Source organism: Methylobacterium marchantiae, from assembly GCF_042679825.1.
Classification (GTDB): Bacteria; Pseudomonadota; Alphaproteobacteria; order Rhizobiales; family Beijerinckiaceae; genus Methylobacterium; species Methylobacterium marchantiae.
Genome location: NZ_JBHTND010000010.1, coordinates 1 through 57,318, shown reverse-complemented (window position 1 = coordinate 57,318; position 57,318 = coordinate 1). Strand labels below are relative to the sequence as shown.

47 protein-coding genes, 1 tRNA gene, 1 pseudogene and 1 riboswitch (1 of these 50 only partly in view) are annotated in these 57,318 nt (G+C 65.7%); of the genes and pseudogenes, 22 read left to right on the top strand and 27 right to left on the bottom strand.

Annotated features, from left to right (window positions below; translation table 11 throughout):
• Window positions 1-9,101, top strand: the 3' portion of a protein-coding gene (locus tag ACFQ4G_RS09255) for an amino acid adenylation domain-containing protein (protein WP_379040124.1). The gene continues 673 nt to the left of window position 1, outside the view; 9,101 of the gene's 9,774 nt are visible here — the last part of the coding sequence; its start codon lies off the left edge, out of view; the stop codon is at window positions 9,099-9,101.
• Complete coding sequence (locus ACFQ4G_RS09250; RefSeq protein WP_379040123.1) at window positions 9,102-13,286, top strand: amino acid adenylation domain-containing protein; 4,185 nt, start codon at window positions 9,102-9,104, stop codon at window positions 13,284-13,286.
• A 97-nt stretch (window positions 13,287-13,383) separates the two neighbouring features.
• On the opposite strand, the gene ACFQ4G_RS09245 is transcribed toward ACFQ4G_RS09250, so the two are convergent.
• On the bottom strand, window positions 13,384-14,139 hold the full coding sequence (locus tag ACFQ4G_RS09245) for a GNAT family N-acetyltransferase (RefSeq protein ID WP_238208003.1): 756 nt from the start codon (window positions 14,137-14,139) through the stop codon (window positions 13,384-13,386).
• 580 nt (window positions 14,140-14,719) lie between these two features.
• On the opposite strand from ACFQ4G_RS09245, the gene ACFQ4G_RS09240 reads away from it, so the two are divergent.
• The 7 genes from ACFQ4G_RS09240 (at window position 14,720) to ACFQ4G_RS09210 (ending at window position 26,877) form a co-directional block, all read left to right on the top strand.
• A complete protein-coding gene (locus tag ACFQ4G_RS09240; protein ID WP_238208004.1) occupies window positions 14,720-15,787 on the top strand; it encodes a DUF2218 domain-containing protein in 1,068 nt (355 codons plus the stop codon).
• Between the two features lie 41 nt (window positions 15,788-15,828).
• The gene (locus ACFQ4G_RS09235; RefSeq protein ID WP_238208005.1) at window positions 15,829-17,118 is read left to right on the top strand and encodes an MFS transporter; all 1,290 of its coding nucleotides are present in this window, start codon (window positions 15,829-15,831) and stop codon (window positions 17,116-17,118) included.
• 16 nt (window positions 17,119-17,134) lie between these two features.
• Complete coding sequence (locus ACFQ4G_RS09230; protein ID WP_238208006.1) at window positions 17,135-18,004, top strand: ABC transporter substrate-binding protein; 870 nt, start codon at window positions 17,135-17,137, stop codon at window positions 18,002-18,004.
• Window positions 17,997-20,015 (top strand): Fe(3+)-hydroxamate ABC transporter permease FhuB, encoded by a 2,019-nt coding sequence (fhuB, locus tag ACFQ4G_RS09225; protein ID WP_238208008.1) that lies wholly within the window; start codon window positions 17,997-17,999, stop codon window positions 20,013-20,015. Before ACFQ4G_RS09230 ends, fhuB begins: the two co-directional genes overlap by 8 nt.
• 251 nt (window positions 20,016-20,266) lie before the next feature.
• Complete coding sequence (locus ACFQ4G_RS09220) at window positions 20,267-22,663, top strand: TonB-dependent siderophore receptor (RefSeq protein WP_238208010.1); 2,397 nt, start codon at window positions 20,267-20,269, stop codon at window positions 22,661-22,663.
• A 100-nt stretch (window positions 22,664-22,763) separates the two neighbouring features.
• A riboswitch (cobalamin riboswitch) is annotated at window positions 22,764-22,967 on the top strand.
• Between the two features lie 290 nt (window positions 22,968-23,257).
• Window positions 23,258-25,459 carry a TonB-dependent receptor gene (locus ACFQ4G_RS09215; protein WP_238208012.1) on the top strand — a complete coding sequence of 734 codons (2,202 nt, stop codon included), beginning with the start codon at window positions 23,258-23,260 and terminating at the stop codon, window positions 25,457-25,459.
• 14 nt (window positions 25,460-25,473) lie between these two features.
• Window positions 25,474-26,877 carry a PepSY domain-containing protein gene (locus ACFQ4G_RS09210; protein ID WP_379040127.1) on the top strand — a complete coding sequence of 468 codons (1,404 nt, stop codon included), beginning with the start codon at window positions 25,474-25,476 and terminating at the stop codon, window positions 26,875-26,877.
• Window positions 26,878-26,928: 51 nt separating this feature from the next.
• On the opposite strand, the gene ACFQ4G_RS09205 is transcribed toward ACFQ4G_RS09210, so the two are convergent.
• On the bottom strand, window positions 26,929-27,372 hold the full coding sequence (locus tag ACFQ4G_RS09205; protein WP_238208016.1) for a cupin domain-containing protein: 444 nt from the start codon (window positions 27,370-27,372) through the stop codon (window positions 26,929-26,931).
• A gap of 256 nt (window positions 27,373-27,628) precedes the next feature.
• On the opposite strand from ACFQ4G_RS09205, the gene ACFQ4G_RS09200 reads away from it, so the two are divergent.
• From ACFQ4G_RS09200 to ACFQ4G_RS09190, 3 genes are all read left to right on the top strand, one after another.
• Window positions 27,629-27,898, top strand: a complete 270-nt coding sequence (locus ACFQ4G_RS09200) for a hypothetical protein (protein WP_238208018.1) — start codon at window positions 27,629-27,631, stop codon at window positions 27,896-27,898.
• Window positions 27,899-28,368: 470 nt separating this feature from the next.
• Window positions 28,369-29,532 carry a dimethylmenaquinone methyltransferase gene (locus ACFQ4G_RS09195; protein WP_238208020.1) on the top strand — a complete coding sequence of 388 codons (1,164 nt, stop codon included), beginning with the start codon at window positions 28,369-28,371 and terminating at the stop codon, window positions 29,530-29,532.
• A 94-nt stretch (window positions 29,533-29,626) separates the two neighbouring features.
• The gene (locus tag ACFQ4G_RS09190; RefSeq protein ID WP_238208022.1) at window positions 29,627-29,797 is read left to right on the top strand and encodes a hypothetical protein; all 171 of its coding nucleotides are present in this window, start codon (window positions 29,627-29,629) and stop codon (window positions 29,795-29,797) included.
• Between the two features lie 36 nt (window positions 29,798-29,833).
• On the opposite strand, the gene ACFQ4G_RS09185 is transcribed toward ACFQ4G_RS09190, so the two are convergent.
• The 6 genes from ACFQ4G_RS09185 to ACFQ4G_RS09160 are packed head-to-tail and all read right to left on the bottom strand — an operon-like array spanning window position 29,834 to window position 36,217.
• Window positions 29,834-30,784 (bottom strand): acetamidase/formamidase family protein, encoded by a 951-nt coding sequence (locus ACFQ4G_RS09185; protein WP_238208024.1) that lies wholly within the window; start codon window positions 30,782-30,784, stop codon window positions 29,834-29,836.
• 35 nt (window positions 30,785-30,819) lie between these two features.
• Complete coding sequence (locus ACFQ4G_RS09180; protein ID WP_238208026.1) at window positions 30,820-31,548, bottom strand: ATP-binding cassette domain-containing protein; 729 nt, start codon at window positions 31,546-31,548, stop codon at window positions 30,820-30,822.
• Entirely contained in the window at window positions 31,545-32,255 is a 711-nt protein-coding gene (locus ACFQ4G_RS09175; RefSeq protein WP_238208028.1) for an ABC transporter ATP-binding protein, read from the bottom strand. The genes ACFQ4G_RS09180 and ACFQ4G_RS09175 overlap by 4 nt, the downstream gene beginning before the upstream one ends.
• Window positions 32,252-33,364, bottom strand: coding sequence for an urea ABC transporter permease subunit UrtC (gene urtC, locus ACFQ4G_RS09170; protein WP_238208030.1), 1,113 nt, complete (start codon window positions 33,362-33,364; stop codon window positions 32,252-32,254). Before urtC ends, ACFQ4G_RS09175 begins: the two co-directional genes overlap by 4 nt.
• Window positions 33,361-34,935: an urea ABC transporter permease subunit UrtB gene (gene urtB, locus ACFQ4G_RS09165; RefSeq protein ID WP_238208032.1), complete on the bottom strand. Its 1,575-nt coding sequence runs from the start codon at window positions 34,933-34,935 to the stop codon at window positions 33,361-33,363. The genes urtC and urtB overlap by 4 nt, the downstream gene beginning before the upstream one ends.
• A 55-nt stretch (window positions 34,936-34,990) precedes the next feature.
• Complete coding sequence (locus ACFQ4G_RS09160) at window positions 34,991-36,217, bottom strand: transporter substrate-binding protein (RefSeq protein ID WP_238208034.1); 1,227 nt, start codon at window positions 36,215-36,217, stop codon at window positions 34,991-34,993.
• A 240-nt stretch (window positions 36,218-36,457) separates the two neighbouring features.
• On the opposite strand from ACFQ4G_RS09160, the gene ACFQ4G_RS09155 reads away from it, so the two are divergent.
• On the top strand, window positions 36,458-36,844 hold the full coding sequence (locus ACFQ4G_RS09155; protein ID WP_238208036.1) for a transposase: 387 nt from the start codon (window positions 36,458-36,460) through the stop codon (window positions 36,842-36,844).
• A gap of 226 nt (window positions 36,845-37,070) precedes the next feature.
• Window positions 37,071-37,147 (top strand) — tRNA-Arg (locus tag ACFQ4G_RS09150).
• Between the two features lie 547 nt (window positions 37,148-37,694).
• Here ACFQ4G_RS09150 and ACFQ4G_RS09145 read toward each other — a convergent pair.
• From ACFQ4G_RS09145 to ACFQ4G_RS09130, 4 genes and pseudogenes are all read right to left on the bottom strand, one after another.
• A pseudogene (locus ACFQ4G_RS09145) lies at window positions 37,695-38,675 on the bottom strand (recombinase family protein); the annotation flags it as partial.
• A 7-nt stretch (window positions 38,676-38,682) separates the two neighbouring features.
• A complete protein-coding gene (locus ACFQ4G_RS09140; protein ID WP_238208038.1) occupies window positions 38,683-39,027 on the bottom strand; it encodes a hypothetical protein in 345 nt (114 codons plus the stop codon).
• Between the two features lie 21 nt (window positions 39,028-39,048).
• Entirely contained in the window at window positions 39,049-39,687 is a 639-nt protein-coding gene (locus ACFQ4G_RS09135) for a hypothetical protein (RefSeq protein ID WP_238208040.1), read from the bottom strand.
• 114 nt (window positions 39,688-39,801) lie between these two features.
• Window positions 39,802-40,290 carry a hypothetical protein gene (locus ACFQ4G_RS09130; protein WP_238208042.1) on the bottom strand — a complete coding sequence of 163 codons (489 nt, stop codon included), beginning with the start codon at window positions 40,288-40,290 and terminating at the stop codon, window positions 39,802-39,804.
• 26 nt (window positions 40,291-40,316) lie between these two features.
• Between ACFQ4G_RS09130 and ACFQ4G_RS09125 the strand changes: the two genes are divergently transcribed.
• Entirely contained in the window at window positions 40,317-40,604 is a 288-nt protein-coding gene (locus ACFQ4G_RS09125; RefSeq protein ID WP_238208044.1) for a hypothetical protein, read from the top strand.
• Here the strand turns inward: ACFQ4G_RS09125 and ACFQ4G_RS09120 are convergent.
• From ACFQ4G_RS09120 to ACFQ4G_RS09090, 7 genes are read right to left on the bottom strand one after another with little or no spacing between them, the layout of a single operon-like run.
• Entirely contained in the window at window positions 40,601-40,855 is a 255-nt protein-coding gene (locus tag ACFQ4G_RS09120) for a hypothetical protein (protein ID WP_238208046.1), read from the bottom strand. The genes ACFQ4G_RS09125 and ACFQ4G_RS09120 overlap by 4 nt on opposite strands.
• Window positions 40,852-42,240: a type IV secretory system conjugative DNA transfer family protein gene (locus ACFQ4G_RS09115; RefSeq protein WP_238208048.1), complete on the bottom strand. Its 1,389-nt coding sequence runs from the start codon at window positions 42,238-42,240 to the stop codon at window positions 40,852-40,854. The genes ACFQ4G_RS09120 and ACFQ4G_RS09115 overlap by 4 nt, the downstream gene beginning before the upstream one ends.
• Window positions 42,233-42,544 (bottom strand): hypothetical protein, encoded by a 312-nt coding sequence (locus ACFQ4G_RS09110; RefSeq protein ID WP_238208050.1) that lies wholly within the window; start codon window positions 42,542-42,544, stop codon window positions 42,233-42,235. The genes ACFQ4G_RS09115 and ACFQ4G_RS09110 overlap by 8 nt, the downstream gene beginning before the upstream one ends.
• Complete coding sequence (locus tag ACFQ4G_RS09105) at window positions 42,541-42,918, bottom strand: hypothetical protein (RefSeq protein ID WP_238208052.1); 378 nt, start codon at window positions 42,916-42,918, stop codon at window positions 42,541-42,543. Before ACFQ4G_RS09105 ends, ACFQ4G_RS09110 begins: the two co-directional genes overlap by 4 nt.
• A gap of 5 nt (window positions 42,919-42,923) precedes the next feature.
• Window positions 42,924-43,448, bottom strand: a complete 525-nt coding sequence (locus ACFQ4G_RS09100; protein WP_238208054.1) for a hypothetical protein — start codon at window positions 43,446-43,448, stop codon at window positions 42,924-42,926.
• Window positions 43,445-44,782 carry a hypothetical protein gene (locus tag ACFQ4G_RS09095; RefSeq protein WP_238208056.1) on the bottom strand — a complete coding sequence of 446 codons (1,338 nt, stop codon included), beginning with the start codon at window positions 44,780-44,782 and terminating at the stop codon, window positions 43,445-43,447. The genes ACFQ4G_RS09100 and ACFQ4G_RS09095 overlap by 4 nt, the downstream gene beginning before the upstream one ends.
• A gap of 18 nt (window positions 44,783-44,800) precedes the next feature.
• Window positions 44,801-45,559 carry a sprT domain-containing protein gene (locus ACFQ4G_RS09090; protein WP_238208058.1) on the bottom strand — a complete coding sequence of 253 codons (759 nt, stop codon included), beginning with the start codon at window positions 45,557-45,559 and terminating at the stop codon, window positions 44,801-44,803.
• A 92-nt stretch (window positions 45,560-45,651) separates the two neighbouring features.
• Between ACFQ4G_RS09090 and ACFQ4G_RS09085 the strand changes: the two genes are divergently transcribed.
• Window positions 45,652-46,443, top strand: a complete 792-nt coding sequence (locus tag ACFQ4G_RS09085; RefSeq protein ID WP_238208060.1) for a hypothetical protein — start codon at window positions 45,652-45,654, stop codon at window positions 46,441-46,443.
• 88 nt (window positions 46,444-46,531) lie between these two features.
• On the top strand, window positions 46,532-46,882 hold the full coding sequence (locus ACFQ4G_RS09080) for a hypothetical protein (protein WP_238208062.1): 351 nt from the start codon (window positions 46,532-46,534) through the stop codon (window positions 46,880-46,882).
• A 105-nt stretch (window positions 46,883-46,987) separates the two neighbouring features.
• On the opposite strand, the gene ACFQ4G_RS09075 is transcribed toward ACFQ4G_RS09080, so the two are convergent.
• Window positions 46,988-48,046: a hypothetical protein gene (locus tag ACFQ4G_RS09075; RefSeq protein ID WP_238208064.1), complete on the bottom strand. Its 1,059-nt coding sequence runs from the start codon at window positions 48,044-48,046 to the stop codon at window positions 46,988-46,990.
• A gap of 538 nt (window positions 48,047-48,584) precedes the next feature.
• On the opposite strand from ACFQ4G_RS09075, the gene ACFQ4G_RS09070 reads away from it, so the two are divergent.
• Window positions 48,585-50,255 carry a ParB/RepB/Spo0J family partition protein gene (locus tag ACFQ4G_RS09070; RefSeq protein WP_238208066.1) on the top strand — a complete coding sequence of 557 codons (1,671 nt, stop codon included), beginning with the start codon at window positions 48,585-48,587 and terminating at the stop codon, window positions 50,253-50,255.
• A gap of 183 nt (window positions 50,256-50,438) precedes the next feature.
• Here the strand turns inward: ACFQ4G_RS09070 and ACFQ4G_RS09065 are convergent, their stop codons facing one another.
• From ACFQ4G_RS09065 to ACFQ4G_RS09045, 5 genes are all read right to left on the bottom strand, one after another.
• A complete protein-coding gene (locus tag ACFQ4G_RS09065; protein WP_238208069.1) occupies window positions 50,439-51,398 on the bottom strand; it encodes a DMT family transporter in 960 nt (319 codons plus the stop codon).
• Between the two features lie 196 nt (window positions 51,399-51,594).
• The gene (locus tag ACFQ4G_RS09060) at window positions 51,595-52,299 is read right to left on the bottom strand and encodes a hypothetical protein (RefSeq protein ID WP_238208071.1); all 705 of its coding nucleotides are present in this window, start codon (window positions 52,297-52,299) and stop codon (window positions 51,595-51,597) included.
• Between the two features lie 150 nt (window positions 52,300-52,449).
• A complete protein-coding gene (locus ACFQ4G_RS09055; protein WP_238208073.1) occupies window positions 52,450-52,824 on the bottom strand; it encodes a hypothetical protein in 375 nt (124 codons plus the stop codon).
• A 193-nt stretch (window positions 52,825-53,017) separates the two neighbouring features.
• Window positions 53,018-53,497, bottom strand: a complete 480-nt coding sequence (locus ACFQ4G_RS09050; RefSeq protein WP_238208075.1) for a hypothetical protein — start codon at window positions 53,495-53,497, stop codon at window positions 53,018-53,020.
• 122 nt (window positions 53,498-53,619) lie between these two features.
• Window positions 53,620-53,862 carry a hypothetical protein gene (locus tag ACFQ4G_RS09045; RefSeq protein ID WP_379040122.1) on the bottom strand — a complete coding sequence of 81 codons (243 nt, stop codon included), beginning with the start codon at window positions 53,860-53,862 and terminating at the stop codon, window positions 53,620-53,622.
• On the opposite strand from ACFQ4G_RS09045, the gene ACFQ4G_RS09040 reads away from it, so the two are divergent.
• The 3 genes from ACFQ4G_RS09040 (at window position 53,854) to ACFQ4G_RS09030 (ending at window position 55,092) form a co-directional block, all read left to right on the top strand.
• On the top strand, window positions 53,854-54,183 hold the full coding sequence (locus ACFQ4G_RS09040; RefSeq protein ID WP_379040121.1) for a hypothetical protein: 330 nt from the start codon (window positions 53,854-53,856) through the stop codon (window positions 54,181-54,183). The genes ACFQ4G_RS09045 and ACFQ4G_RS09040 overlap by 9 nt on opposite strands.
• A 322-nt stretch (window positions 54,184-54,505) precedes the next feature.
• Window positions 54,506-54,787 carry a type II toxin-antitoxin system ParD family antitoxin gene (locus ACFQ4G_RS09035; RefSeq protein WP_238208079.1) on the top strand — a complete coding sequence of 94 codons (282 nt, stop codon included), beginning with the start codon at window positions 54,506-54,508 and terminating at the stop codon, window positions 54,785-54,787.
• Window positions 54,784-55,092 carry a type II toxin-antitoxin system RelE/ParE family toxin gene (locus tag ACFQ4G_RS09030; protein WP_238208080.1) on the top strand — a complete coding sequence of 103 codons (309 nt, stop codon included), beginning with the start codon at window positions 54,784-54,786 and terminating at the stop codon, window positions 55,090-55,092. The genes ACFQ4G_RS09035 and ACFQ4G_RS09030 overlap by 4 nt, the downstream gene beginning before the upstream one ends.
• A 20-nt stretch (window positions 55,093-55,112) precedes the next feature.
• Here the strand turns inward: ACFQ4G_RS09030 and ACFQ4G_RS09025 are convergent, their stop codons facing one another.
• Together ACFQ4G_RS09025 and ACFQ4G_RS09020 are read right to left on the bottom strand one after the other, a co-directional pair.
• Window positions 55,113-55,874: a hypothetical protein gene (locus ACFQ4G_RS09025; RefSeq protein WP_238208081.1), complete on the bottom strand. Its 762-nt coding sequence runs from the start codon at window positions 55,872-55,874 to the stop codon at window positions 55,113-55,115.
• Window positions 55,871-56,170, bottom strand: a complete 300-nt coding sequence (locus ACFQ4G_RS09020) for a hypothetical protein (protein WP_238208082.1) — start codon at window positions 56,168-56,170, stop codon at window positions 55,871-55,873. The genes ACFQ4G_RS09025 and ACFQ4G_RS09020 overlap by 4 nt, the downstream gene beginning before the upstream one ends.
• Before the next feature lie 241 nt (window positions 56,171-56,411).
• Between ACFQ4G_RS09020 and ACFQ4G_RS09015 the strand changes: the two genes are divergently transcribed.
• Window positions 56,412-56,978 (top strand): recombinase family protein, encoded by a 567-nt coding sequence (locus ACFQ4G_RS09015; RefSeq protein ID WP_238208083.1) that lies wholly within the window; start codon window positions 56,412-56,414, stop codon window positions 56,976-56,978.
• Window positions 56,979-57,318 lie beyond the last annotated feature (340 nt).

Below are 57,318 nucleotides of genomic sequence, written 5' to 3'. Positions count from 1 at the left end.
TGGGCCTGATCGGCGGGATGTTGCAGCCGATCTATACGGGCATCCTCGCCGTCCTGATGTCGCCCAAGCACTTCCTCGGACGCCCCGCACGCTGGCTGGAAGCCATCGCTCGTCATCGCGGGACGGTGAGCGGCGGCCCCGATTTCGCGTTCCGCCTGTGCCAGGACAGGGTCGATGCCGAGACCGTCGCCCGCCTCGACCTCTCCAGCTGGCAGATCGCCTTCTCGGGCTCCGAGATGGTTCGCGCCTCCACCATGGCCGACTTCGCCGAGCATTTCGCTCCCGCCGGCTTCGAAATCCGCGCCCTGCGCCCCTCCTACGGCCTGGCGGAGGCGACCCTGTTCCTCAGCGCCGGCGAGCGTGGCGAGGGCATGCGCTTCCTCGACCTCGATCCCACGATCCTCGCCGAAGGCCGCGCCGCCGCGGCCGAAACGGGCACCCGGCTGGTCGATTGCGGCTTCGCGCAACCGGACCATCCGATCCATATCGCCGGTCCGGACGGCACTATTCTGCCGGAGGGGAGCATCGGCGAGGTGGTGGTGTCGGGTCCCAGTCTCGCCCAGGGCTATTGGCGCAACCCGGACGCGACGGCTGCCGCCTTCGTCGAGCGGCACGGAATCCGGTGTCTGAAGACGGGCGATCTCGGCTTCCTCCACCGGGGCCGGCTCTTCCTCGTCGGCCGCGAGAAGGACCTCATCATCCTGCGCGGCCAGAACGTCTATCCGCAGGACGTCGAGCGGGTCGTGGAGCAGAGCGTCGACATCCTGCGCCAGGGACGCATCGCCGCCTTCGCCATCGAGCGCGACGGGCGCGAGGGCATCGGCGTCGCCGTGGAGATCTCGCGCACCGTCCAGAAGCTCGTCGCTCCCGAAGCCCTCGCCGCGCTGGTCTCGGAGGCGGTCGCCGGCGCCTTCCTCGAAACCGCACGGGTGGTCGTTCTCCTCAATCCCGGCGGCCTGCCGCGCACGTCGAGCGGCAAGATTCAGCGGGGTGCCGCCCGTCGCGGATGGCAAGCCAGATCCCTCGACGCCTATGCGGTGGTCGAGGACGGCCGCCGCGCCGATGCGGACGACGCCTCGAAGCCCGGCCCGACCGCACCGATGAGCGACCTCGACTCGCGCCTCGCCGCGATCTGGTCCGCCATCCTTGACCGGCAGGATATTACACGCGACAGCCACTTCTTCGCCCTCGGCGGCAACTCGATCGCCGCAATCCGGATGCTCACGGAGCTTCGGACGGTCATCGGCGTCGCAATCCCGCCGCAGATCCTGTTCGCCCATCCCCGGCTCGGCGTTTTCGCCGATGCCGTCGGGTCGGAAATCTCCGCCAGTACGCAGGCCCTCGTCATACCTGCGGCCTCACGCGGCGCGGCCCTTCCCTTGTCCCTCGTGCAGGAACGCCTCTGGTTCGAGGCCGAATTCGGCGACGATGAACGTCACCACATCGCCGGCGGGATTCATCTGCACGGGACGCTCGATCGGGACGCCCTGAAGCGCAGCCTCCATGCCCTCATTGCACGGCACGAGGCCTTTCGGACGCGTCTGCATCGCCGACCCGACGGTCGGGCCGAACAGACGATCGAAGCCGATTCCATAAATCTGCTCAGTGAGATCGACTTGACGGCCTGCGCCCCGGAAAGCCGCGACGGCCGTTTCGCGGAGCTGTCCCGCGAGGAGGCCGAGCGTCCCTTCGCTCTCGCCGGTGGCCCACTGGCACGCTTCGCCCTGGTCCGTCTCGACGAGGCTCATCATGTCCTCCTCGTGACCCTGCACCACATCGTCTCCGACGGTTGGTCCATGGGCGTGATCCTGCGTGAATGGCCGGCCCTGTACTCGGCCGAGACCGAAGGCCGGTCGGCCGATCTGGCTCCTCTCGCGATTCAGCCGGCCGATATCGCCGCATGGCAGGCGAGCGGGATGCAGGCCGATACTATGGAGGCCGATCTCTTCTGGTGGCGCGAACGCCTCGGCGACCCCGAGCCCGCCCTCTCGCTCACCGACCGGCATAGGCTCACCGGATCGTCCGATCGCGTCCTTCGGCACGGCTTCGAGATCGGCGAAGACACGAGCCGCCGTGTCGCGGAACTCGCGGGCGAGACCGGGACGTCGCCGTTCGCGATCCTGCTGAGCGCCTTCGCCCTGTTCCTGCATCGCTACGGCGAGACCCGGGACGTACGCATCGCCATGCCCGTGGCGGGTCGCCAATTGCCGGGCGTCGAACACCTCGTCGGTGCGTTCGTGAACACGCTCGTGCTGCCGTTGACCATCGATCCGGCTCAGCGTGGCCGCGAGATGGTTAGCCGGGTATGGGCATTGCTCACCGATGCCTTGGCCCATCAAGATCTGCCCTTCGAGCGGCTGGTGGACGCCCTTCAGCCGGCACGCATTCCGGGTCGCGCTCCCCTGGCCCGTGTGATGATCAGCCAGCAGCCGGCATCCCTCGGCGACCTCGGTACTGTGGCCGGCCTGAACCTGCAGGCGTTCGGCCGCGATACCGGTACCCCTGCCTACGATCTCGTGCTCGAAGTGGCGGAGCGGGACGGGCAACTCTCGGCGACCTTCGCCTATTCCGAAACTCTGTTCGATGCCGCCGCCATCGCTCGGTTCGAACAGGGCTACCTCGCCCTGCTCACCGGCCTCACCGGTGCCTCCGACTCCCGTCTTGACGGTTTACCGTTGGTGGGTCGGTCGTGTCTTTCGGCATTGTCGGCTGCGTATGGGGACGGGATGCCCCTGTCGGATGCGCTCGTGCCGGATTTGATCGGGCAGGCGGCTCTGTCCGATCCGGACGCGCCTGCGGTGATCTGCGGGGCGCGGGTCACTTCCTTCGGCGATCTCGACCGGGCGGCCAACCGCCTCGCCCATCGCCTGATCCGCGCCGGCGTCGGTCCCGAGGGCGTGGTCGGCGTTGCCCTGCCGCGCGGTCCCGACCAGATCGCGGCCTTCCTCGCCATCCTGCGGGCCGGAGGCGCGTTCCTGCCCCTCGATCCGACCCAGCCGAGGGCGCGCCTGGCCGCGCTCCTGCGCGATGCCGGCGCCCGGCTGCTGCTGGTGCGGGGCACGGATCTCGATGGCCTGGCGGAGGAGGCCGGGCGGGACGACCTCCCGATCCTCGACTTTGCCACCCTCGATCTGGCCAGTCTCGACCAGTCGGGGGAGGCGCAGACCGCCCCGTCGCGCACGCCCCATCCGGACCAGCTCGCCTACGTCATCTACACCTCGGGCTCGACCGGGACCCCGAAGGGCGTCGCCGTGGCGCACGGGCCGCTGGCCAGGCACGTGCGGGCGACGGGCGCGGTCTACGGCACCGACCGGCGCACGCGCGAGCTCCACGTCCTGTCGATGAGCTTCGACGGGGCGCAGGAGCGTTGGATGGTGCCGCTGGCCTTCGGCGGCTGCGTCGTGCTCAAGCCCGACGGGCTGTGGACCCCGCGCGAGGCGCTCGATGCCATGGAGCGCCACGGCGTCACCCATGCGGGCTTTCCCACCGCCTACATGCACCAGCTCGCCCTGGAAGCGGCATCGGGGGCAAGGCCGAGCCGGCGCTCCTACGCCTTCGGCGGCGAGGCCCTGTCGCGGGAGAGCTTCGCGCTGATCGGCCGTGCGCTCGACCCGACGCTGCTGATCAACGGCTACGGCCCGACCGAGGCAGTGATCTCGCCGCTGGTCTGGCGGGCTCGGGCGGGGGATGCGGTGGAGGGGGCCTACGCCCCGATCGGCCGTGCGGTGGGGGACCGGCGGGCCTACATCCTCGACGCGGCGCTGCAGCCGGTTCCGGTGGGTGTCACCGGCGAGCTGCATCTGGGCGGCGCGGGTTCGGGTGGCGCGGGTTCGGGCGGCGACGGTCTGGCGCGGGGTTATCTCGGCCGGCCCGGGCAGACGGCGGACCGGTTCATCCCCGACCCGTTCCCCGAATTATCGGGGCGTCCGGGCGGGCGTCTCTACCGCACGGGGGATCTGGCGCGGTGGAAGGCGGACGGGACGGTGGAGTATCTCGGTCGGGCGGATGCGCAGGTGAAGCTGCGCGGGTTCCGGATCGAGCTCGGGGAGGTGGAGGCGGCGCTTCTGGGGCAGGAGACGATCGCGGGAGCGGCGGCGGCACTGCGTCCGGGTCCGGCGGGTCCGATGCTGGTGGCCTATGCGGTGGCGGCCCCGGGGGCGACCCTCGACGCGCGCGCGATCCGGGCGGCTCTGGCGCGGCGTCTTCCGGACTACATGGTGCCGGCGCGGATCGTGGGGCTGGAGCGGCTTCCGCTGACGCCCAACGGCAAGCTCGACCGGGCCGCGCTGCCCGCGCCCGCGCCCGCGCCGCTGGCGGAGGTCTCGATCGAGGCGATGCGCCCGCTCGGCCCCACCGAGACGATCGTGGCCGACATCTGGGCCAGCGCGCTCGGCCTCCAGACCATACACCCAGACCAAAACTTCTTCGAAGCGGGGGGAGACTCCATCCTCAGCCTCGCAATCGTCGCTCGCCTGCGCGAAGCGGGTTTTGTCGCGACGCCGCGCCAGATCTTCGAGCATCAGACCGTCGCGGCTCTCGCTTGCGCGATCACCCGGCTCGACGGGGACGTGGCAGAGGTCCGGGTCCCCGAAGGTCCCGCCCCGCTCACCCCCATCCAGCATTGGTTCTTCGAACAGCCGATGCCGCGACGAGACCAATGGAACCAGTCTCTCGAACTCGATGCGCGTGTGAACCTCGACGCGGATCGCCTCGGCGAGGCGCTGATCGCCCTCGTCGCTCATCACGAAGCACTGCGATACGCCTTCGGCCAAGATGCGGACGGAGCCTGGATCCAGGAGCCCGTATCGCCCGATCGCCTCGCTGGTCCGCTCTCGATCGTTGACGTAGCGAGCGACGACGAGGCGCGGACGTGCTTCCTTGCGGCCGAGCGCAGCCTCAACCTCGCCGATGGACGCGTCTTCGCCTCTCTGCTCGCGAACCTGCCCGGCGGACGCCAGCGCCTGCTCCTCACGGCCCATCACCTGGTGGTGGATGCCGTCTCCTGGCGTATTCTCGTCTCGGACCTCGACCTGCTCTACCGGGGCGATGTATCGACCCTCGCCCCTGCGACGCCGTTCCGTGCCTGGGCACATCGCCTGCAGGATCACGCGGCGGAGATCGGCAACCAGACCGAAGCCTGGACGAGCGCTCTCTCAACTTCGAGCGCCGGGCTTCCCGTCGATCGTCCCGACGCTTCGCGCGATCAACGGCAGGCGCGCACGAGGAATCTGGTGCTCGATTCCCTCATCGTGGCTGGCCTCGATCGCCTGCGTGCGGCCTATCGGATGCGGCTCGACGAAGTGCTCCTGGCCGGCCTCTCGCGCGCCGTGGCTGCCTGGTCGGGTTACAGGACACTCGGCGTGACGCTGGAGCGCCACGGCCGGAGCGGCGATGCGGCGAGTCTTCCCCTCGATCGGACAATCGGCTGGTTCACGACCCTCGTTCCTGTCGGACTAACGATCTCCGGTGATGTCTCCGGCGATCTAAAGTCGGCTAAAGAGACGATGCGGAGCGGACCCGGAGACGGATCGGGATTTTCCATCCTCCGCTACCTCGGTACTCAATCCGAGCGCGCGTGCCTGTCCGCCGTGCCGTGGCCGGACGTGACCTTCAATCACCTCGGCAATGTCGGCGACATTGATGCCGGTGCGCTGTTCACACTCGACACCGAGGCGATGCGCCTGTCGGCAGACGCTGACGCTCCGCTGGGGTCGGAACTCGTCGTCGACAGCTTCCTGCGAAATGGCACGCTGACCTTGCGCCTCGGCTACAGCGGTGCCCGCTTCGATGCCGCGACCATCGATAGCCTTGCCGAAGCTCTCGAGACTGAATTCGCGACCCTCGTCGAGCACGGCCTCGACCCGGTTGCCGGTGGCGTGACCCCATCGGACTTTCCTCTCGCGGCACTCACACAGGAAAAGATCGAGGGCCTCGGGCTCGATCCACGAAACATGGAGGACATCTATCCGCTGACCCCGACTCAGGGCGGGATCTTGTTCCATGCTCTCGCCGCTCCGGGCGAGGGCCTCTACGTCAACCAACTCGGCGTGACCATCCGTGGTCTCGATCCCGATCGCTTCGCGGCGGCTTGGCGGGCGAGTGTCGCCCGCCATCCGATCCTCCGCACGGGCTTCCACTGGACCGACGACCTCGACGTTCCGCTCCAGGTCGTTCACGCCTCGGCAAACCTATCGGTGACCCGGCTCGACCTGTCGGATGCTGTCGACGCCGATCTCGATGCGCTCGCACGGGCCGAGCGTGCCCGCGGCTTCGATCTCGCACAGCCGCCGCTGATGCGCCTCCTTATCGTCGACCTCGGTCAGGACCGGCATCGATTGATCTGGACCTGCCATCATCTCCTCCTCGATGGATGGAGCAATGCCCGCCTCATCTCCGAAGTGCTGCGCCACTATTCCGGTGAACCGGTCGCGGCGCCGTCCCGTCTGTTCCGCGACCATCTCATCCGCCTGTCCCGCGTCGACCGCGGGGGCGACGAGAGGTTCTGGCGCGGGGCCCTCGCCTCATTGGACGAGCCAAGTCTCATCGCTCCGGCGCTCTCCGGCGTGGTAGGAGCGAGCGGGCACATCGCCGTCGATACGGCGCTGGGGGAAGCTAGAGCGGAGCGTCTCCTAGCCTTCGCCCGACGCGAGAAGGTGACCCTGAACACGGTGTTCGAAGCGGTATGGGCACTGACCTTGAGCCGTTTCACCGGACGCTCGACCGTGGCTTTCGGCATCACCGGGTCTGGCCGTCCACCGGACGACGGCGGCCTGCACGAGGTCCTCGGCCTGTTCATCAACACGGTGCCGCGTTGCGTCCGCCTTCCCGGTCACATCCCCGTTTCGGAGTGGTTGCGTGGGCTGCAGGCAGACGCGGCCGTCTTGCGCGATCATGACCTCGCCTCCCTCGCCGACATTCAGTCCTGGGCCGGACGAAGCGGGCAGCCGCTCTTCGACAGCCTTCTCGTCGTCGAGAATTACCCTCTCGATACCGTGGTTCGCGACCGCAGCCTTGGCGGTCTGCAATTCGGCCCGGTGACGACGATCGAGGCCACCGACGTTCCCCTGACCCTGTCGCTTCTCCTCGACGGAACGCCGCGCCTCAACTGGAGCGTCGATCAGGCACGAATTTCCGCCGCCGACGTTCATCGCCTCGATGCGCAGGTCCTGCATATCCTCGACGCGCTCATGGATGCGGCCGGGCGACCGCTCGATGCCCTGGTTCTCGCTTTGCCAAAAGAGTTCGAGGAGGCACGGCACCGGGCCGCGGCCGTCCGATTGTCGCCGGTCGAGCCTGCGATCCATCTGAGGATCGCCGAGCAGGCCAAGCGCCGGCCGCAGGCCGTGGCCGTCACGTTCCAGGACGAGCAGGCCAGCTATGCCGATATCGAGGCGAGGGCGGCGCGCCTAGCACGGCACCTCGTCTGCCAAGGCGTGCAACCGGGCGATCTCGTCGGCCTCTGCGCAGAGCGCTCGATCGCTCTCATCGTTGGAATTCTGGCGATCCTGAAGAGCGGGGCTGGGTATGTGCCCCTCGATCCGAGCTATCCGGCCGATCGTCTCGGTTTCATGCTCGCCGATTGCGGTGCCCGGCACGTGCTCGCCGCGCCCGGCCTCGCCGAAAGCCTGCCCGAGGACGGACCCCGGCCGATCCTGCTCGATTCAGCCATCGACGACGTGGACACGCCTCTGCCCCCCGCACCCCACCCGGAGCAGCCGGCCTATGTGATCTACACGTCCGGTTCCACCGGCCAGCCGAAGGGTGTTGTCGTCACCCACGCGAATGCGGCCCGGCTCCTCACCGTCACGGAGGCCGATTTCGGGTTTGCCGAGGACGACGTCTGGACCCTGTTCCACGCCTATGGGTTCGATTTCTCGGTCTGGGAAATCTTCGGCGCGCTCTGTCATGGCGGACGCCTCGTCGTCGTGCCGCGCGAGGTTGCCCGGGCGGCAGATGCGTTCCTCGATCTCCTCGTCCGCGAGGGTGTCACCGTGCTGAACCAGACCCCCTCCGCCTTCGGGCCGTTGATGCAGGCCGCCCTCGTGCGCCCTCAGGGGCTGGCGCTGCGCCACGTCGTCTTCGGTGGTGAAGCCCTCGATGTCGCTGCGCTCAAACCCTGGTTCGCGCGTTTCGGCGATGCCTCGCCCCGGCTCGTGAACATGTACGGCATCACTGAAACCACGGTTCACGTAACCTATCGCCCGCTTGTCGCGAGCGATGCGGAAGGGGCGGATAGCCCCATCGGTGACTCCCTGCCGGACCTCACCCTGTACCTCCTCGACGCCTCCCTCACCCTCGTGCCCGATGGCGTGGCGGGTGAGCTCCATGTAGGAGGCGCCGGTCTGGCGCAGGCCTATCTCGGGCGGGCGGCACTGACGGCCGAGCGCTTCGTGCCGGACCCGTTCGGACCGCCGGGTACACGCCTCTATCGCAGCGGCGACCTTGCCGTGCGTCGGCCTGACGGAACCTTGGCCTATCTTGGGCGGGCCGACGGACAGGTGAAATTGCGGGGATTCCGGATCGAAACGGGGGAGATCGCAGCGGCGTTGCGGGCCGATCCGACCGTGATCGATGCCGCGGTCGCGCTGCGCGAATCCGCCGGGGACAAACAGCTCGTCGCCTATGTCGTCGGACACCAGATCGATGCGGCTTCCTTGCGCGATCGGATCATGTGCCGGCTCCCGACACATATGGTGCCGGCTCATATCGTCGCCGTCCCCTCTTTGCCGCTCACCCCGAACGGCAAGCTCGACCTCAGAGCATTGCCCGCTCCGCTCTCTGCTCCGCAGGGCTCATCGCCACCCGAAGGGACTATGGAGGCCGTCCTGTCCGACATCTGGCGTCAGGTGCTGGACGTCGAGACGATAGGCCGCGACGACGATTTCTTCGTGCTCGGCGGTCACTCCCTCACGGCAGCGCAGCTCGCCATGCGGGTGAAGCAGCGCCTCGGCGTCACCGTTGCGATCCGTGCCCTATTCGAGGCACCGACCCTGCGCGCCTACGCTCTCGCCGTCACTATGGGCAATGAAGTGGATGCCGGGCGGGACGAAGCCGCCGACCTGTCCGACATGGACGCCCTCCTCGCCGATCTCGAGGCTTGAATGAGCACTCAGGCCGCCGATCTCAGCCGCCGCTTCGGCCGGCTTCCCGCCGACAGGCGCCGTGTCTTCCTCGAAGCCCTGGCGGCACGTGGCATCGATTTCTCTCGCCTGCCGATCGTATCGGACGACGGGGGGGACGGTCTCGAACGGGTCGCACCCCTGTCCTACGCGCAGGAGCGACTGTGGCTGATCGGGCGGATGGGGGGCGACGCGGCCCTGCTGCATATCGCGGGAGGGCTCGATCTCGTCGGGCCGCTCGACGGGAAAGCCCTGGCGCTCGCCTTCGAATCCCTGGTCGAGCGGCACCCGGCCTTGAGGACGGGATTTCGAACAGGCGAGAACGACCAAGTGGAGGCCGTCACCGCGGACGTCGTTGCAGTGAGCCTGCGGCATGTCTCGTTCGAAGCCGAAGACGTGTCGTCACGCGAGGACCGTCTCGCCATCCTGTCGCGGGAGGAGGCCCGGCGGCCCTTCGATCTGGCGACGCCGCCCCTGTTGCGAGCCGTATTGGTGCGGATGGAGCCCGAGCGCCACGTTCTCCTCCTGACCATGCACCATCTCGTCTCCGATGGCCGCTCGGTGGAGATCCTGCTCTCGGAGCTGATGCGCCTCTACGCCGAGGGGCAGGTCGCCACTCTCCCGCCGATGCCGATCGCCTATGCCGATTACGCGCGCTGGCAGCGCGACTGGCTGGAGGCGGGCGAGCTCGACCGGCAGCTCGACTGGTGGCGCGAACGCCTCGGCGCAACGGAGAGCGTGATCCCGCTGCCGACCGACCGGCCACGTCCGGCTGTCCAGAGCTTCCGCGGGGCGGCGGTCGAGTTCGCGCTCGATGCCGATGTGGCGGCGCGTCTCGAATCCCTGGCGCGGCAGGCCGGCGCCACCACGGCGATGGTCTTCCTCGCCATCCTCGCCCTGCTTCTCAAGCGCTATACCGGTGAGACGGACCTGCGCATCGGCATCCCCGTCGCCAACCGCAATCGGCCCGAGACGGAGGGGCTCGTCGGCCTGTTCGTCAACACCCTGGCGATCCGGGTGCGGGTCGATCCGGGTGCGTGCGTCCTCGACCACGTGCGGGCCGTGCGCGACGCCATGGTGGATGCGCAAGGGCATCAGGACCTGCCCTTCGAGCGGCTGGTGGAGGCGCTCCAGACCCGCCGGACGGTGAGCCACACGCCTGTCGTTCAGGTGATGCACAGCCACCGCGTCGAGGGGCCGGGCCGGTTCGATATCGCTGGGCTCGTCGTATCGCCCTTCGGGCGGGGGACCGGCAACGTCCAGTTCGACCTCGTCCTGGAAACGGTGACGGAAACCGGTGGGGCGGTGCGCGGTTCGTTCGGCTATGCGACCGACTTGTTCCAGCGGGAAACCATGGAACGGATGCGCGACGGGTTCCTCACCCTGCTGCGTGGGGCGGTGGAGGATTCGAGCCGCCGCCTTGACGGTTTACCTTTGGTGGGTTGGTCGTGTCTTTCGGCATTGTCGTCTCCGTATGGGGACGGGATGCCCCTGTCGGATGCGCTCGTGCCGGACCTGATCGGGCAGGCGGCCCTGTCCGACCCGGACGCGCCTGCGGTGATCTGCGGGGCGCGGGTCACTTCCTTCGGCGATCTCGACCGGGCGGCCAACCGCCTCGCCCATCGCCTGATCCGCGCCGGCGTCGGTCCCGAGGGCGTTGTCGGCGTTGCCCTGCCGCGCGGTCCCGACCAGATCGCGGCCTTCCTCGCCATCCTGCGGGCCGGAGGCGCGTTCCTGCCCCTCGATCCGACCCAGCCGAGGGCGCGCCTGGCCGCGCTCCTGCGCGATGCCGGCGCCCGGCTGCTGCTGGTGCGGGGCACGGATCTCGATGGCCTGGCGGAGGAGGCCGGGCGGGACGACCTCCCGATCCTCGACTTTGCCACCCTCGATCTGGCCAGTCTCGACCAGTCGGGGGAGGCGCAGACCGCCCCGTCGCGCACGCCCCATCCGGACCAGCTCGCCTACGTCATCTACACCTCGGGCTCGACCGGGACCCCGAAGGGCGTCGCCGTGGCGCACGGGCCGCTGGCCAGGCACGTGCGGGCGACGGGCGCGGTCTACGGCACCGACCGGCGCACGCGCGAGCTCCACGTCCTGTCGATGAGCTTCGACGGGGCGCAGGAGCGTTGGATGGTGCCGCTGGCCTTCGGCGGCTGCGTCGTGCTCAAGCCCGACGGGCTGTGGACCCCGCGCGAGGCGCTCGATGCCATGGAGCGCCACGGCGTCACCCATGCGGGCTTTCCCACCGCCTACATGCACCAGCTCGCCCTGGAAGCGGCATCGGGGGCAAGGCCGAGCCGGCGCTCCTACGCCTTCGGCGGCGAGGCCCTGTCGCGGGAGAGCTTCGCGCTGATCGGCCGTGCGCTCGACCCGACGCTGCTGATCAACGGCTACGGCCCGACCGAGGCAGTGATCTCGCCGCTGGTCTGGCGGGCTCGGGCGGGGGATGCGGTGGAGGGGGCCTACGCCCCGATCGGCCGTGCGGTGGGGGACCGGCGGGCCTACATCCTCGACGCGGCGCTGCAGCCGGTTCCGGTGGGTGTCACCGGCGAGCTGCATCTGGGCGGCGCGGGTTCGGGTGGCGCGGGTTCGGGCGGCGACGGTCTGGCGCGGGGTTATCTCGGCCGGCCCGGGCAGACGGCGGACCGGTTCATCCCCGACCCGTTCCCCGAATTATCGGGGCGTCCGGGCGGGCGTCTCTACCGCACGGGGGATCTGGCGCGGTGGAAGGCGGACGGGACGGTGGAGTATCTCGGTCGGGCGGATGCGCAGGTGAAGCTGCGCGGGTTCCGGATCGAGCTCGGGGAGGTGGAGGCGGCGCTTCTGGGGCAGGAGACGATCGCGGGAGCGGCGGCGGCACTGCGTCCGGGTCCGGCGGGTCCGATGCTGGTGGCCTATGCGGTGGCGGCCCCGGGGGCGACCCTCGACGCGCGCGCGATCCGGGCGGCTCTGGCGCGGCGTCTTCCGGACTACATGGTGCCGGCGCGGATCGTGGGGCTGGAGCGGCTTCCGCTGACGCCCAACGGCAAGCTCGACCGGGCCGCGCTGCCCGCGCCCGCGCCCGCGCCGCTGGCGGAGGTCTCGATCGAGGCGATGCGCCCGCTCGGCCCCACCGAGACGATCGTGGCCGACATCTGGGCCAGCGCGCTCGGCCTCCAGACCATACACCCAGACCAAAACTTCTTCGAAGCGGGGGCGAACTCGCTCACGGCCCTGCGGGTGCTCACCGCCCTCGGCGCGGCCTTTCCCGGTCGCAGCCCGACCATCGCCGACATCTTCAACAACCAAACCGTAGCGACCCTGGCCGCTTCGCTCATCGCCGATGCGGTCGGCACCGCCCAGGTGGTACGTCTGCGGGCGACCGGCGACCGGCCAATGCTCTACTGCTTCCCCGGCTTGATGGTGAACACCCGCGAATACGCGCCCCTGGTTCGCCGTCTCGGGCCGGACCAGCCGGTCACCGGCTTCGTCTGCTACTCCCTCACCGATGCCCGCAAGAGCGTGGTCTCGGTGGAGGACATCACCGCGCGTTACGCGGAGATCATCGAGAAGGAGAGTGCCGGTCGCCCCTGCGCGATGCTCGGCTGGTCCTGGGGCGGGGTGCTGGCCTACGAGGCGGCGCGGATGCTCGGCTCGCGCATCGACCTCGGCTTCGTCGGCATGCTCGACGTCTGCGACATCGATGTCAGCTTCGCCGTCGGCGCCCTGCCGGTGCTGACGCCGGAGCATCGACGCCGCCTTCAGGATAACGTCGCGTCCTGGCTGGAGCGCTCGCCGATGCGGGCCGATTGGGAAGACCTGTTCCGGCGCATGGACCCGGAACTCCACGAGCAGTTCCTCGCCTATGTGGCGGCGGCCCCCGATCCGCTGCCCCTCGACGGGCCGGGTGTCGGCAGCAAGGAATACGAACTCTGGACCTTCGTCGACAACACGCTGCTGTATCGCCGCTACAGGGCGCAGCCTTTCGATTGCCCGATCCGCGTTTGGCTCGCCGGCAATTCGGTGGAGCGCGGCCTCAATCATGTGGATTGGCAGCGTTACTCGCGTCGGGTCGAGCAAGTGACCGTGATCCCCGGCGTGACTCACCGGGAGATCGTGGACTCCGCGGCCTTCCACGACAGTTTCGCTGCCTCGCTTCGTCCGGAGGGCGCGCGTGACGGACTTTGAGATGAGACGGGGTGCTCGGCCGGCAGAGCCGTCCCTACCGCCTCTCTCTCCCTGCAGGGGAGAGAGAGGTGTGTCATCGCCAGCGCGGCCGGCCGGCTCACCCGGCGCCGGGGCTGAGCGAGAACACCATCAGCGTCGGGCTCGCCGCTTTGACGAAGCCGAGGCCGGAATAGAGCCGCTCCACATGGCCGCCGGCCACGCATTGCAGCATCGTCGCTTCCGCGCCGGCCTGACGGGCGGTGTCGATCGCCGCCCGCGTGACCAGGGCGCCGAGTCCCTTTCCGCGATGCGTCGCGAGAGTGCCGACATTGTAGAGCCCTGCAAGGCCGCCCGAGCGGTAGACGGAGGCACAGGCCAATGGAACGCCGTCCTCGCTCACGGTGAGATGGTACGTCTCGACGCCCTCTACCGGCCGGGCATCGCGCAGCACCGGCAGGAAGATGGCCTCGGCCACCGCGTTGACGCTCTCGTCCTCGTAGAGACCACGGCAGACCGACAGGTAGTCCTCTCCGGGGGCGGTGGACTCGCTTACCGCAAGGGTCAATCCCTCCGGCATGGTCGGCGGCAGCACGCTCGTACAATCGCGAATCATCCAGCACGTCGGGAAGGCCGCCTGCAGGTCGGGATGGGCTTCGAGCCTCTCGCGCTCCTGCTCCCCGCTGACGAGGATGGCCGGGAGGCGGCCACGTTTCGCGGAGGTCGCGCGTATCCAGGCAAGGTCGGTGGTCCCGACGCCGACATTGAATCCCGGCTCGGGGATGTCGTTCGACCAGAGATAACGTCCGCCGTCAGGTGTGGTTTCGATGTCCGAGACGTAGCAGCCCGACTGCATCAGGCAATGGGCATCGAGCATTTCGCAAAAATCGAATTCTATCATGCATTTTCCAATGTATTCGACGTACGAAAAAGACGTGAGGCTGCGCTTTTACAGGGATCGTCACGTGTTATTCGAGAACGGATAGAGATCATCAAGCCATGTTATCGATGTAACGAAGAGAATGACGGAAAAGTCCCCGTTGCAATCGCTAAAATCTGCAAGCTGGATTTCCATGAGGGCGGAGATGCATTCCTATGATCTCCGTGAGTCGGATCTCTGCATGCTCGCTGCGATTCGCCGGCCTTGAAGCTCAGCAGAATGGCAGGCTCGCGACGTCGGCTTCCCTGGATGGGACGTCGTGGGCGTGGGACCGCGAACATACCGACCCAAGCAATTTTTCGTCAAATCAAATATGTCGAGGAAATAATTATTCGACAAAATATCTTTGTGTTCATATTTTTCTATATGAATATTATTCAAAGACGCGATCTATCCCAATGAAAGCATTGCAAATCCTGCGCGTTGTATTTCCGCTTCTCATCGTCTACGGCCTGCAGTCAATCCGAGGCTCGGCCGCATACCGACCCGCTATCGTGGAGGAGATCCCGTGACAGCCATGGCTTCTGAAGCCCAGGTTCGCCTCGCCGATGCCCGCCGTTACATCGTGGACCTGTGCGAGCATTTCCTCGAACACGACATTCCCGTGTTTCACGAACCGGGCCGCGGCCGGGTCGAATTCGATATCGGAATCGGCACGCTCGTGGCCGCTGAAGGTCTGCTCGCCCTCAAAGCGGAGGCGACCGACGAGACCTCACTCGCCGTCGTCAAGTTCATGCTTGCCTCGCATCTCCAGGAACTTCCGGGCGCCACCGATGCATCGATCGTCTGGACCGGCGACGGTTGCGACGACAACACGCTCCCGAGTCTGCGTGAGGTGTGTGTGAGACGCGTCGTCGATCTCACACCACATATGCGGAGGGTCACCTTCGTCGGCACGGATCTCGAGCGCTACGACGCGTTCGACATGCACGTCCACGTCATCATCCCGCCCGCCGGCCATGCGCCGCAATGGCCCGTGCCGGGGATCGACGGCATCCCGGTCTGGCCGCAGGGCGAGGGCGCGCCCTCCATGCGGACCTACACGATCCGCCGCATCGACGTGGCGGCCGGCGAGATCGACATCGATTTCGTCATGCATCACGACGCCGGTCCCGGCGCGTCCTTCGCAAAGCGTGCCAAGGTCGGTGACACGGTCGGGCTGCTCGGCCCCGGCGGCCGCAGCGTCGGCGAGGCGGAATGGTACTGTCTCGCCGCCGACGAGACCGGCCTGCCCGCCATCGGCCGCATCCTCGGACGGTTGCCGAGAGAGGCGGCCGGGATCGCGGTGATCGAAGTGGACGGACCGGCCGACGAGCAGGCGCTCGACCGGCCGGACGGTCTGGAACTGCGCTGGCTTCATCGCAACGGCGCCCCGCCCGGCTCCACCACCCTGCTGGCGGATGCGGTTCGCGCGGTCCCGTTTCCCGGCGACCGCACGGTCTTCGCCTGGGCCGCGTGCGAGTTCGATGCGTTCAAGGCCCTGCGGGCGCATTGGCGCAAGACCTGTGGCCTCACCCGTGACCAGCATCTGGCGGTGGCCTATTGGCGGCGCGGAGCCGACGAAGACGCCAAGGACGAAGGTTGAGGCATGTTCCCGGCCAGCGTGATCCCAGGTGGCACTACCCGATGATGCTCGACCTCTCACCCCTGCGGGCGAGCCGGGGGTTCCAACTGCTCTATGCGGCGCGAGCTGCTTCGTTTCTCGCCTTCGGGGTCCTCGGCGTCGCCGTCAGCCTGCAGATGTACGTACTGACATCCTCTTCGCTGCAGGTGGCGCTTCTCAACGCCGCCGTGGCCGGGCCGATGGCGTTGGCGCTCATCGTCGGCGGCTGGCTCGCCGACCGTTACGACCGCCGCGCGGTGATGGTCTGGTCGCGCGCCGCGCATCTCCTCACCATCCTCATCCTCATGGCCAATGCTGCCCTCGCCGAGCCACTGGTCTGGCCGATCTATGCCGCGGCCGTGGTCGGCGGCTCGACCTTCGGCTTCGGCATGCCGGCAATCATGGCGGCGACCCCGGCGCTCGTCGGGCGCGAACACCTGTCCGGCGCCGCCGCGCTCACCGCCGTGGCGGCACAGGTCGGCGCCATCGCGGGCCCGTTCCTGGCGGGCGCCATCACCGCCGGGGCCGGCTTGGTCGCCTGCTACGGCTTCGTTGCGGTCATCTCCGGCATCACCCCGATCGTTCTGGCCTTCCTGCCGTCCCTGCCACCGCTGGCCGAACCCTCCGCCGGCATAAAGGTCTCCGCACTCGCCGCGGACGAGGCCGGCTTCATGGGGGGATTGCGCTACATCGCGCGTTCGCCCCTGGTGCTGAGCCTGCTGCTGATCGATCTCGTCGCCCTGGTCCTCGCCGTGCCCTACGTGCTGCTGCCCGAACTCGCGACCCACGGCCTCGGCGAGGGGCCGGACAGTATCGGCCTGCTCTATGCCGCGCCCTCGGTCGGTGCGCTCTTCGGTGCCCTGGGCTCGGGCAGGGCGGGGGTCAGCCCGTTCGCCGGTCGCTGGCTCGTCGCCTGCGTCGCCGTCTGGGCCTGCGCCTGCATCGCGCTGGGTTTCAGCGACGGCATGGTTCCCGCTCTCATTTGCCTCGCCGCATTGGGTGGCGCGGCGAGCCTCGCCGGTATCCTGCGTGCCGCCCTGATCCAGCGCGCGACACCAGACGCGATGCTCGGTCGCGTCTCGAGCCTGTGGGTTTTGGAGGAGGCGATCGGGCCCGCCCTCGGCGGCATGCAGGCGGGGACCACAGCCCATCTCGCCTCCGCCCGGATCGCCATGGTGGCCGGCGGTGGCCTGTGCCTCGCCATCACCGCCGCCATCGCGGCCCTCACCCCTGCGCTCGGGCGTGCCAGCCTGGCACCGGAGGCGAAGGCACTGCCGGGCAGCGTCGACATGGCTGCAGTCGATGTCCGGTAGGCAGGCGGCCGCGGGATTGGCAGCCTTCCTCCTTCTTTTACTGGGTGCTCTTCCTGTCCGTGCGCAGGGGGGGGCAGCACAGCCCCGCGTCGCTGCCCTCGACTGGAGCGCCGTGGAACTGCTCCTCGGCCTCGGCATCGTGCCGATCGCGGTGACGCAGCCCGAGAACTACAACCGGACCGTTGTCGCGCCGGCTCTTCCCGAAGGCGTGATCGATCTCGGCCTCGTGGTCGAGCCGAACCTCGAATTGCTGGCGAGCCTGAAACCGGACCTGATCCTCGCCAACCCGATCCAGGTTGCGACGCAGGGCGCCTTCCTGTCGCGCATCGCACCGACGGAAGCGGTTTCCATCGCCAACGCGGCAGGTGACCCCTACGAACGGGCGAAGGCGGAGACCATGCGCATCGCCATGCGCCTCGGCAGGGTCGAGCAGGCCAGGGCCCTGGAGGCGCGGACCGAGGCGATCCTCGCCGAGGCGGCGGCGAGCGCCTGCCCCGGCGACCGGCGCCCAGCCTACCTCGTCTGGATCGTCGACCACCGCAACATCGTGGTCTATGGCCGCAGCAGCCTGTTCCAGACGGTGCTCGACCGCCTGCATATCCGGAACGCCTGGACGGGTGCCAGCAACGCGTCCGGCTTCACGGCGGTGGGGATCGAACAACTCGCAGCCGGCTCGGCGGATGCGCGCATCGTCCATATCGGGCCGATCCGATCCGATGCGGCCAAGGCGCTCGCCGGCAGCCTACTCTGGCAGGCCCTTCCGGCGGTGCGGGACCACCATGTCGACGTGCTGGAACCGGTCTGGTTCTACGGCGGTCTACCTGCCATCGCGCGTTTCGCCGAGCTGATGGCTGGCCTCTCGAAACGGGATTGTCCTCGTGGCTGAGGTGAAGCTGGCGGAACCGGGCCTAGATGCCCTCTCGTCGCCCCGGTCTCGGATCGGCGGGACGGCACTCCTCATCGGCACGGTGGCTCTCGTCGCGGGGCTCATCACCCTGCGGACACTCACGGCCGACATGGCGCTCGGGCCCGCGCTGAAGGCGTTGTGGAGCCCCGACCGGAACGACATCGCCCAGCTCGTCCTGCACGAGAGCGTTCTGCCGCGGATCGTCACTGCATGGCTCGCCGGTGCCGCCCTCGCTCTGTCGGGGACGGTGCTGCAGCAGGTGCTGCGCAACCCGCTCGCCTCCTCCTCGACGCTGGGCATCTCGGCGGGCGCGCAGCTCGCTCTGGCGCTGGCCTCCCTGTTCGCGCCCGGCCTGTTCTCACAGGGCAGGGAGGCTGTGGCGCTCTCCGGCTCCGCCCTGGCGGTGTTCGCGGTCTTCGCGCTGGGGCGTGCCAAGGGCTTTGCCCCCCTCGGGCTGCTGCTGGCCGGCCTCGTGGTCGAACTCTATTGCGGGGCGATCCAGACTCTCCTCGTCGTCCTGCATCAGGAGCGGCTGTTCGGCCTGTTCATCTGGGGCGCGGGCTCGCTCGCCATGAATGATTGGACCGCCCCGGCCTATCTCGCACCCCGCCTCGCGACAGCGGCCATCCTGATGGCGTCGATGGTGCGGCCCCTCGCGGTGCTCGACCTCGACGATGCCAATGCCAGGAGCCTCGGGCTCTCGCTCGGCCGCATTCGGTTCCTCGCCGTGGCGGTGGCCGTGGCCCTCGGCGGCTTCGTCGTGGCGGGTGTGGGCGTCATCGGCTTCGTCGGCTTCGCCGCGCCGATCCTGGTCCGCCTCACCGGCACGCGCACCCTGCGCGACCGCCTCGTCGCCGCGTCGCTCCTCGGCGGGGCCATGCTCTGGCTCACGGATTCGATCGTTCTCGCGGCGACTCCCATCGTCCAATTGCCGACCGGCGCGCTCGCCGCCCTCGTCGGCGTGCCGATGCTGCTCTGGCTGCTGCCGCGTCTGCGCGGCGTCGGGTCGCTGCATCATCCGGATCGGGCCGCCTCTGTCCGGATCGCGCGGCCCTGGCGAATGGTCCTCGTGGGCGCTGTCTCGCTCGGCCTTCTCGCAGGCATTGCCCTGACCCTCGGCCGTGATACGGCCGGCTGGCACTGGAGCGTCGGAGACGGCCTCGAAGAGGTGCTGCCCTGGCGCCTGCCCCGCATCGCCGCGTCCCTGGCGGCGGGCGCGATGCTGGCCATTGCCGGTACCCTTCTGCAGCGTCTCACAGGCAATCCGCTGGCGAGCCCCGAAGTGCTCGGGATCAGTTCCGGGGCGGCCCTCGGCCTCGTCGCCGTCACCGTCATCCTCGGGACGCCGGACCGGATGGCGCTGCTCGGCGCCGGCAGCCTCGGTGCGCTCGCGACTCTGGCTGCGATCCTGAGGCTCGGCCGTCGCCCCGATACCGTGCCCGAACAGATGCTCCTCGCCGGGATCGGCCTCACCACGGGCTTTGCCGCTCTGCTGACGATCCTGATGATCAGCGGAGATCCCTCCGTGGTGATGCTGCTGGGATGGGCGGCGGGCTCCACGGCGCGCGTCACGCCGGAAGACGCCGTGGCCGCTCTCGCGATCCTCGTCCTGGGGGCCGCCTGCCTTCCGGCGATGACGCGCTGGCTCGACCTCCTGCCCCTCGGCGATCAGACCGGCCGCTCGCTGGGCCTCGATCTGCGGCGCAGCCGCCTCGCGATTCTCGCGATGGCGGCGATCCTCACCACTGCTGCCACCTTGGTAGCGGGGCCGTTGAGCTTCGTCGGCCTCGTCGCGCCACAAGTGGCGCGCCTATCGGGCCTCACCCGTGCAGCGCCGCAACTCGCCGGCGCCGCGATCATCGGTGCGCTGATCATGGTCACGGCGGATTTCGTCGGGCGGATGGCCTTCTTCCCCTACCAGCTCCCCGCCGGATTGGTGGCGACCCTCGTCGGCGGACCCTTCCTGATGTGGTTGCTGGGCCGCCGCTGACCATCCAGTCGCGGCTCCATCGCGCGTTTTCAATTGAGCTATTCTAAAGAAAGAATGTGTTCCTGGGGCCACGCCAGCAGAACTTCCACCTTCGCAGTACAACTTCGTCTTGCTGACAAAGACGCCGTGTGGATTTGTCTTGGTGAGACGCAATCTTTGTTTTGAATCGTTCTACGCGATGCCCCTGCCGGGAAATCTCGCTCTTTCATGCTCAGATGTGCGCTGCATTTTCGACGATCAAGGTCTTCTCTATGTCTGATGGCACGCCGCTTTCCTCCGGCAGGTTCTCGCGCAAAGCCCGTTACAGCGCACGTTCCCTGGCGGGCGTCTCGACCGTGGCGATGCTTGCCATGGCGACCGGCTTGTGGAGCGAGGCGGCCCTCGCCCAGGCGGCTGCCGGGACCGGCAGCGCCTCGGTGCAGCTCGATACGCTCTCGGTTCAGGGATCGGGAAGTGGTCTGGGAAGCGGAAACGGCGGTGGCGTGACCGCGGCGAATTCCTATGTGGTCCCCAGGACGAATTCGGGGACCAAGACCGATGCACCTCTGCGCGAGATACCTCAATCTGTTTCGGTGGTCACACAAAAGCAGCTTGAGGATCGTGGCGCGGAGAACCTCGCGGATGCGCTGGCCTACAGCGCCGGCATCGTCTCGTCACCTCAGGGCCAGGACGGTCGCTTCGATCAATTGATCATTCGCGGTTTCGACCAGACCCAGCGCGGCATCTACAAGGATGGCTTGCGCCTTCCGCAGACGAGCTTCTCGGGCTTTCCGATAGAACCCTACGGAGTCGAACGTATCGATGTGCTGCGCGGGCCGACCTCTGGCCTGTTCGGGCTCAACGATCCGGGCGGTCTCGTGAATTTCATCACAAAGAAGCCGACAGCCGTGCCGCTGCGGGAAATATTCGGCTCATATGGCAGCTTTAACCGCAAGCAGTTCGGCTTTGATCTCGGTGGTCCGGTGAATCCGGAGAAGACCATCCTCTACCGCATTACCGGCCTTCTTCGAGAGGGCGGCACGCAAGTCGACTATACTGATCTCGACCGGATCTATATTGCTCCCGCCGTGACCTTTGTACCTTCGGCCGATACCAGCCTGACGGTGCTCGGCAACTACCAGAAGGATCGCACCGGCGATACCTTCCGCGCTATTCCGCGCGAGTACACCAACGGCAGCAATCCCTATAAGGCGCAGTTGCGCAGTCGCTTCCTTGGGGAGCCGGGCTTCTCGCGCTTCCTCGCCGAGCATTTCGAGGGTGGCTACCAGTTCTCCCATCGGTTCGACGATCAGTGGATCGTGCGCCAGAACCTACGCTACGCTCACGCTTCGACGGATTATAATGCGATCTACTCCACCGCCATCACGCCTGGGATGCCCAATCTCATAAACCGCGAGGCCCAGACTTGGCGCGAGGATTACGGCGTCTTTACCGTCGACACCCAGATCCAGCATGATTCGCAGTTTGATTACATTAAGAATACCGCTTTGCTAGGAATAGATTACAGCAAGATCAACAACAAGAGCGACCAATTCGGCGGTACTAGTTTCGCACTGCTCGGCATCGGACCCTTCGTCGGCCCTCTCGACATCCTCAACCCCGTCTACGGACAGCCCGTCGCCCAACTTCCGCGCTCACTCCTATCACGGCTTGAGCAGGAGCAGGTCGGCGTCTATGCTCAAGATCAAGTGAAATTCTACGATCGCTGGCTGCTCAGCATGAACGCCCGCTACGATTGGGTGACCACGAAGACGGCGGCACAAAATCCGGTCATTGATGCCGTTCGTCAGCAACTCGACAGCTTCGGGGTTCCCAACGGCATTCCGACGACCTTCGGCGCGAACCAAGACGCCCAATCCTATAGCGGCCGGATCGGGCTCTCGTATCTATTCGACAACGGCCTGACGCCTTACGTCTCGGCTGCCCGCTCGTTCAACGTGCTGCCGGTCTTCCTGCAGACCAGCACGACGGCAAATGTTCCCGGCATTGGTCCAGTTCCGCTGACCTACAACATCACGCCGGCGAAGCCCGAGATCGGCGAGACCATCGAAGCCGGTGTAAAGTTCCAGCCGCCGGGCCAGGCGACATCGGTCCTCTTCTCCGTGTTCAACACGAAGAAGACCAATGCGCTATTCTTCAACCCGAACGATCCGTTGCAGCAGGCCTTCTACCAGAATGGCGAGATCGAGGTGCGGGGCTTCGAGAGCGAAGCAACCGTGGACCTGCTCGATGGTCTGAAGCTGATTTCGTCGCTCACGGTCCTGCAGGCCGAAGTGACGAAGGACGATGCACCCATCGGCAATCTGAGTGCAGTCGGTAAGCGACCGATCCAGGTGCCGAACTTCACCGCCGCCACGTGGCTCGATTACACGATCCAGACCGGGCTGTTCCGCGGGGTCGGAATCGGCGGCGGCTTTCGTTACATTGGAGACACGTTCGGCGACTCGCAGAACACAATCCGCGTGCCGGATTACGTCCTGTTGGACGCCTCCATCCGATACACCTACGAGAATTGGCGCTTCCAAGTCGCTGCCAATAACCTAACGGACCGCGTCTATGTCGGCACCTGCTCGCAACAGATCAACTTCGTGGGGTGCAACTATGGCGAAGGCCGCCGCATCACCGGTTCCGTGACGTACCGCTGGTGAGTGATAGACATCCGATGAGAAGAGGCCCCGGATCGCAAGGTCCGGGGCTTTTTCTTGAGAGAGTGTTGCCCGGGCGTCGTTGACGCGATTGTCCACGCTCGGCTAGCTTGGCCATGACGGTTCCTCTTCGGAGGATCAAAAGGGAACGCGGTGAGGATCTCGATGGTCCGATGCCGCGGCTGCCCCCGCAACTGTAAGCGGCGAGCCCATCATCAACACGTCACTGGAGGCTCCAGCTTCTGGGAAGACGATGAGAGGGCGGTGACCCGCGAGCCAGGAGACCTGCCGTCAGTCGTGGTCACACGCGAAACGCATCGGGCGGGGTGCCCTGGTGGGGTGTCGGAGCGTGCGCTCGCGTGCAGGAACCGGCTTCGTTCGCGGTGACGTGCCACTGCGCTGAGCCGCGCCTGCCGTCTGCCTGCGATGTCCGATCGTTTCCGTTCCAATCTCGTTCTCGTTGAGCCGTGCGACCCGACCGCAAGGTCACGTTCGCGCAGTTTCCGTGCGATCGATACATTGTAACGTTATAACATTTGATCTATCGAAGTGGATCGCTGCCGCCGGCCTGCCTTAACTCCGGTTATCCCGATCATCATGACGTCTCCAACCTCCTCCGGCGCTCCTCGACCCACACAGCTGCCATCGTCTGCGGCCAGTCGCACTGGCCCCATCCTCCTCTCGCTCCTCGCCTCGACCCTGCTCGCCGGGGCGGCGCGAGGCGAGGACGCCGTCACTCTCGACCAGCTAACGGTGGAGGGAAGCGGCCCGAGCCTCACGCGGGCGAACCCCGTCGGGCTCAACCTTGCCACACCGTCGCGCAGCGCCAGCCGCCTCGGCCTGACGCCACTGGAGACTCCGGCGAGCCTCGACATCATAAGCGGCGAGACCGCCCGCATCCGAGGCCAGAACACGGTGGTCGAGGCGGTGACGCAGAACGCCACCGGCATCACCACCATCGCCTCGCCGGGCAACGGCAACGGCGCCTTCTCCAGCCGGGGCTTCGCCGGGCCGAACTCGATCCAGCAGCTTTACGACGGCACCCGCCTGTTCGTCGGCGCCGGCACCGTGACCTTCCCGTTCGATACCTGGAATGTGGAGCGGATCGAGGTGCTGCGCGGCCCGGCCTCGGTGCTCTACGGCGACGGCGCCATCGGCGGCGTCGTCAACGTGGTCTCGAAGAAGCCGAGCTTCACGCCGATCCATGCCGCCCGCGTCGCCACCGGCTCGGACGGCCTCGCGCGTCTCGCCCTTGATCTCGGCGGTCCCATCGGCGACACGGTAGCCTATCGCCTCAACGTCAGCGGCAACCGAGACGGCGGCTGGCTCAGCCCGAACGGCGATTTCCGCAACCTTGCGGTCTCCGGCGCCCTGCTGTTCCAGCTCACCCCCGATCTCGCGGTGACGCTCAGCCACGATCTCGGGTATCAGGAGCCCGCCCGCTACTGGGGCACGCCGCTGGTGGACGGAAAGATCGTCCAGGCCCTCCGGTTCAACAACTACAACGTCAACGGAGCCAAGATCACCTGGGCCGACAACTGGACCCAGCTCAAGACCGAGTGGACGCCGTCTGCCGACATCACCATCCGCAACACCGCTTACCGCCTGCAGAGCCGGCGCCACTGGCTCGATGTCGAGCAGTACAGATTCAACCGCGCCACCGGGCTCATCGACAGGTCCAGCTATACCGAAATCTACCACCAGCAGGAGCAGGTCGGGAACCGCTTCGACGCGGCGTTCAAGGGCAACGTATTCGGCTTCCGCAACGAGTTCGCCGTCGGCTTCGACGTGAACCACGTCGATTTCCGCCACACCAACAACTTCTCCAGCGCGGGCGGCAGCCTCGTCACCAGCGTCGACCCGTTCAATTACGATCCCGGCCAGTTCTCGGCCAATGGCCGCGCGAGCCCAGCCTATGCCACCAGCACCAACCAGGCCTCGGTCTTCGCCGAGAACCGACTGATCCTCAGCGACCAACTCTCCTTCCTCACCGGCGTGCGCTTCGACGCGCCGACCCTGCACCGCCGCAATCTCCAGACCGGAGCGACTTTCGAACGCTCGTTCGAGGCCCTGAGCTATCGCTTCGGCCTCGTCTACAACCCGACCCCGGATTCGGCCCTCTACGTGCAATACGCCACCGCCACCGATCCGGTGGGAAGCCTAATTAGCCTGTCGCAATCGCTCGCCAATTTCGCTCTCGCCACCGGCGAGCAGATCGAGGTCGGGGCCAAAGGCCTCGCGCTGAACGGCGCCCTCGAATGGACGCTCGCCGGCTACCGCATCGTCAAGGACAACCTGATCTCGGCGGTGCCGGGTCAGCCCATGCTCTCGACCCAGGTCGGTCAGCAATCCTCGCACGGGGTGGAGGGCGCCATTGTCCTGCGCCTGTCCGACGGCTGGCGCATCGACGCCAATCTCGCGCTCCTGCATGCGCAATATGACGAGTTCCGGGAGGGGGCGGTCTCCTATGCCGGCAACCAGCCCGTCGACGTACCTCAGCGCGTCGCCAATGTCTGGCTCAACTGGGCGTTTGCCCGTGATTGGGAAGCCCGGATCGGCATCCAGAACATCGGCCGCGTCTTCAGCGATTTCGGCAATACCGCCCCGCGGCCCGAATACACCCTTGCCCATCTCGGCCTCGACCATCAGGTCACCCCGGCCTCGCGCCTGAGTCTCAGGGTCTACAACCTGTTCGACAAGACCTACGCGATCAGCGGTAACGCCGTGGACGGGATCGGCACCAATTGGATCCTCGGACGGCCGCGCTCGTTCGAGGTCGCCTACAGCGTCGCGTGGTGAGCCTGCTCAAACCGATGAAGCGATGGCTGGTCCTCGGCCACCGCTGGCTCGGAATCGGCACGGGCGCGCTCTTCGCCCTCTGGATCGGCTCCGGGCTGGTGATGCTCTACGTGCCGTTCCCGAGCCTCACCGAGGCCGAGCGCCTCGCTCGGCTGCGGCCGATTCAATGGGGCGAGGTCGCGATCCTGCCGGACGACGCCCTGTCGGCGGCCGGACTGTCCCGCATGCCTCGCAGGCTCGATCTGGAGATGCGCGGCGACGAGCCCGTCTACCGGCTGTCGGCCTTGGACGGTCGCCGCGTCACGATCTCCGCCCGTACCGGAGCGGTACTCGGCGGCATCGATGCTGAGGCGGCCCTGCGTTTCGCGGGCGCGGGTCCGGCCGGATCTGTGGAGGTGGTGGATCGCGACCAGTGGACGGTGACCGCCCGATACGATCCGCTTCGACCCTTCCTGAAGGTCGCGTTGAACGACGCGGCCGGAACCGAGCTCTACGTCTCGCAGGTGACGGGCGAGATCACCCTCGACACGACGCGGTTCGAGCGCGGCTGGAACTGGGTCGGCTCCGTCACCCACTGGATCTACCTCACGCCGCTCCGCGCCCGCGTCGACCTCTGGCGCGACGTGGTGTTGTGGATCTCGGGCACCGCCGCGGTCACGGCCCTGGCCGGGCTCGTTCTCGGCATCTGGCGCCTGCGCCTCAGGCGTCGCTACACCAGGGGGCGCATCACGCCCTATCGCGGACTGGCGCGCTGGCACCATCTCGCCGGGCTCGCCGGCGGCATCGGGCTCACCACCTTCATCGTCAGTGGCTGGCTCTCCATGAACCCGAATCGCTGGTTCACCTCCCTCGCACCACCCGCCGACCTGCGCGAGGCCTATGCCGGGGCGCCGAGCCCTATCGGTATCGACGCCGACGGATTGGGCGAGATCGCTGCGAAGGCCCCCTTCGGCCTGCATTGGCAGCGGATCGGTGGACGCTGGGTGGTGCTCGGGCTCGCCGGGGCTGGAACGCGAGTTGTCGGAGAGGCTCCCGGCGAGGCTGCGATCCTTGCTGCGGCCAGTCACGCAATGGCGGGTATGAGACGGGAGAGCGCGGAGAGCCTGGACCGCCACGATCTGTATTGGTCGGCTCTCACGAGCGGGACGCTCCCGATCCTGCGCCTGCGCTTTTCCGACCCGGACGCGACCTGGCTGCATATCGATCCACGGAGCGGCGAGATCCTCAACCGGCTCGACCGCTCGGGCCGCATCAACCGCTGGCTGTTCACGGCCCTTCACCGCCTCGACCTGCCGGTTCTCGTCGGCCACCCGCCGGCGAGGACCACGGCGCAATGGCTGCTGAACCTCCTTGCGGGAGCGCTGGTGGCCACGGGGCTCGTCGTCGGTTGGCGGCGGCTCAAGACATCAAGTCGCTGACCGCCAGTGCGCGTATCCCTCCGAACGAGGAGGAGGGATACAAGCCGTTCTCTACTGCTGCTGCGCCTGCTGGGACTGGCGCATGAAGGTGTCGGGCGTGCCCGTCCCATCGGAGACGAAGCGGATGTCGCGCGGCTCGCGGCGGGGAGTATCGACGGAGAGGAACACCATCGGCTCCTCCAGGATCTCCGGCACCGAATGCACCACCCCGCGCTGGAACATCACCAGCTTGCCCGGTCCCACTTCCACCGGCGGCTCATCGGCGAACTTCATCATGCAGCGGCCCGACAGCACGTAGAGATACTCGTCGCAGGAGGCGTGGCTGTGCGGCGGTGTCGGCGAATAGACCCGGAACACGCGGGCGCTGGCGGCTGGGACGTCGACGAAGCGGTGGTCGGCCACCATGGTCGCCGAAGTCTCGGGCAACGTCGCCACGGCGGCGGCGACATCGAAGACCGCATGCGCGGCATCGGTGTGTTTCTGGTCCTGGCTCATCGACGATCCCCGGGGCTTTCTTTGTCCTTTGGACGACAACCTATCCGCTTTCGCCGATCTGCCCAATGGGAGCCCTGCGGGCGCCCGTTCGCCCGGGCGGGCGACCGCAAGTGTCGTGAGCCGGAAAACCTTAATCCCTGGCAGCGCGTGCGTCCTGTCACGTCAGGATCGCAAGAGGCTTCCCATATCTTAGTCATGCGGAGACAAACGGCGCGGAAAAATCCGGGCTGTACTGCGAAGGAGATTGAATAAATCCATGAAAGCCATCGTCACCGCTGCTATTGCCGCCCTTGTTTTCGGCGTTGCTGCTCCGGTCACTTCAGCCTCGGCCTTCAGCCACCGCGCCCCGGTCGAGCGTCCGCTGACGGTGTCGCCCTATGACGACATCACGACCGGCTCCCTTGGTTTTCAGAACCGTGACACCTACGGCGCCTGCGCCCCAAGCTCGGCCTCCGAAGGCAACGCCAACCAGCAGACCCGCTCCGTGATGCAGTACGGCCAGACCTCCGGCGGTGGCCGCTGCTGATCGACCGGTCGCTCTTCGAGCATCGACGGGTATCCGCCATCCGGCTCGGCCGATGAGGTGGCGTGCCCCGTCCCCTATCGAAACCTGATCCTGACAGGGAGGGACGAACCATCCTGATGAGACTTTTCACCTACGCCATGATCGGCGCCTTCACCTGCGGCCTGGTGATGACCATCGTCGGATCGACGGACGCGATGCTGCGCTCGTGAGGCGCGGGCCGTCGTGATCGACGAGGCCCGAATGCAGGCGATGCGGCAGGCGATGCGTTCGGGCCTCGGTCTCGCGGGCCTCGGTCTCGCGAGACGGGAGCACGCGCAGGCATGAGGTCAGGGACATAACGGAGAGGCCGTCGAGGATCCGCATCGGTCGATCATCGGCCATAAGAGTACGGGATTTTCACGCGGTGGGTCGCGGACCCGGCCGGACTGGCCCATAAGGCCGGAAGAATGCCCGAGCCGCGAGGACGAATCTTGACCGTCACCCAACTGACCCATCACGACCTCGACGGCTACGGCGCGTCCACCATCGTCGGTGCCTTCGTCGACGTGTCGCGGGTCGTCCATATTCCGCGCTATGCGGATGTCGGTCCGGTGGTCGATGCCGAGTTGAAGCGGCTCGGCCGTACGCAGGCACCGGAATGCCTGGTCATGACGGATCTCGGCCTGGAGGCCGTCGCCGTGACCTTCATCACCCGATTTGTGGCCCTGAACCAGCGCAGGGAGGAGGGAGCGCGGCATCGTCTGATCGTCCTCGATCACCACGCCTCCTCCCTCGATCAGCTTCGCGAGCAGGGCCTCGTCCTCTCGCCCGTGCCGGAGACGCCCGGCCTGACACGGGTCGAGCTATCCGATCCGAACGTGGTCGTGCTGATCGATGAGGACCGCTGCGCCACCCGCCTCGCCTACGAGCACCGGTCGCTCTACTCCACTCGGGAGGTCGAGGGTGACGTGGCACGCGACCTCCAGGCCCTCGTCGAATCCGTCGATGCCCTCGACCTGTGGAAGAAGGAGCGCCCGACCTTCCGGGGCGGCCTCGCCCTGGACGAGATCTTCTGGGACAACGTCGCCACCCTGGTGCCCGTGGGCCATCCCTGGCACGACCGCTTCATGAGTGCCTTGCTGCGTGCGGTGGCGGGCGTGGTGCGAGAGGGCGCATCGCCTGCCCGGATCGAGGCCGAGGTCGCCGCAATCCGGTTGCGCCTCGTCGATACGCTCCTCGCCGGTGAAGACCAGGATGACCCGACCCTGACCACCCGGATGCGGATGGCGAGGGCGCTCGCCAAGTCGGATGCCCTGTTCCATCGCCTCTCCGATGGCACGTTCCTGTCCTTCGGTCTCGATTCCGGCATGTTCCAGCGCGTGTCTGACCTCGTCATGGAAAGCGGCAGGGCCAGCCGCGTCGTCAACGTCCAGCGTACCGGCTCGCTCTCGTTCCGCTCGAACAACGAGACGGCCCTGGACGGGGCGCGCCGGTTCCGCGGCGGCGGCCACAAGGACGCAGCCGGCGGCAAGCTGAATGCCGGGTCGGCCTTCTCCCTGGCCGATGCCGTGGCGCAGGTCGAACCGGTGCTCAACCCACCGCAACCCGACCCTGCGGCCAGCCCCTTCGCCGCGCTCAAGGCCTGGAAGGCCTGAGCCGACCAACCCAGACCGTCGTCGAGTTGGTGATCCCTTAAGCGCGCACCGGTAGACCGGTGAGCAGAGGCGGAGCGATGGGGGCGAGAATCGGATGCTGGAACGGGCCCTGATGCATGTGCGGGCGGCGATCGTCCTACGGAATTGCGCCGCCGGCGCCACGTCGGATGCCGAGCACAGTCTCCTGATCAAGGTCGCCTCGATCCACGAGGCTCGGGCGCGCAAAGCGATCCGCACGAGCCAGAGCCAGGACCGGCGTCGCTGAACGCGAGTTCGGTGCGGGGCGCACGTCCATCGCGACTCAGACCGGCGCAGCCAACGCGCTCTTCGACAGCAGCATGTGGACGCCCTTGTTGCCGTCGACAGTCTGCGTGATGCGCAAGTTTCCAGCGAGCGAGCACAGCATGTAGGCCTGATTGCGGGTCAGGTCGGTCCGCGCACAGACATGGCGGACCATCTCGCGCACCGCTTGGCGCATGGCCTCGTCGAGGCTCTCATGCAGGCCGATCGTCAGGAGATCGGTCGGCGTCTCGGCGAAGGGCCACGCATAGCCGAGGTCCTTGCGCACGGTGAGGCGGAAGGTGCCGGTGAGCCCGGTCTCGAGGGCCGTGATGCACACTTCGCCGTCGCCCTGCACGCCGTGGCCGTCGCCGGCATAGAACCCCGCGCCCGGATTGTAGACCGGCAGGTAGAGCGACGTGCCGACTTTCAGCTCCTTGTTGTCCATGTTGCCGCCGAAGGCGCGCGGGACCGGCGAGCCGACACGGCCCCAGGCGGCGGGCGGCGCTGTGCCCATGATCCCGAAGAACGGATCGAGCGGCAGTTCCGCGCCCCAGGGCAGGATCGCGACGCCGCGGGCGACATCGATGTCGGGATGGATCGTCTCGTAATCGGTGAACTCGTCCGGCAGGGTGCCGAGCAGCGGCAGGATCGCCACGAAACCCCAGTCCATGCGGAATTTCAGGTCGAGGATATCGACCTGGAGCACGTCGCCGGGCTCTGCGCCGCGGACGTGGACCGGGCCGGTGACGAAATGCGGGCCGGGCCCCGAGACCAGAGTGTCCAGGGCGGCGAGGTAGTCGGCCGGCACCCGTGCCGGGTCCGGGTGGAGCGATTCCTTGCCGCCGGCCGGAAACGAGTGGAGCGTGACCATATCGCCGGACGCGATCTCCAGAACCGGCGGCAGGGCGGCGTCGAAATAGCCGAGCACCATCGTGTCGGGTGTCGCGGGAATCTCGTGATGCGTCGACATGGGGGCTCCTCTTGGGTGTCTTGCTGGATTGCGGGTCAGACGGCGATGTGCCGGGCGAGGGTGGCGTGATCCAGGGTCGCCCGCGTGCCCTGCTCGACCGCGCTGCCGCGCGAGAGCACCACGAAGGAATCGGCGAGGCGGACCGCGAATTCGAGATATTGCTCCACCAAGAGCACGGTGATCCGGCCCTTCAGCCCCTCGATCACGCCCTCGATCGCCGAGACGATGGAGGGCTGAATGCCCTCGGTCGGCTCGTCGAGGAGGATGAGGCGTGGCCGTGTGCTGAGCGCACGGGCGATGGCGAGTTGCTGCTGCTGGCCGCCCGAGAGATTGCCGCCGGGCCGGTTCCACAGGCCGCGCAGGGCCGGGAACAGGGCAGCCGCCTCGTCCACGGCATCGGTGCGGTCGAGCCCATGCGCTCGGGCTGCGACCCGCAGGTTCTCCGCCACGCTGAGATCGGCGAAGATCTCGCGGCCCTGGGGCACGACGGCGAGGCCTGCCCGTGCCCGCCGGTCCGGCGGCAGGTCGGTGATGTCGATGTCGCCGAGAGTGATGCGGCCGCGGCTTGACGGGATCAGCCCGGTGAGACAGCGCAGGAGGGTGGTCTTGCCGGCGCCGTTGCGGCCGAGCACCGCCAGGCAGGCGCCGGCCTCGATGGTGAAGCTTACGTTCCGTAGGACCTGCGCACTGCCGTAATGCTGGTCGAGGCCGGAGACGGACAGGCCCAGGGGGCTTTGCGGATGGAGATGGAAAGCGTCGCTCATCGGCCGAGGAAAACCTCGATCACCCGGGAATCGGCGCGCGCGCCGGCCATCCCACCCTCGAACAGGGTGCGCCCCTCGTGCAGCACGGTGACCCGGTCGGCGATGGCCTCGACGAAGGCCATGTCGTGCTCGATCACCAGGATCGCCCGGTCGGGGCGGCGCAGGGACCGGATCAGCTCGACCGTACGCAGGGTTTCCGCATCGGACAACCCGGCCACCGGCTCGTCGAGGAGGACCAGCCTCGGCCGGGAGGCCAGGACCATGCCGATCTCGAGCCACTGCTTCTCGCCATGCGCCAGAGAGCCCGCAGGAGTGTCGGCCCGCGCCTCCAGGCCGGTCTCGGCGAGGGACATCGCCGCGCGATCGGATCGCTCCGAAGCCGGACAACCGAGGCCCGCGCCGATCTCCAGATTCTCGCGCACGGTGAGGGCGGGAAAGACGCTCGGCTTCTGGAATTTGCGGCGTACGCCTGCGCGGGCGATCTGCGCCTCCGAGCGCCGGGTCAGGTCGAGGTCGTCGCCGAGGAGGATGCGGCCCGAGATCGGTCTGACGATGCCGGTGATGGCGTCGAGAAGGGTTGTCTTTCCGGCGCCGTTCGGTCCGATCACGGCCCGGATCTCACCGGGATCGATGGCCAGCGACAGGTCGTCCAGCGCCCGGAATCGGCCGAACACGACGCTCAGCTTCTCGATGACCAGGGCGCTCATCCGAGCCGCCCATCGCGCCGCAGCCAGGTCGGCTTCGGGCGCAGGGTCGCGAGGTCGAGGAGGCCGTTCGGCAGTCCCAGCACCACGACGAGGACGAGGCCGGACAGGATGAAGGGCCACGCCTCCGGCATCGCGGCGCTGAGCCAGAACTTGAGGGCGTTGACCGCCACGGCGCCGATGACCGCGCCCGCGAGCCGACCCATCCCTCCGATGGCGACCCAGACCGCGATTTCGACGGAGAGGTCGGGGCTCAGCACCCGTGGGTTGATGATGCCGACCTGGGGGACGTAGAGAATCCCGGCCAAAGCCGCGATCGTGGCGGAGAGGCACCAGATCCCGAGCTTGAGCCGCGTGGTGCTGTAGCCGAGGGTGCGGAGGCGGGCCTCGTCGTCGCGGCAGGCGAGCATGCGCCGGCCGATGCGGCCGACCACCAGGGCTCGCGTCCCGGCGAGAACCAATGCGAGGGTGACGAGCGTGGCGACGGCGAGGCCCGTCACCACGCCGGGCGCACCGATGGGATGGCCGAACAGGAGCGGAAAACCGGTCATGCCGTTGTTGCCGCCGAGCCCCGTATCGTTGCGGAACATCAGCAGCATGGCGACATAGACCAGCGCCTGGCTGATGATCGAGAAATAGACGCCGTTCACCCGTGAGCGGAACGAGGCGAAGCCGAATACGAAGGCGATGGCGGCGGCGAGTGCCAGGGCAAGTCCGAGGGCGTAGGGCGCGCTCGTGAGGCCCCACCAGTACAGCGGCAGCGACTTCCAGCCCATGAACTGCATGAGGTCCGGCGCCACGCCGGTGACGGCATAGGCGTGGGAAAGAAGGTGCATGGCACAGACATAGCCGCCGATGGCGAAGAACAGGCCGTGCCCGAGGCTGAGGATGCCGAGATAGCCCCAGACCAGATCGAGGGAGACGGCGAGGATCGCGAAGGCCGCGAGCTGGCCGGCCATGTTCACGAGGTAAGGGGCGGGCTGCAGCAGGACGAGGGCGAGGGCGGCGGCGAGGACGAGGCCGATCACCGCCGCCAGCAGAGGATCGTCCGCTAGAGCCGGGACGAGGCGGCGGGGCGCCCTCATCGGCACGGTCTCGACGGCCCCTTTCATCGCCGCCGCCTGACGGCGAAGAGTCCTTCGGGCCGGCGCTGGAGGAACAGGATGATGCCGGCGAGCACGATGACCTTGGCGGCCACCGCCCCGTAGAGCGGCTCGATCAGCACGTTGGCGCCGCCGATGCCGAGGGCCGCGACCAGGGTGCCGATGACGGTGCCGACGCCGCCCAGCACGACCACCATGAAGCTGTCGACGATGAAGGTGGTGCCCATGCCCGGATTGACGCTGTAGATCGGGCACAGGGCGACGCCGGCGAGCCCGGCCAGCCCAGAGCCGAAGCCGAAGGCGAGGCGATCCACCCGCCGCGTCCGTATTCCGAGACAGGCGGCCATGTCGCGGTTCTGGGTAACCGCCCGGATGTCGAGGCCGAGCGGCGTGCGCTTCAGGATCAGCAGCGTCAGGACCAAGGTCGCGGTGGCGAAGGCGATGGCGAAGAGCCGGTTCCAGGTGACGATGAAATCGGCGTAGAGCGGCATCCCGCCGCTGACGTAGGACGGCATGGCGAATTGCAGGTTCTGCGATCCGAAGACGACGCGCACGAGATTGATCAGGAACAGGCTCACCGCCCAGGTGGCGAGCAGACTCATCAGCGGCCGGCGATAGAGATGGCGCAGGATCAGCGCCTCGATGACGATCCCAACCAGCGCGGCGGCGAGGAAGGCGACCGGGATGGCGGCGAGGAGGTAGAGATCGAGAAAGCCAGGCGCGAACCGGCGGAACACCTCCTGCACGCCATAGGCGGCATAGGCGCCGACCATGATGAACTCGCCCTGGGCGAGGTTGATCACGCCCATCAATCCGAAGATGATCGCCAAACCGGCGGCTGCCATGAACAGGATGCTGGCGAAGCTCAGGCCATTGTAGAGCACCGCGAGGCCGTTCCCGATCCATATTGCCCGTTCCACGCGGGCGACCCCGGCATCCAGAGCCGCCCTGAACTCGGCATCCGCGCGATAGGCCTGATCGGTCTTCAGGGCGGAGAGCCGCGAGAAGGCGGCCCCCGACGGCGTGTCGGCCACGGCCCCGATCGCTGCGAGGCGGCGCGCCGGATCGGTCGAGGACAGGGCGGCCCCTTGCGCCGCGACGCCGATCGCGGCCTTCAACCCGGCGTCGCTCTCCGTCTTGTGCGCCCGTACCAGCACCGCTTCGGGCACGCCGGCCATGCGGCGCTCCACGGCCGCGAGCCCTTTCGACCGAAGCTCCACGGTCTCACCGGCGACCAGCGCGGCGATACCGGAGGCGGTCTCCACCAAAGCGCGCTGGCGCAGGCCGAGGACGGGCGAGCGCCCGCCCGCGGCCGTATGGACCGTGCCGCTTGCGACATCGCGCCCTTCGGATGCCCCTGCCTTGTCGAGAAGCAAGGTAGCGTCGCCGAGACAGAGAAAGCGTCGCTCCAGCATTCCGCGCAGGAGGTCGCCCGCGACGGCGAGATCGTCGATCGCGGCCTCGCCGCTCAACCGCACGAACTCGTCCAGCGCCTTGCTCTGTGCCGCGCCGTCGCCGCACAGGCTCGCGGCGAAACCCGCGCGGTCGGGGCGGCTCGCCTCCGCGAAGGCAGACTGCATCGAACAGACGGCGAGGAGGACGCCGCAGATCCAGGCTTTCGCGCGTCCCGCCCCCTCAACCATACGGGCTGAACGGCACGGGTTTGGGCGCGTCGGGCGATTGCCACAGGATGTCGAAACCCTGCTTTTCGTTGACGGACCCGATGAAGACGCCGCGAGAGACGTAGTTGTTCTCACCCGTCATCGTCAGAGTGTAGCCGGAGGGATCGGCAAAGCTCAGGCCGGCAAAGGCCTTGCGTACCTCCGGCACGTCGAAGCTCCCGGCCTTGGCCGCAGCCAGCGCCCAGAGCTGGACGCTGTCATAGGCCGAGACCATCGGGTCGATGACGGTGTCGGCGCTGAAGGGGACGGACTTGGCCTTCACGTAGGCGGCCCAGTCCCCGAGGAAACGGATATTGGCCTCAGCCTTCGCAGCCTGGAGATAGGCCCAGCAATTGAGGTGGCCGACGAGCGGCGCCGTATCCAGCCCTTCGAGGTCGGCCTCCACCATGTCGAGGCCCAGGATCGGCACGTCGGTGGCGCGGATGCCCTGGTTGGCGAACTCGCGCAGGAAGTCGGGGATCGAGGACCCCACCACCGTCAGCACGACGATCGGTTGCCCGCCGGGCTCCGAGGCGAAGCTCCGGATCTGGTTCACCAAGGTCTGGAAGTTGGAGAAGCCCAGCGGCACGTATTCCTCGCGCCAGGCGTTCGCGGCCACGCCCTTCGACACCCAATAGGCCTTGAGCTGCTTGTTGATCGTGCGCGGCCAGACGTAGTCGGAGCCGATCATGAAGAAGCGCTTGGCCCCGACACCCTCCGCACCCATCAGGTAATCGACGGCGGGCAGCACCGAACTCGCCGGCGGCGAATTCACGTAGACGATGTTCTTCGAGTTCTCGTCGCCTTCGAAATGGAGCGGATAGAACAGCAGCCCGTCATTCTGCTCCACAACGGGCAGCACGGACTTTCGCGAGACCGAGGTCCAGCACCCGAACAGGGCGGCGACCTTCTCCTGTTGAAGCATCTGCCGGCCGATCTGGGCGTAGAGCGGCCAGTCCGATGCGGGGTCAGAGGTCACGACTTCGATTCGGCGCCCGTTGACGCCGCCCTTCGCATTGAGCCCGTCCGCGGCCATGCGCACCACGTGGTTCAGGCGGCCTTCGATATTGGCCATCGTGCCCGAGGACGAGAACAGACACCCGAGCTTGACCGTATCAGCGGCCCAGGCTGGGCGGATGATGGCGGGAGCGGCGAGCGCAGTCGCCGTCCCGATGAAATGACGCCTCGTGACATCGACCATGGGCTCTGCACCTTCCCGTGACACGGGGCGAAGTGTCGGATTCCCGAGGCCTCGGTGGAAGGTCAAATAGGCTGCACGGCCTCATCCGGATGCGCAAAACCTCATCGGACAGCCTGCGATGCGGGCTCTGTGGCGATCAAAACGTCAAAATTCACAAAACCCCCGGCCGAATCCGTCACCGAGACCGGGTGTGCTTCTTGCTGGGCGCATAGCGACATCTCGGATCGTGGAGGCTTGCACATGCGTCGATCCCGGCACACCGATCAGGAAGTCGCCTTTCTCTTGAAGGAGGCGGAGAGCGGCATCCCCGCCGCGACGATCTGCGCGGCCGCTCATATCTCGATCGGCACGTTCTATCGCTGGCGCCGGCGCCTCGGCGGGTTGCCGCCGGCAGGAATCGCCCATCTCGGGCAGGTGGAACGCGAGAACGCCGTGCTGCGGGCCGAACTCGCCCGTCTCAGGCAATCCCTCCTCGTCTTGGCCCCCCGCCATTCCGACCATCGCGCGGAAGCCGCATCCCAGGCACCATGTTGTCCCGAAGCGTCATCTGCCGTTATCTCGGGTCCCCGCTATCGCGGAGGGGCCGCCTCAGTCGGACGATACGCCTTCGTGAGAGGGGCGAACTAGACGCTGGCCGTATCGGCGCATCCACGTTCTGCGCCAGCCCCATGGGACAAACCGGGCATCGTCCGGAACGACGGAAGGCTGGTCCGTCGCAACCCTTCCGACGCGACGTTCTCGACCCATCCCCAGTAGCGCCACGCGGCAATCCCTTCGAGAGGCTCCGCCTCCGCGATACCCGACGTCACCGTTGCGCGCGGCCACGGCTTGGGTTACGTGTCGTCCACGGTCAGCACCCGTAGCTCAGCTGGATAGAGCGTTGCCCTCCGAAGGCAAAGGTCACACGTTCGAATCGTGTCGGGTGCGCCATCTCTTTTCTTTGCATGTCAATCTCCTCTAAGATTTTGAAAGGCAACGCGAATTTCGCGTTCGAAAACCCTTCGCCGCGGCGATAGGGAATGCGCTGTGCGAAGGCCAATCGAAGCACCAGGCGGCGCATCGTGAAGTCACCGGAAGCCCAGATATTCCAAGGGCTTGCGAGGAACCCCATGGCGCGTTCGAACACATCCTCGAAGGCGTGCCGCGGACGGACGCCGGTTTCGATCTTTTCGGCCATGACCAGCTTCTGATTTTCAAGCGTCGCGATCTTGCGCTCGTAGGCCGCGATCACAGCCGGGCTGTCGGTCTCGACAATCCGCTCCATCAGCTTATCGAGCTGGACGTCGATCGCTTCGCGCTCGCGACGATGAGCGGCGATGATCGCTTCCGCTTGCGTGATCCGTTGCTCCCACGCATCCTTGAACATCGCTCGGACCAGCGCGACCAATTTCGGCGCCAGCTCCAGCGATCCGAGAAGCGCCTCGAATTCACCTTCGATCTTGTCGCGCGGGATCGATTTTCGACGGCTCGGGCACCCGGCCGTGTGGCAGAGATAGTAGGGATGAAGCTTGCCCGTGCTGCTCTTCGACCAGCAGGCGGTGAGCGCACCGCCGCATTCGGCGCAGGACACCGCGCCGCGCAGGACGAAGTCGGCGTTCAGGTCCTTGCGATACGGCGCCTTGGCGGCCTCCGTGAGCCGTTGCTGGATGCGCTCGAAGGTGTCGAGTGAGATCAGGGCTTCGTGATGGCCTTTCCGCCTCGAGACGTTCCAGCGCGGCGCCTCGACATATCCGGCATAGATCGGACGCGTGAGGATGTCGGTGACGCGCTGAGGATGGACCTCGCCGCTCGTCTTTTCCTTCGGGAACTCGGGATGGCTTTCGAGGAAGCGCTTGACCTCGACTTGTGTCGCGAAGCGGCCGTTGGCGAAGCCTTCGAGGGCCTCGGTCAGGATCGAGGCGAGCGGATCGCTGCGAATCAGCATGCTGCCTTGCCCGGAAACGCGGCGGTACACGTACCCGACCGGGCAGTGGAAGACGTAGTAGCCGTTGAGGATGCGGGCGCGCATTCGGCTCTTCGTCTGTTCGGCATTTTTCTGGCGCTGGTGCTGCGCGGCGCTGGCCAGAATATTTTCGCGGAACACCGAATCCGCATCGTCGCCGAACTCGATGCGCGGGCTCTCCAGAAGACCGCCGGCTGCCTTCAGCTGTTCGCGTAAGTACCAGTGGCCGGGCACGTCGCGGGCGAAGCGGCTGATGTCGTCGATGATGACGATACGCCCTTCCGCCTTGTTCTTGCGCAGATAGGCCAGCAGAGAGATCATGACCGGCCGGTTCTGTTCTCCTCCGGTCAGGACCTCGCGAAACACCTCGACGATGTCGTAGGCATGGAAGCGGGCATATTCCCGGCACGTCGCCTCCTGGGATGCCAAGCCACTGCCGCGCCGCTCCTGTGCTTTGTCGGAAATCCGGCAGTAGAGAACGGCCTTGGTCGGTTTTGCTTTGATCTTGTCTTGCATCTCTCCCTCAATCGCTCGACGACGCGATGTCCGCCGCAGCTTTCTCAAAATGATTTGTTGTCGAATTCGCAGATAACTCTACCAGAGCTGAATCGGCGCATGCGAATCCTTCACATCCCCCGCCGGACTTATCCGCAAGGGTCGCCGCCGGCTCGACCGAAAAGCCAAGGTCGACGAAGCCGACGATGATGGCCCAGAGCGATTCGAGAAGCGCTCGCCGGTCGTCTCCGGCGAGCGCGCTTTCTTCGAGATAATGGTCGTAAAGGGCGACATCGAGCGTCAGTGTCGGGCGACGGTGGGCAACGTTCGCGGCGACGTTGCCGGGGTCGATGTCTGGGGCAGAACTCGTCATGATGTGCTTCCCTCCCGCCGATTACGGACCGGACGGGCCGGTGCGGGTGCGCAAGGACGTGCGCGTCGCTGCGCGGGCCTGAGTCGCTTCACGCTCGCGCGCCTCGGCCTCGATCTGCGGGCGATAGAAGCGCTCTTCGAGGTCCTTGCCCCAATCGTAGAGCTCGGTCTTCTCGACGGCCTTGAACTCGTCCTTCATCAGAGATTTGGCAGCGACGTCGGTGATCCCGAGCGCTCCCGCCAGATCCTCCGCCTGCGCGGAGTAGGCCCTCGCGAACGATATCTTCCTGCCGGTCTCAATCATGTCGCCGACGGCGCAGGCCTTCTCGTAGGCCCGCTGCCGCTCAGCATCGCCGAGGGTCTTCTCCCGCTCGATCAGGGCTTCCCGCAACTGGTTCATCGACCGGCCGGTGCGCTCCTTGAACAGGTCGCGCACGATCGTCTCGGCTTTCATGGCATCGAACTTCTCGGAACGGGCGAAGGCATGGGCGTAATCGCTGAGCTTGTCCTTGAAGGCTCCGGACTTCTGGATTTCGCGCTCGACGATCCGCGTGATCGCGATCGCCTCTTCGAATTGGGCGCCGGTGAGCAGGCGGCCCGAGAAGCTTTCTCGGGCGGTGGCGAGACTTCCGTCCTGTTTTGGTTTGGTATCGGTGGTCATGATGTCATCCTTTCTATGTGGTTAGAACATTTCATGAACAATAGGATGTTGGTCCTATATTTGTCAAACAGAAACACGGATGTATTCGTTCACTTTGGAGGCGGTGATCGCTGTCTAGTCTTGAGACGGGCCGGTTCTTCGTCGCCGATCATGGATGTGGCGCTGGTCGGCAGCACGCTGGAAGGCGTCACGAGCTATGCCGTGAACGGCATTCTCTTGTGCTGCGTGCCGAACGATGCCCTCGAGGGCTCGCGCCTCGGCCTCCTTGATCCGGCTTATGCGCCGATCATGGTGGGCATGGACGTCGCGTTGCGCTTGGCGGAGCAGGGCGGAAGCGTCGAATCGGTCGAGACCAATCCATCTCGGCTGTAGAATTCTGGGCGGTGTCCCGGCGGCGTCGATCAGGCGACGCTGGGTCGCTTCGACCCGCATGTCATAGCGTTCTGCGAACAGGCGCTCTTCACGGTCTCGCAACACGCGCGAACGCGTCATCAGTGCGTCCGCCTGTGCCCACTGGCGCGGTGTTCTGATGTCCTTCGCCTCGCGCCGGAGCGTCGCCAGTTCGAAGGCACGACGCAGTTCCTCCTTCAGCGTCAAGCCCATGATCCACCTCCAATATTCAGATCGATTTGCAATCGATCGGCACGTTCCGGCACGCTGGAGGCATGCGATACTTCGAAGACCAGAAAGACGTTGACGAGTGGCTCGACCCGCTGACCTACGAAGAGTTCTGGCAGGAGGTCTCGACCTTCAGCGTCGACATCCCGAGCCGTGAGGAGTGCGATAGCGACATCGCCGACGGCATCGCGCCTGAAGCGATGGTGCTGAACGTCCTGAAAGGACTGACCCGCCTTCAGGTCATCGATCAGCAGAATCTGCCCGTGCGGATCACAGTGCCGTGGATGTCGCTGCATTAGCGGCCTCCCGCTGTGGCGAAGCGAACCCAGCCGCAGCGACCGTCACGGGGGTATTCGGTGATCGCCCCGTTGGGACCGATATAGGTGCAGCGGGTGTAGTGTCGGCGGCTGACCTCGTCGCCGATCCGTCCGTGCCATTCGTAGGACCAGATCATGTGCGGCAAGCCGAAGAGCTGAACCGCGAGCCATAGAAGCGCAGGCACGACGAGCCAGGTGAAGAAGCTTGGGCGGATCAGAGGCGGGCACGTCACGACGAGGCCTCCGTGCCGGTCTTGAGCCAGACCTTCGGATCGGGCGGCAGGCGGCCGCCTTCGAGCGGGTTGGGCCCAAGAAGATCGCAGGACGGCGCGATCTGGTTCTGCCGAATTTTCCTGCAGTGGATGAAGCCGACGCCAGCAACATGCAGGATTTGCTCGTCGTCGGGCAGGCTCATCAGCTCGTACGGCGTGAACAGACGCTGCCGACCGGTGTTGAGGGTCGCGGACAGGCCGGGCTGCTCGGAGGACATTCCAAGCGAGTGCGAAACCGAGACCGCCTCGCCCATCGCCCGGCTCAGGCGCTCGGCCTCCTCGAAATTCGACACCTTAAACCATTGTTTTACTGTACAATTTTCCTCCAAAGTCGCGATCTCTCGCTCGCCGTAGCGGCGCACCGCGTCCTGGCGCGACTGCGCGATATAGAGGCACTTCAGCCCGTAGGCACGAAACAGCGTGATCTTGGTGACCGCCTCGCGCAGCGGCGCGTTGCAAAACTCATCGAGGATGAAGCAGGCGCGCCCGCTGCCGGTCGTGAGCTGCTCCTCCATACCTGCGAGCGTGTGAAGAGCGAAGTAGGGTCCAAGCCTCTCGGCGAGACGGGCCGGGGCGACGAAGCAGACGACCCAGTTGTCCCTCAGCAGTTCGGCGTGGGTGACTTCGGCACGATGTCCGTCCTCGTTCAGCGGTGGAAAGGCGAACAGCCGCAAGGCCGAGACGGCGGCGTTGTGATGCTGGGTACTGTGTTCGGCGTTATCGGCCTTGAGAGCGAGAATGCGTTCGGCGTCGCAACGCAACGCGGAGTCCGGATCGGCCGCTTCGCAGGCGAGCGCGCTTTCCCACGTCTTCGGGTCGGCCAGCAGGCCGTGAAGACCACCGGGGGTAAGCAGACGGGGATTGTGGGCGAGTATGATTCGGCTCGCCGTGTGCAGGAAGTCCGATCGCGGGCTTTCGCGCCAGTAACGGTTACGCCCATCGCCAGGCGGCTCCTCGATCAGCGTGTTCGTGACCTTGTCGAGGATCACCGGGACATCGACGCGGCCTTCGCGGTGCGCGACCTGCACGGCCGACAGCGGATTCAGCTCAATCCGATAAGGATTGTCCGCGCCAAGAACGCCGTAGGGATCAACGACGCCGAACTTCCGGCCATACGCTTTGCACAGCGGCGCGATCTGAGCTGCGATCTCGCCGTCCTTTACGTCGTTGATCAACAGCGCTTGGCCGCGATCGGCGATCAGCGCCTGGATGCCCGGCATCGCGCCGCAGGTCGTCTTGCCGCCGCCCATGGCCGCATAGATCAGGCCGGAGGCATTGGCATTCGGTTCGAAAATCGGCCTGCCATCGAAGGTCAGGCCGAGGATGCGGCGGGCGGGCTTACTCATCGAGCATCCCCGCTCGGATGAGTGCATCGCGCGATGCCATTTCCGAAGATTTTGGGGATTTACCGAGCGACTCGAACTCGGCGACGGCGCGTTCGCGGCCATGGAGCCCAACGATCGCCCTGACTGCTTTGAGGAAGGCGATCATCGCCGCAAAGGCGAGGAAGACGCTGAAGACGCCGAGGCCCCACCATTCCGGTGTGCGCGGCCAGATGAGCCAAGCCAGCCCTCCGCATAGGCCCGACATCAGGAAATGGCCGTTGATGGCGAGGATCGTTCCGAACGAGCGGTCGAAGGCGCGGTTCATGTTGTCACCTTTCGCGAGGCGGCGAGGGCGTGCACGATGTCGGTGCGGACGATCTGCAAGCACGCGAACCGGCCCCAGACGGCACCGGACAGTTCGCTGCCGCGCAGGTCGCGGGAGAGCAGGGTGAGGTGCCCGACCTGCCAGCCGGCCAGGAGCGACGCCGAGGCGGCGGCGATGAGGATGATCGCCTCGTGGGGGTGGAGAAGGTCGCCGAAGGACAGGCCGAATCCGGTAAGGCCGCTTCCGAACATCAGCCCGGCCGGCAGGAAGGGTCGGCGGACCGAGACGACCGAGAGCGTCTCGATCAGGTAGCTGTCGCGGTGCGTGTGCACCGCGCCCTGCTTTTCATCGATGTTGAGGGTTCCGAGGATCATCGCCATCATCCTCTCAATGCGCAGATCGGTGCCCTGGCGGCGCGGACCAGTTCGGCATCGAGGGCGCGTACGGAACGAGGGGTCACGAGCCGCGCCGTGCCGGCATAGACCGCAAGGTCGATGCGCCGCTGTTCGAGAACGGTGGCCACCGCGCAGTCACAGCGCGATCCGGACACCGCAGCCTGCTCCGCGGCCCTGGCGCGGGCAGCGTTCTGCTGCTGCTCCTGAACCGAACCGAGAACGCCGAAGGGAAGCGAGAGGACCGCGCCATGCCGCTCGCAGAAGGCATTCCCCTCCTTGCCGTAGAGGATGCCGAGGACGGCGCCGCAATCGAGATTGCGTGTCGATGGCGGCGTGTCCGCTTTTATCTCCGCCAGGACCTGACGGGCACACCGCGCCGGCCATCCGGACTTGTCGATGGTGCGCTCACCGACGAGCGGTCCGGTGACGAAGGCCGAGAGGGCGGCGTAGGCTGCGCCCGCGAGGAGCGTGCCGCTCATAGCGGGCAGGGAGAGCATGTCCTGGATCATGGTCTGCTTCCCGCTCGCAGCGTCGGATCAGTGTTCCCGAAGCGGTCGTCGTCGGGTGCCCGCCAGGCTGCGGGACCGCGAAAGTAGGCTTCCGGATCGGCGATGTTCGAACCGTTCGGGCGGCGGGGGCGACCTGGAAGCCGGCGCACCGTGTCGTCTTGGGCCGGCGCGTGCGGAACGGGCGGGCCAGGAGGCTTCGGAAGCTGAAGGACTTGTTCCGCGGCGTCCGGCGGATCTTCCTTGTGCTTGCTCCAGGCGAGCGACCAAAAAGTGTAGGCCCATAACACCAGCGGAAAGATCAGTTCCACCACGGCGGCAATCGCCGCAATCGGCAGCAAGTGAGGGATGTAGCCGAAGGTATCGGAGACACCGGGACGCGGCGGGAAGACCGGGGGAACGGTCCTGACCTCCTCGATCCCCTCGATCACCGTCGCGAGGCTCTTCCCCTGCTGCGACAGGAGCGCACCCAACCGGGCCTCCACCTCTGGGCGCCCGACAACGCTGACACCCGCCTGAAGCTCGCCGGCATAGGCTGCCACCAGCGACAGCGGCACGACGGCATCGAGGTCGCCGATGGCTTGGCGGATGCGGGCATCCACCGCCTGGAGCTTCGCCCTGCGCTCGCGGAACGCCAGGTCCCCGTTATTCAGGATCGTCTGGTAGGCGGCGATGTCGTCGTTCAGGCGCCGGATGATCTGCTCGCGCGCGGTTTCGCCCACCGTGATCTGCTGGGAGATCGAGGAGGCCCGCACGGCCTGCATCTGGACGACCCGCGCGACCGTGCCGTTGCCGCCGTTGCGGTGACCCGAGATGCAGGAGGTCGCGAGTTCGCAGGCCGCCTTGGCACTCAAATCCGCCTCGGTCGCCCGAATGGCAGGGATGACCTTGGCGGCCGCGGAAGCAGCGCCGCTACGCGCACCGACATAGAGACTCAGCGCCTGACCATGCTGCTGAAGCTGAAGCTCGCCGGTATCCTTCAGCGTCAGACCGGCATAGGTCGCTGCGAAGAGGCCGGAGCCAACGGCGAGGATCGAGCCGATACTGACGATCGTCGCGCCGCGATAGCCGGTCGTGCCGAGTTCCGCACCGCGTTCGATGGCAAGCTTATTGACGCCGTAAGACACGGCGGTCGCACTGAAGGCCAGGGCGAGGGCCTTGGCGTAGTCCCAGAATGAGCTTGCGTCGAGCATCGCCGGGACTGCCATGCCGAGCATCACGCCGCTGCCGACCGCGGTGGCCGGCAGAGCGAGATCGAGTAGCGGGCGGGATTTCCTCGGCGGAAGCCTTACAGGCTCACCGAAGCCGCGCGTGGGGGTCGGATCAAGTTTCGTCATGTCCATCTTCCCTCGGCATCACCGCACTACGAGCGGGATATTGCAGTCGACGCAGGCCAGCTTGGCGGAGGCGCGCGACCAAGCCTTCACCTCGCAGGTGAGGCAGACGAAGCGTGTGCGCGTATTCTTCGGGGACAGGGCGGGCGGTTCCGCCGCGCCGCGCTCGGTCGGGGCCGATGGCCGCTCGATCCTGGCATCGCGCCAGTCGATACCGGGCGCCGTCAGCAGCCATTCGTGGCAGGCGAGATCGAACCTGCCACCTTCGATGATGTAATGGCTCATCGAATAGCCGGTGCGCGAACCACCCGGCGAACCGGACTTCGAAGGCATCAGGCCGAGCAGTTCCATCCGGTCGGCCCAGACGACATCGTGGTAGCCGCCACTTCCCTTTCCGCCCTTACGGTTGGCCTTCCCGTGCACGTGCCGCCAGAGATGCACCATCTCGTGCACGAGCGTGGAGAAGCTACCGTCATCGCCCTGCGCCTCGAACCACGATGGGTTCATCGAGATTTCGTGCGCGACGGCACCATCACGATCCTGGAAGGCACCCGCGCAGAAGTAGCCGAGGGCCCGGGGATGCCGCGTCAGCGTCATGACGCAAGGGGGTAGGCTTCCTGCGAAGAGTCGGTCGTTGAAGAACTCGAACGCCGCGGACCAGGGGCGGTAGGCGTCAGTTGTTGGATCGCCTGCTGAATTCGTCTGTACAGCGAATTCGGCCGAGGGGGCTTCCTGTAATCCAGAGCCTCTTCGAACTGATGTTTCCTTGGTCATGACCACCTGAACCTCGATCTAGCTCAGGCGTATCGTGATTCGTTGTTGTCATTTCCGGCAGTTTTCCAGCAGATTGCCGGAAACCACGGATGAGGTTCATGGGTACGAATATTCCCGGCCTGGGCCAGAAACTCAAGCTTCTCAAACGCGATAGCCCGTACAGAACGACCAAGGCGCTCGCCTTCAAGCTGGGCGTGAGTGTTTCAACCCTGAACGGCTACGCGAACGAGTCTTCCAAAAGCACGGCGGGGTTCATGCCGGAGAAACGCCTCTCGATCCTGATCAGCCTTTTCGAGCAGGCTTTGCCGGTCACCCTTCCAACAGAGGAGGTAAGAGCCCTGGTCCTTGGGGACGCCGCTGCGCTGGAAGCCGCTTTAAGGGTAGGCGAAAAGATCTTGTTGGAAGACATCCTGAAGCGGGAAGCACGTCGCGACACAGGAACGATTTGGCGCGACCAGAAGCTCAAGCTCGTCAGGCACGAAGGAACTGGCGCCGACGGCTTGCCCACTCTCAAACTCAACGAGCCCTTTCGCTTGGAGTTCGATGTCGGCAAGAAGGGCTTCCTGCTCGCCCTTCAGAATGTAGCGCAGACTTGGGCCGTCGTAAGATTTGCAGACGGAGAAATCTCACCGCGCGCTAAGTCCGGCATGTTACACCTGCCGGGAAAGAAGCGCGACAAGCCCGTTTACATGTACGAAGAGGACAGTACTGGGATTCACCGCTTCGGTCTGTTCGTGTCTCCGCTTCCTTTTCCTTTGAGCGTCGTCCAGGCGGCGCAAGGCGAAAAGAGCCTCGATTGGAATTTGCTCTGTGAGCTTGCTCGACATTTCGATGCACAGCACCGGCATTTGCGCGAATTACACATGATAGAGATCAATTTCATCCGTTAGTCGGAATTGTATTGCGTAATTATGTTGAATAATCATTCAGTTTGATTTAAATAAATACACATATTGAATTTAATTCAATCACACATTCATGAAAAAAGACCAAAAACGACGTGAGGATATCTGCCACCAGATCAAGTTTCTTGGAGGCCAGTCCCTGAAAGCGGTATGGGATCTTGTTCAGGCCGAGGTGTTGCGTCTCCCGATCCATACCTGGAGCCGTCGAGGCTCGGATTTCAAAGGGTCACCCGTCGATTTCATCCGGCAACATTATGGTCATTGGCATGACAATCAGTGGCAAGCTGGAGACACAACTCTGACAGACATTCAGCGCGATCAGGATTTGTATAGATCATACAAATCCTGGATCAAACACAATCCGGAAGACGATCTTGGCTTGCGCATGTCATTGACAGCGCCGATGAGCGCAGCTCGCCCGTAAAGTCGATCTGCTGTTATCGATTTGATCCAGGTCCAGGAGCTTGATAATGAAATCGAATTGCGTCGGAGATCGATAAGAATCTTATGATATATTTCGTGTCACAATTCACTTGTCGCCATGCCAGGAAATCCAGCACCACTTCGCGCAAGACGATCGGTGTCTCACTTGCAGCTCTTTGATACGAGCGACATCTTTCTCGATCGCTCTCGCACGCCTTGAAGTAAATTCGCGGGCGTCAAAAAGCGAATTCTTTTGGAGAACGCGCAAAAACTCGTCGAGTCTTTTGTCAATCAACCGCGCGATCGAAATGGGGTCGACATCCCAGCGTGTTCGCGCAAGATTGACGATCATATCACGGATGTAATACGCCCTTACAAGTGGGTGGGGGTGTGTGCTTTCGAGCTCAAGCTTGTCTCTTGTTCCATTGAGATAGCAGAAAAAGGCAAATAACGAGACAATCCCTGTCGAGATGATGTTTTCCAACCCCTCATGGCCAGCGCCGAACACCATCTTGGATCGCGGGTTGCTTTCCGTGCTCCTCCAAAGGTCGCCGATGAACTCCATCAGCAAACTCGAAGCGATGATATCGGCATCGAGTTCCCAGGCCTGCCTGCGATCGAAATCGATTTTCGGTATCTCCAGCTGTCTCACAAACTCGCTGACACTCGACTGGCCTTCATAAACGCGCATACCCTCGACGTGCCCGCTCAGCACATGCCCCATCTCGTGACAAACGATGAATGTCGAGCATAAGTCGGCCAATGTTCCTGCCGCGAATGCGCGGATGGGATTGAGCTCGATTTTCCAGTTCGATCGCTTGCTGAAATTTGACGGATCGATGACCGCCGGCAATTCATAGTCGCTGGCGAGAGTGCCGGACGCATCGAGTTCCGGCATGATGTCCGGGTCGGAGAAAAGCCGCCCGAACAAGATCAGATTGAAGAGGGGAATCGCCGCGCTGAGGCTGATCAGATAGCGGCCCTCTTGCTCGTCCGCGTCTGCGTTGAAGCTGTCGTCGAGGATATATTTGGTTTTGATCGTGAGCCGGCCGGCCCCATAGGCCCTATGAAGAGCTTGCCCGATCCGTTCCGCCCGAGCCAGGATATGCGTGTATTCGATGCGGACCGCTTCGTCCGTGATCAGATTGAGATCGAATTCGCTCATCCGATACGCTTTCCTCTCGGTGCAAAATCAATCTGCCGAAATCTCGTCTGAACATCCAGGCCTTGCCGCCTCCGCCCGTGGGGCGGACCGCGCTCTACGCCGCCGGCTGCGCCGGCTCTGCCGAACCAGCAGGAGACCTGCGGTTTCGGCCCATCCGGGTCACGATCGCTGGCGGGGATCGGCGGCGGCGTCCGGCTCCCGGCCGCCCTGTCCTTTTGGTGGGCGTGCGGAGTTCCGCACGCAGAACCCTCTTTTCCAGCTTACACCGACGCCGAGGGCTTGTTCCAATAGCCGAAGGCCGGTCGGCCCGCTCCATTCGGCCAGCCGCTGCGCTGGGCTGGCCTCCCGTGTTGCCCGGCCCGCCTGACGGCGCCCCAAGGGGTTCGGCTTTGGAGCCCCCGTCTTTCGGTCGATCGTCCAACCCGCAGACGCGGGTTTAAGTTTGGACGCTCGGCGCTGGCCAAGGGTTCATGCGCGGCTTTTTCAAAGAAAGTAAATGGCTTCGCAGATCAAACCCTAGCCAACGAAAGACAAATCCATGAAACTCGATCATATCGACCTCTCCGACCTCAAATCCTGCCCCCTCAATGTCCGCAAACATGGCGGCAAGGACGTCTCCGACCTTGTCACATCGATCCGGAGACTGGGCGTCCTGCAACCGGTTCTCGTCCGGAAGAACTGCGAAGGCTACGAGGTCGTCGCCGGACAAAGACGGCTGACGGCTTGCCGCCAACTCGCAGAGGAAGGCGTCGAGACCATCAGCCCGATCCCCTGCGCCGTGATGGAAGAGGACGACGATGCCGCCGCCATCGAGGCGTCTTTGGCCGAGAACATCGCTCGTCTGCCGATGGACGAGATCGACCAGTATCAGGCCTTCGCCGCGCTGATCGCGCAGAAGCGCACCGTAGACGATATCGCCAGCCAGTTCGGGGTGAGCGAACGACTGGTAAGGCAACGCCTTGCCATTGCGAACCTGACACCTGCGATCCTTGCCCTCTACCGCAAGGACGAGATCGGCGGCGAGACGATGCGCGCCCTGACGATGGCCACGAAATCCCAGCAGAAGGCATGGCTCAAGCTCTGGCGCGATCCGGAAGGCTTCGCCCCGCAAGGCCGCCAACTTCGGCAGTGGCTCCTCGGCGGCGAGCAGATCGCGACCTCCGCCGCGCTGTTTCCGCTGGCAGAGTATGGGGGAGCCATCGTCTCCGATCTGTTCGGGGAGGACGCCTACTTCGCCGATCCGAATGCGTTCTGGACGCTTCAGAGCAAGGCGATTGCCGACAGGGCGGAGGGATACCGCGCCCGTGGCTGGAACGAGGTCGTACTGCTGGAGCGAGGAGCCTTCTGGTCGGGCTACGAGCACAGGAAGGTCTCCAAGAAGGATGGCGGCAAGATCTTCATCGCCATCGCCCGTAACGGAGAGATCTCCTTCCATGAGGGCTTCCTGACTGAGGCGGAACTGCGCCGCCGCGAAGCCAAGACAGGGAAGGAGGCGGACAGTGCGGTACCTGTCACGATCCGTCCCGAACTGACCAAGGCGGCGGTGAACTACGTCGGTCTCCATCGCCATGCCGCCGTGCGCACATGCCTTCTCAAGGAGACGGGCATCGCCCTTCGTCTCGCGGTCGCGCACATGATCGCCGGATCGGCGCTGTGGCAGGTGAGGCCGGAGCCGCAACGGGCGGACAAGCCCGAGACGGCACAAAGCCTCTCGGAGAGCAGGGCGGAAGGCGTCTTCGCCGAGGAGCGCGGTGCGGTGCTCACCTTGCTTGGGCTGGACGCCGACAGTTCAGTCCTGACGGGCCATGCCGAGAGCGAGATCGGAAGCCTGTTCGAAATCCTGATCCGTCTGGAAGACGCCGATGTGATGCGGGTGCTGGGCTTCGTCATGTCGGAGACGCTGGAAGCGGGAACCGCGCTCATCGACACGCTCGGTCGGACGCTCGGCGTCAGGATGGAAGAGTGGTGGCAGGCGGACGATGCCTTCCTGTCGCTGATCCGTGACCGTCAGACCCTTCTTTCCATGCTGGAGGAGGTCGGCGGCACGGCGGTGGCATCCGCCCACACGGCGAGTCCGGCGAAGACCCTTCGGAGTATCGTCCGCCAGTACGCCACGGGCGAGGGACGCGCCAAGGTCGAAGGCTGGGTTCCGCGCCAGATGGCCTTTCCGGCGGGATCATATGCCGACAGGTCGCACGAAGCGGCATAGGCCTGAGAACCAAGGAGTCTCGGGCGGCGACAGCCGCCCGATGCTGTATCGGTGAGAAGGCGGCAGAACGCTCGTCGGTTATCTGCAAGCCCTTCTGGGCGGCCTCGGGCTGGACGCCCTCGGCAGTGTGTCTGGTTTCCCGCGCTTGCTCACGCTCCTCAGGGCAAAGCGTCATTCCCCCGCTCAGATGTCCCACCCTCGATACATCTTGGGCGGAATGCGTCGCTGCTGCTGGCTGAAAGCCCAGAGTCGGCCATTGATGGCGGCGAGCCCGCAGCCGATCAGCGCCATGTAGATGCAATGCTGCAAAGCCAAGCGCTCGTCCATCACCATCCCACCCAGAAGAATGGCCGACACCGGGATCAGGAAGGTGACGAGGAGAAGGTTCGTCGCCCCAGCGGTCGCCAGGATGCGGAAGTACAGCACATAGGCGAGCGCCGTCGACAGGGCCGCGATGCCGAAGACCGCGCCCGACACCGATGCGCCCGGGAGCGGCAAGGTCCAGGGGCGGTCCGCGACGAGGACGAGGGGCAGAAGCATGAACGCGGAGGCCGTCACCTGTCCTGTCGCCGTCGCGAGCGGCGGAACGCCCATCCGCCGGAAGCGCCGCCCGAAGAGACCAGCGAAGGCGTAGGACAGGGCCGCGCCGAGCACGGCCACCTGCGCCAGGAGGTCGGTCCCGAGGCCCGCCAGGACGGCGGGTCCGACCATGACGGCAACGCCGCCAAGCCCTATGAGCACACCGACAAGCCGGTTGTCAGTCATCCTCTCGTCGGACGTGAAGACGTGGGCCGCGACGACCGTGAAGAGCGGTGTGGTCGCGTTCAGGATGGCGGCGAGCCCTGACGCGATGTGGGTCTGGCCCCACACGATGAGGCAGAAGGGAACGACGTTGTTGAGGAGGCCTATGCCGAGGAAGGCGGCCCAGACCCGCGCCGCGCGCGGCATCCTCAGGCTCAGGAGGGGCATGACGGCATTCAGGATCAGCGCTGCGAGCCCGACTCGCAGGAGGACGAGGGTGAATGGCGGCAAGGCCGAAAGCGCCACACTTGTGAAAAAGATCGATCCTCCCCAGAGCACGGAGATGCCGAGCAGCATCGCCCATTCGGGCGCGGACATCGTGCGGTTACCGGGAAGCGGCATGGCGGACCTTTCGCGGGTTCGCCTCGTGTTACGTTGTCGTCTGGGTCACGCGCCTCCCGTTTCCTGCTCTCCAATTCTTCGCCCGCCCGCGAGAGAGCACGGGCAACCGGACCCCATGAGGCGGAACGCCGACAGGCCGTGCGTGCCAAGTCCGTGAACGCACCTCGCCCCGTTTTAGGCTCGGTCGGCGTCACCGTCAGAACTTCACACGCGCTACGACTCTCGCGGGTGGCGGCGCGAAAGCGCTGATCCTGTCTTTCGGCGCCAGACTGCTGTCGACCGTCTGCGCGGAGCCGGGGACGGCTCTTTCCGCGGCCGCGAGATGTGCGGCACTGATACGATTGTCCTCGCACGCACCTCGCTGGTCCCAGAGCCCCTTCGCGACGCCGCTGCCGACGGCGGCCGTGATGGCCCCGGCTGCCACATCTCGCCGTTTGACCTGATTCTGCGCCACGAGGGTTTCGATCGCCTCGCCCAAAATCCTCGCGGAGTCCTCGAAGGACACGCCTTGCAGGGCGTCGATGCCTGGGCTCGACGCGCCATCGACCGCGCAGTGATGGGCAACGAAGAGCCAATCGTGGATCATGTAGGCTGGGGCATAGCCCCAGGGCGACAGCCCGTTGAACACCTGGGCGATCTTCGGGATCGACCCACCGTCCGTGTACATCATCGCCGGCCGGATCACCGTTCCGGGCTGCGCCCTGTCCGGCCGGGTGAAGACGAGGCGATCGCGCGGATCGGGAATGAAGATGAACTTGCCGTCACCGGACGAGTCGCCTTCGCCCACCCAGAGGACGATGACACTCCCCTTGAAGACACCGGCAGGATAGCTGGGAAGATCGACTGTCACACAACCGGCCACGCTCGCCGCAGTGATCATCGATATCAGGCGCTTGATCATGGCATGCCCTCCGCAATTGGAAGACTGTCTCGCCATCTAGAATATAGAAATCCGAACCTCACATCGAATTCTGTTTTCAAGCGCGGTGTTGTGATTGAGCAACGCACGACAATACGCGTCACCCCAGCGACGAGACATGTGCTGCTTCTTTCAGCCCGGAATTGAAGCCGTTCTGGGCATCGGAGGGGCCTTCTCCGGCGCAGGCGGAGCCGGGAGATCGATGGAGACGGCAAGGCCGCTGTGATCGCTCAGCCTCGGTCCCGGGCTGGCCCCGCCCTCCCAAGTCGCCGCCACGGTGGCGTGGGATTGCCAGGCGAGCGGCAGCAGCACGTGGTCGATCGGCGGATGGCGCAAGGCGCCGTCGGGGAGGCGGTCGGCGCCGGTGGCGCAGAACAACCCGGCACCGGCCATGGCCTCGCCCAGCAGGCTTCGGGCCTGCGCGGTGCTATAGAAGTGCCTGCCGCCGACGTTCATGTTGAGATCGCCGGTGACGCAGAGGGCCGCCTCCGGATGGCGAGCCCGCAAAGCCGCCCACTCGGCGCCCTGCTCAGGTACGATCCGGTGCAGTTCGGACGAGCCCCGTACGGGCGTGCCGGGCGCGCCGCCGGGCGTTCCGGTCCCGGCCCGTGGCCCGCTCGACGTTCCATGTCCCGATCCGCACGCCGTCCGCCTCCGCTCCCCGAACACGCCGCGTGAACCACGGATCGGCAAGGCTGCGTCAAGCGAAACCCAGCGAATTCCGGCATCGCTCGGCCAAGTCCTTGCTGGCATGGCGAAGGGACACATCCTTGACATCCGCGTCCATGCTCTGATCGGCCAGTATGTCCTCGAACCGGTTAGTCGCGCCGCCGACATCCTGATCGGTGACGAGCGGCAGGGCCCCCCAATACAGGTGCCAGAACTTGTCTTCGGCACCCACGTACTCGGGACTTCCCGGCGCCTTGTTGGACAGCGTCGACGTCGCAGAGACGAGTTCGTAGTAGACCTCTTGTCGCTTCGTGTGGAACGGCTTCTGCGCTTCCATCAGGGCAACGTGGGTGTTCCGCGCCTTTTCGTCCAAGTATTTGACAGTCGCGACGGTGGCGCCGGCCACCGCGACCAGTCCGCCGATCCCCTTGAGCGCAAGATCCCAGAATGCGGCTTGCTGCGGGCTGATGCCCTGCGAGAGGCCCCCACCTGCGATGAGGAGCAGCAACACGACAAGACAGATCCAACCGAGCCCGAACCACGCGAGGACCTTGTGGTCTTGAAAGAACCGTCTCATCGCAGTCTCAAGGCCTCCGAAGTCCGTTCGGGAGTACCTCCTACTGCCGGGGAGAATCAATCGATCGTAAGCGAATATGGACATTGGCGCATGGAATTGAGGCGTGCGGCGATGCCGGGCAATAACAGGTTGCTGAAGTAGTCTCGCACTTTGGTCGGCAGGGAAAACTGCTGACGGATCGCAATCGGCGGATCCCTTGCGGCAGCGCCGATCGATGCGCCGTCCGCATCATCACTAAGCTGACGGAAATTGGATGGACCACGGCCATCGGCAAGTGCGCCGTGCGGCAGGTGTCGCAATTCGAGCGTGCGACCAAGCTCGGCCAGGACGGCTACAGCGACGCGCGCCCGGCGCTGGACAAGCGCCCCTTCGTCAACCGGCGCACTGGGCAGGTGATCCGGTTGTCGGACGGCATCGATCCAGGCCGGGGGCACAACCCCGGCCTGTCGCGGGCGATGACCGTCGTGCGGCGCGTCGACAAGCAGCTGGCGACGGCCGGCGAAGCCCAAGCCCGCGAGGCCATCGCCGAGATCTGGCAGACGTCCCTCCCGGCCATCGTCTCCAAGCTTCCCCCGACCGAGCGGGTGCAACTGCCGGTCGCGGTGTCGCGGGTCATCTGAGCATGGACGAGATCGCGGCTGTCGTCGGACTGAGTGGGGCCGACGCGCTGCAGCACCACTTCCGCAGGCGCATCGGTATCAGCCCGGGTAAATTCCGGACCCGCTTCGGCTCTCCTGAGACAGTACGAAGTGAGGTGCCTGTTCCGTCTGCTTACGAGCACCCTGCACCGTTGTCTCGCTGACCGGGTTGGGTCGCCAGCAGACTCAAGGCACAGGTTCCGTCCGTCAGATTTTTGACCTCAAGCGGATGCAACAAGTCAATCGTGATTTCGGTATGATTTAATCATACCACATGGTATCCTGATGGAAAGGAGCCGCCGCCATGTCCACTGTCGAAAAACGCACCGTCAGCCTACCGGCCGAGCACGCCGCCTTCATCGATGCCAAGGTCGCCTCCGGCGCCTATGCCTCGATCAGCGAGGTCGTACGTGCCGGACTGCGTGCTCTCAAGGAGCGCGATGAAGCGGTCGAGCGCTGGCTACGCGATGAGGTTGCCCCGGCCTACGACGCCATGGCCGCCAATCCTTCGCGCGGCATCCCCATGGACACGGTCTTCGCCGATATCCGCGCCCGTCATGCGGAGCGGATGAAAGATCGCCGTTGATCCGCCGCACCGTCATCCTCTCGCCCGAAGCCAGGGCCGATCTGCTGCATCTCTACGACTGGATCGCCGAGGCCGCATCGCCCGCGGCCGCGCTGGCTTATGTCGAACGCATCGAAGTCTATCTGCGCGGCTTCGACCTCGCCTCGGAACGGGGCACGCTCCGCGAAGATATCCGTCCTGGCCTGCGAACGATTGGCTTTCAGGGAAGGCTGAGTATTGCCTTCACCGTCGATGCCCAACGCGTCACCATCCTGCGCATTTTCTACGGCGGTCAGGATTGGGAGACGATCCTCCATGACGATTGACCGAACGATCGGTTCGCACGCTACATCGGCGAGAAGGCGGCAGGACGCTGGTCGGTCCTCTGCAGGCCCGTCAGGACGGCCTCGGGCTGGACGACCTCGGCGGTGAGTCCGGTCTCACGTGCGGGAGCCTCGCTGCCGAGCTTGCGCCGAACCGCTTCCGGCATCGCCGTTTCCAGATCGGCATCGAGCCCGTCTAGTTCCTTGGCCGTCACGTCGTCCTTGGCGAGGGTCTCCCGCGCGGCATCGATGCGAGCCTGATAGTCGAGCAGTTCCTTGCGCTCGAGTTCGAGCGCCAGCTTCGTATCGTTGGTCGCCTTGTAGCTCTCCCATTTTGGATGGTGGTCGGCGATCTGCTCCGGGTCGAACTCGTCGCGCATCAACTCGATGCCGTGCTCATCAAACACCTGATCGCCCTTGATGGTGCGGAAGACGCGCCGTCCGTCGTCCATCACATAGGCCTTTCCAAGAATGTCATCGAGCTTGGACCGAACCTCGTCGAGGGCGACGCGGTTCTCCATCAGCGCCTCGACGGTCTTCTCGTCGGTACGATCCAGCTTGACGTGGAATTCAACGATCTGCCGCTCGGTCGCGAACACTGCGGTCACCGCCTCGAAGAACTCGCGGTCGCGCCGCTCTTCCCGTTCGTGCTCGGCCTCGCGCGTCACACGCTGGCGCGCTTCCAGGCGAAGCATCTTCTCCTTGTACAGGATATCCTCACGCTTCACCGCCGCCGCGAGTGCGAACTCCTCTTTCCATGATCTCGGAAGGACGGCCTCCATCATTCACCGCACTTTCGCTTCACGAGCGCGGCGATGACCGCTCCGGGCAGGTGATCCGGAAACTTGCCGAAGGCCGCGTAGATGACATCGACGGTCTTGGGCTCCTTGTAGAACCAGTCGTAGACGCATCCCATGCCCTCGGTCTTCTTCTCGTCGTGGACGAAGCGGCCATAGGCCAGTCCCTCGACCACGCCAGCGATGAAGGGATACCGCTCCTCCGGCTTCATCTTCGACATGACGACACCAGCCGTGAAATCCATCGCGAAGGCTGGGGTCAATCCGCCGACAAGCATCGTCAAGCATAAGCTCGCCGCACGGCATGCATTACGCCGGCCGTGACGGCTAGAACTGAACCTAATAATCGACCATTTTTGTTGAAATTGTCATAATTTGTGTTAGTATGCTACTATACTTGTGAGATCATTGATTTGATCTGGCTAAAAGGCAGTGCGGGGATAGCAGACGATGACCGCTCGAAAAGGGTCGATTTTGAGGTGCGGGGCGGCGAGGCAAGGAGCCTGACCCCGGCGGCAGGGGGCAATGAGAAAAATCGGATATTTACGGGTTTCAACCCAGGAACAGCGGCCTGACAGGCAGATCGACGCCCTACAATCACGCTGCGATGCGCTCCGCATCGAGACGGTCTCCGCCACGAGCCGCCGCAGGCCGGTCTATGACGCGACCCTGGCCGAGCTTATGCTGGGCGACACCCTCGTCGTGCTCGACCTCGACCGTGCCTTCCGCTCCGTCATCGACGCCGTCAGCACGGCCGAGCGGCTTCTCGCCCGCGGCATCGGCTTCGAAATCGCCAACCTGCAGGTCGATACGGCCACGCCCTCGGGGATGCTGGTCTACACCGTCATGAGTGCCTTCGCCGAATTCGAGAGGCGGATGCTGATCCAGCGCACGAAGGAGGGCCTCGCCGCCGCCCGTCGCCGGGGAAAACGTCTCGGCAGGCCGCCGAAGCTCACACCCGCACAGCTCGCCACGGCACGCGACGCGCTCGCCGACGAATCGGAAACTATCACGTCGCTGGCCCGCCAGTTCGCCGTCGCCCCCTGGACGCTCAGCCGCGCGCTCCGGCAAAGGCAGGGTCAGCATACGTGATCGCTCCGCTCTCTTCATTTCGTTCGAATTGGATCGCTTAGTTGTGACAGGACGTGCCGACCACAGCATTGGGTCGTTTCACCTCAGCCGCGCGCGCAGCCGCGTGACCCCTTGCACGTTCCGTTCCCTGGCCTGTCGCGTCATCTGGAACGAAACCCGCATCAGAGGGAAACAGACATCATACTGCTGACCAAAAACATCCGCCCCAAGCATATCACTAACGTCAGACTTCGATACTCCCTTAGAGTCTGTCCGGCATCATGATGTTTTCTGACAGAGCTTTCGGGTCATTAGGCGGATGGAGGCCAAGAGGACGAACGCTCGCCCTTTCCGGCTTTTG

What these genes read in the sequence shown, in the direction of transcription:
- ACFQ4G_RS09080 (WP_238208062.1), top strand. Translation starts at nt 46,532, where the DNA reads ATGAAAAAAGACCAAAAACGACGTGAGGATATCTGCCACCAGATCAAG.
- ACFQ4G_RS09025 (WP_238208081.1), bottom strand. Translation starts at nt 55,874, where the DNA reads ATGATGGAGGCCGTCCTTCCGAGATCATGGAAAGAGGAGTTCGCACTC.
- ACFQ4G_RS09215 (WP_238208012.1), top strand. Translation starts at nt 23,258, where the DNA reads ATGACGTCTCCAACCTCCTCCGGCGCTCCTCGACCCACACAGCTGCCA.
- ACFQ4G_RS09015 (WP_238208083.1), top strand. Translation starts at nt 56,412, where the DNA reads ATGAGAAAAATCGGATATTTACGGGTTTCAACCCAGGAACAGCGGCCT.
- ACFQ4G_RS09070 (WP_238208066.1), top strand. Translation starts at nt 48,585, where the DNA reads ATGAAACTCGATCATATCGACCTCTCCGACCTCAAATCCTGCCCCCTC.
- ACFQ4G_RS09110 (WP_238208050.1), bottom strand. Translation starts at nt 42,544, where the DNA reads ATGAACCGCGCCTTCGACCGCTCGTTCGGAACGATCCTCGCCATCAAC.
- ACFQ4G_RS09065 (WP_238208069.1), bottom strand. Translation starts at nt 51,398, where the DNA reads ATGCCGCTTCCCGGTAACCGCACGATGTCCGCGCCCGAATGGGCGATG.
- ACFQ4G_RS09100 (WP_238208054.1), bottom strand. Translation starts at nt 43,448, where the DNA reads ATGATCCAGGACATGCTCTCCCTGCCCGCTATGAGCGGCACGCTCCTC.
- ACFQ4G_RS09240 (WP_238208004.1), top strand. Translation starts at nt 14,720, where the DNA reads ATGGCTTCTGAAGCCCAGGTTCGCCTCGCCGATGCCCGCCGTTACATC.
- ACFQ4G_RS09130 (WP_238208042.1), bottom strand. Translation starts at nt 40,290, where the DNA reads ATGGGCTTGACGCTGAAGGAGGAACTGCGTCGTGCCTTCGAACTGGCG.
- ACFQ4G_RS09250 (WP_379040123.1), top strand. Translation starts at nt 9,102, where the DNA reads ATGAGCACTCAGGCCGCCGATCTCAGCCGCCGCTTCGGCCGGCTTCCC.
- ACFQ4G_RS09095 (WP_238208056.1), bottom strand. Translation starts at nt 44,782, where the DNA reads ATGACGAAACTTGATCCGACCCCCACGCGCGGCTTCGGTGAGCCTGTA.
- ACFQ4G_RS09190 (WP_238208022.1), top strand. Translation starts at nt 29,627, where the DNA reads ATGCTGGAACGGGCCCTGATGCATGTGCGGGCGGCGATCGTCCTACGG.
- ACFQ4G_RS09205 (WP_238208016.1), bottom strand. Translation starts at nt 27,372, where the DNA reads ATGAGCCAGGACCAGAAACACACCGATGCCGCGCATGCGGTCTTCGAT.
- ACFQ4G_RS09220 (WP_238208010.1), top strand. Translation starts at nt 20,267, where the DNA reads ATGTCTGATGGCACGCCGCTTTCCTCCGGCAGGTTCTCGCGCAAAGCC.
- ACFQ4G_RS09035 (WP_238208079.1), top strand. Translation starts at nt 54,506, where the DNA reads ATGTCCACTGTCGAAAAACGCACCGTCAGCCTACCGGCCGAGCACGCC.
- ACFQ4G_RS09085 (WP_238208060.1), top strand. Translation starts at nt 45,652, where the DNA reads ATGGGTACGAATATTCCCGGCCTGGGCCAGAAACTCAAGCTTCTCAAA.
- ACFQ4G_RS09135 (WP_238208040.1), bottom strand. Translation starts at nt 39,687, where the DNA reads ATGACCACCGATACCAAACCAAAACAGGACGGAAGTCTCGCCACCGCC.
- ACFQ4G_RS09185 (WP_238208024.1), bottom strand. Translation starts at nt 30,784, where the DNA reads ATGTCGACGCATCACGAGATTCCCGCGACACCCGACACGATGGTGCTC.
- ACFQ4G_RS09245 (WP_238208003.1), bottom strand. Translation starts at nt 14,139, where the DNA reads ATGCTCGATGCCCATTGCCTGATGCAGTCGGGCTGCTACGTCTCGGAC.
- ACFQ4G_RS09060 (WP_238208071.1), bottom strand. Translation starts at nt 52,299, where the DNA reads ATGATCAAGCGCCTGATATCGATGATCACTGCGGCGAGCGTGGCCGGT.
- ACFQ4G_RS09180 (WP_238208026.1), bottom strand. Translation starts at nt 31,548, where the DNA reads ATGAGCGACGCTTTCCATCTCCATCCGCAAAGCCCCCTGGGCCTGTCC.
- urtC (WP_238208030.1), bottom strand. Translation starts at nt 33,364, where the DNA reads ATGAAAGGGGCCGTCGAGACCGTGCCGATGAGGGCGCCCCGCCGCCTC.
- ACFQ4G_RS09160 (WP_238208034.1), bottom strand. Translation starts at nt 36,217, where the DNA reads ATGGTCGATGTCACGAGGCGTCATTTCATCGGGACGGCGACTGCGCTC.
- urtB (WP_238208032.1), bottom strand. Translation starts at nt 34,935, where the DNA reads ATGCAGTCTGCCTTCGCGGAGGCGAGCCGCCCCGACCGCGCGGGTTTC.
- ACFQ4G_RS09210 (WP_379040127.1), top strand. Translation starts at nt 25,474, where the DNA reads ATGAAGCGATGGCTGGTCCTCGGCCACCGCTGGCTCGGAATCGGCACG.
- ACFQ4G_RS09140 (WP_238208038.1), bottom strand. Translation starts at nt 39,027, where the DNA reads ATGACGAGTTCTGCCCCAGACATCGACCCCGGCAACGTCGCCGCGAAC.
- ACFQ4G_RS09105 (WP_238208052.1), bottom strand. Translation starts at nt 42,918, where the DNA reads ATGATCCTCGGAACCCTCAACATCGATGAAAAGCAGGGCGCGGTGCAC.
- ACFQ4G_RS09075 (WP_238208064.1), bottom strand. Translation starts at nt 48,046, where the DNA reads ATGAGCGAATTCGATCTCAATCTGATCACGGACGAAGCGGTCCGCATC.
- ACFQ4G_RS09175 (WP_238208028.1), bottom strand. Translation starts at nt 32,255, where the DNA reads ATGAGCGCCCTGGTCATCGAGAAGCTGAGCGTCGTGTTCGGCCGATTC.
- ACFQ4G_RS09200 (WP_238208018.1), top strand. Translation starts at nt 27,629, where the DNA reads ATGAAAGCCATCGTCACCGCTGCTATTGCCGCCCTTGTTTTCGGCGTT.
- ACFQ4G_RS09115 (WP_238208048.1), bottom strand. Translation starts at nt 42,240, where the DNA reads ATGAGTAAGCCCGCCCGCCGCATCCTCGGCCTGACCTTCGATGGCAGG.
- ACFQ4G_RS09235 (WP_238208005.1), top strand. Translation starts at nt 15,829, where the DNA reads ATGATGCTCGACCTCTCACCCCTGCGGGCGAGCCGGGGGTTCCAACTG.
- ACFQ4G_RS09155 (WP_238208036.1), top strand. Translation starts at nt 36,458, where the DNA reads ATGCGTCGATCCCGGCACACCGATCAGGAAGTCGCCTTTCTCTTGAAG.